The organism is Methylomonas sp. MK1 (assembly GCF_000365425.1).
GTDB lineage: Bacteria > Pseudomonadota > Gammaproteobacteria > Methylococcales > Methylomonadaceae > Methylomonas.
In genome coordinates this window covers 57,672-115,342 of record NZ_AQOV01000003.1, presented here as the reverse complement: position 1 = coordinate 115,342, position 57,671 = coordinate 57,672, and the positions used below count along the sequence as shown (strand labels likewise).

General features: G+C 46.9%; 46 protein-coding genes (2 of these 46 cut by a window edge). 19 read left to right on the top strand and 27 right to left on the bottom strand.

Annotation, left to right across the window (positions count from 1 at the left end):
- From G006_RS0124370 to G006_RS28550, 5 genes are all read left to right on the top strand, one after another.
- A protein-coding gene (locus tag G006_RS0124370; protein ID WP_020485844.1) for an efflux RND transporter permease subunit crosses the window boundary here: on the top strand, positions 1-1,460 show its 3' end. Its footprint begins 1,702 nt before the window's first position; 1,460 of the gene's 3,162 nt are visible here — the last part of the coding sequence; its start codon lies beyond the left edge, outside the window; its stop codon occupies positions 1,458-1,460.
- 305 nt (positions 1,461-1,765) lie between these two features.
- On the top strand, positions 1,766-2,104 hold the full coding sequence (locus G006_RS0124365; RefSeq protein ID WP_020485843.1) for a hypothetical protein: 339 nt from the start codon (positions 1,766-1,768) through the stop codon (positions 2,102-2,104).
- Positions 2,105-2,527: 423 nt separating this feature from the next.
- Positions 2,528-2,935, top strand: a complete 408-nt coding sequence (locus G006_RS0124360; RefSeq protein ID WP_020485842.1) for a MerR family transcriptional regulator — start codon at positions 2,528-2,530, stop codon at positions 2,933-2,935.
- An 87-nt stretch (positions 2,936-3,022) separates the two neighbouring features.
- Entirely contained in the window at positions 3,023-3,733 is a 711-nt protein-coding gene (locus G006_RS29580; protein WP_419865998.1) for a MerT/CopZ fusion-like heavy metal transport selenoprotein, read from the top strand.
- Positions 3,734-3,741: 8 nt separating this feature from the next.
- Entirely contained in the window at positions 3,742-4,188 is a 447-nt protein-coding gene (locus G006_RS28550) for a putative iron-sulfur cluster-binding metallochaperone (RefSeq protein WP_327036700.1), read from the top strand.
- 377 nt (positions 4,189-4,565) lie between these two features.
- On the opposite strand, the gene G006_RS0124345 is transcribed toward G006_RS28550, so the two are convergent.
- The 9 genes from G006_RS0124345 to G006_RS28980 all read right to left on the bottom strand — a co-directional run bounded on the left by G006_RS0124345 (position 4,566) and on the right by G006_RS28980 (position 15,854).
- The gene (locus tag G006_RS0124345) at positions 4,566-4,889 is read right to left on the bottom strand and encodes a hypothetical protein (protein WP_020485839.1); all 324 of its coding nucleotides are present in this window, start codon (positions 4,887-4,889) and stop codon (positions 4,566-4,568) included.
- A gap of 77 nt (positions 4,890-4,966) precedes the next feature.
- Positions 4,967-7,291: a heavy metal translocating P-type ATPase gene (locus tag G006_RS0124340; RefSeq protein WP_020485838.1), complete on the bottom strand. Its 2,325-nt coding sequence runs from the start codon at positions 7,289-7,291 to the stop codon at positions 4,967-4,969.
- A 3-nt stretch (positions 7,292-7,294) separates the two neighbouring features.
- Positions 7,295-10,477: a CusA/CzcA family heavy metal efflux RND transporter gene (locus G006_RS0124335; protein WP_020485837.1), complete on the bottom strand. Its 3,183-nt coding sequence runs from the start codon at positions 10,475-10,477 to the stop codon at positions 7,295-7,297.
- 18 nt (positions 10,478-10,495) lie between these two features.
- Positions 10,496-12,043: an efflux RND transporter periplasmic adaptor subunit gene (locus G006_RS0124330; RefSeq protein ID WP_020485836.1), complete on the bottom strand. Its 1,548-nt coding sequence runs from the start codon at positions 12,041-12,043 to the stop codon at positions 10,496-10,498.
- Complete coding sequence (locus G006_RS0124325; RefSeq protein ID WP_020485835.1) at positions 12,040-13,392, bottom strand: TolC family protein; 1,353 nt, start codon at positions 13,390-13,392, stop codon at positions 12,040-12,042. The genes G006_RS0124330 and G006_RS0124325 overlap by 4 nt, the downstream gene beginning before the upstream one ends.
- Positions 13,393-13,482: 90 nt before the next feature.
- Complete coding sequence (locus tag G006_RS0124320) at positions 13,483-13,938, bottom strand: hypothetical protein (RefSeq protein ID WP_020485834.1); 456 nt, start codon at positions 13,936-13,938, stop codon at positions 13,483-13,485.
- Between the two features lie 151 nt (positions 13,939-14,089).
- Positions 14,090-14,422 (bottom strand): YnfA family protein, encoded by a 333-nt coding sequence (locus G006_RS0124315; protein WP_020485833.1) that lies wholly within the window; start codon positions 14,420-14,422, stop codon positions 14,090-14,092.
- 326 nt (positions 14,423-14,748) lie between these two features.
- Positions 14,749-14,916: a hypothetical protein gene (locus G006_RS28720; RefSeq protein WP_157204953.1), complete on the bottom strand. Its 168-nt coding sequence runs from the start codon at positions 14,914-14,916 to the stop codon at positions 14,749-14,751.
- Positions 14,917-15,089: 173 nt separating this feature from the next.
- Positions 15,090-15,854 (bottom strand): hypothetical protein, encoded by a 765-nt coding sequence (locus G006_RS28980; RefSeq protein WP_020485831.1) that lies wholly within the window; start codon positions 15,852-15,854, stop codon positions 15,090-15,092.
- A gap of 131 nt (positions 15,855-15,985) precedes the next feature.
- Between G006_RS28980 and G006_RS28715 the strand changes: the two genes are divergently transcribed.
- Positions 15,986-16,222, top strand: coding sequence for a hypothetical protein (locus tag G006_RS28715; RefSeq protein WP_160167699.1), 237 nt, complete (start codon positions 15,986-15,988; stop codon positions 16,220-16,222).
- A 234-nt stretch (positions 16,223-16,456) separates the two neighbouring features.
- Here the strand turns inward: G006_RS28715 and G006_RS29295 are convergent, their stop codons facing one another.
- From G006_RS29295 to traJ, 7 genes are all read right to left on the bottom strand, one after another.
- Entirely contained in the window at positions 16,457-26,497 is a 10,041-nt protein-coding gene (locus G006_RS29295; protein WP_020485828.1) for a strawberry notch-like NTP hydrolase domain-containing protein, read from the bottom strand.
- Between the two features lie 11 nt (positions 26,498-26,508).
- The gene (locus G006_RS29575) at positions 26,509-26,739 is read right to left on the bottom strand and encodes a hypothetical protein (RefSeq protein WP_020485827.1); all 231 of its coding nucleotides are present in this window, start codon (positions 26,737-26,739) and stop codon (positions 26,509-26,511) included.
- On the bottom strand, positions 26,732-28,930 hold the full coding sequence (locus G006_RS0124280) for a DNA topoisomerase 3 (protein ID WP_020485826.1): 2,199 nt from the start codon (positions 28,928-28,930) through the stop codon (positions 26,732-26,734). Before G006_RS0124280 ends, G006_RS29575 begins: the two co-directional genes overlap by 8 nt.
- Before the next feature lie 14 nt (positions 28,931-28,944).
- Positions 28,945-29,466: a conjugative transfer signal peptidase TraF gene (gene traF, locus G006_RS0124275; protein ID WP_020485825.1), complete on the bottom strand. Its 522-nt coding sequence runs from the start codon at positions 29,464-29,466 to the stop codon at positions 28,945-28,947.
- A complete protein-coding gene (locus G006_RS0124270; protein WP_020485824.1) occupies positions 29,463-31,376 on the bottom strand; it encodes a type IV secretory system conjugative DNA transfer family protein in 1,914 nt (637 codons plus the stop codon). Before G006_RS0124270 ends, traF begins: the two co-directional genes overlap by 4 nt.
- Before the next feature lie 253 nt (positions 31,377-31,629).
- The gene (traI, locus tag G006_RS26470; RefSeq protein ID WP_020485823.1) at positions 31,630-33,822 is read right to left on the bottom strand and encodes a TraI/MobA(P) family conjugative relaxase; all 2,193 of its coding nucleotides are present in this window, start codon (positions 33,820-33,822) and stop codon (positions 31,630-31,632) included.
- 25 nt (positions 33,823-33,847) lie between these two features.
- Complete coding sequence (gene traJ / locus G006_RS0124260) at positions 33,848-34,210, bottom strand: conjugal transfer transcriptional regulator TraJ (protein WP_020485822.1); 363 nt, start codon at positions 34,208-34,210, stop codon at positions 33,848-33,850.
- Positions 34,211-34,537: 327 nt separating this feature from the next.
- On the opposite strand from traJ, the gene G006_RS0124255 reads away from it, so the two are divergent.
- From G006_RS0124255 to G006_RS0124245, 3 genes are read left to right on the top strand one after another with little or no spacing between them, the layout of a single operon-like run.
- Positions 34,538-34,912, top strand: a complete 375-nt coding sequence (locus G006_RS0124255) for a TraK family protein (RefSeq protein ID WP_020485821.1) — start codon at positions 34,538-34,540, stop codon at positions 34,910-34,912.
- The gene (locus tag G006_RS0124250; protein ID WP_020485820.1) at positions 34,912-35,640 is read left to right on the top strand and encodes a hypothetical protein; all 729 of its coding nucleotides are present in this window, start codon (positions 34,912-34,914) and stop codon (positions 35,638-35,640) included. Before G006_RS0124255 ends, G006_RS0124250 begins: the two co-directional genes overlap by 1 nt.
- The gene (locus G006_RS0124245) at positions 35,640-36,086 is read left to right on the top strand and encodes a hypothetical protein (RefSeq protein WP_020485819.1); all 447 of its coding nucleotides are present in this window, start codon (positions 35,640-35,642) and stop codon (positions 36,084-36,086) included. The genes G006_RS0124250 and G006_RS0124245 overlap by 1 nt, the downstream gene beginning before the upstream one ends.
- A gap of 242 nt (positions 36,087-36,328) precedes the next feature.
- On the opposite strand, the gene G006_RS26465 is transcribed toward G006_RS0124245, so the two are convergent.
- The 8 genes from G006_RS26465 to G006_RS0124205 all read right to left on the bottom strand — a co-directional run bounded on the left by G006_RS26465 (position 36,329) and on the right by G006_RS0124205 (position 43,104).
- Positions 36,329-36,988: an IncP plasmid survival protein KfrC family protein gene (locus tag G006_RS26465; RefSeq protein ID WP_020485818.1), complete on the bottom strand. Its 660-nt coding sequence runs from the start codon at positions 36,986-36,988 to the stop codon at positions 36,329-36,331.
- Between the two features lie 79 nt (positions 36,989-37,067).
- Positions 37,068-38,225, bottom strand: a complete 1,158-nt coding sequence (locus G006_RS0124235) for a ParB/RepB/Spo0J family partition protein (RefSeq protein WP_020485817.1) — start codon at positions 38,223-38,225, stop codon at positions 37,068-37,070.
- Positions 38,225-38,983: a ParA family protein gene (locus tag G006_RS0124230; RefSeq protein ID WP_020485816.1), complete on the bottom strand. Its 759-nt coding sequence runs from the start codon at positions 38,981-38,983 to the stop codon at positions 38,225-38,227. The genes G006_RS0124235 and G006_RS0124230 overlap by 1 nt, the downstream gene beginning before the upstream one ends.
- On the bottom strand, positions 38,980-39,270 hold the full coding sequence (locus G006_RS0124225) for a TrfB-related DNA-binding protein (protein ID WP_020485815.1): 291 nt from the start codon (positions 39,268-39,270) through the stop codon (positions 38,980-38,982). The genes G006_RS0124230 and G006_RS0124225 overlap by 4 nt, the downstream gene beginning before the upstream one ends.
- Before the next feature lie 151 nt (positions 39,271-39,421).
- A complete protein-coding gene (gene kleE, locus G006_RS0124220; RefSeq protein WP_020485814.1) occupies positions 39,422-39,742 on the bottom strand; it encodes a KleE stable inheritance protein in 321 nt (106 codons plus the stop codon).
- A 153-nt stretch (positions 39,743-39,895) separates the two neighbouring features.
- Positions 39,896-40,291, bottom strand: a complete 396-nt coding sequence (locus G006_RS0124215; protein WP_020485813.1) for an antirestriction protein — start codon at positions 40,289-40,291, stop codon at positions 39,896-39,898.
- Positions 40,292-40,420: 129 nt separating this feature from the next.
- The gene (locus tag G006_RS0124210) at positions 40,421-40,834 is read right to left on the bottom strand and encodes a helix-turn-helix domain-containing protein (protein WP_269454646.1); all 414 of its coding nucleotides are present in this window, start codon (positions 40,832-40,834) and stop codon (positions 40,421-40,423) included.
- Positions 40,835-41,928: 1,094 nt separating this feature from the next.
- Entirely contained in the window at positions 41,929-43,104 is a 1,176-nt protein-coding gene (locus G006_RS0124205; protein ID WP_020485811.1) for a hypothetical protein, read from the bottom strand.
- Between the two features lie 376 nt (positions 43,105-43,480).
- Between G006_RS0124205 and G006_RS0124200 the strand changes: the two genes are divergently transcribed.
- From G006_RS0124200 to G006_RS27415, 4 genes are all read left to right on the top strand, one after another.
- The gene (locus G006_RS0124200) at positions 43,481-43,810 is read left to right on the top strand and encodes a hypothetical protein (RefSeq protein ID WP_020485810.1); all 330 of its coding nucleotides are present in this window, start codon (positions 43,481-43,483) and stop codon (positions 43,808-43,810) included.
- Between the two features lie 17 nt (positions 43,811-43,827).
- Positions 43,828-45,870 (top strand): TonB-dependent receptor plug domain-containing protein, encoded by a 2,043-nt coding sequence (locus G006_RS0124195; RefSeq protein ID WP_051067746.1) that lies wholly within the window; start codon positions 43,828-43,830, stop codon positions 45,868-45,870.
- Positions 45,870-47,177: a cytochrome P450 gene (locus G006_RS0124190; RefSeq protein WP_020485808.1), complete on the top strand. Its 1,308-nt coding sequence runs from the start codon at positions 45,870-45,872 to the stop codon at positions 47,175-47,177. The genes G006_RS0124195 and G006_RS0124190 overlap by 1 nt, the downstream gene beginning before the upstream one ends.
- Before the next feature lie 87 nt (positions 47,178-47,264).
- Positions 47,265-48,197: a response regulator gene (locus tag G006_RS27415; RefSeq protein WP_020485807.1), complete on the top strand. Its 933-nt coding sequence runs from the start codon at positions 47,265-47,267 to the stop codon at positions 48,195-48,197.
- On the opposite strand, the gene G006_RS0124180 is transcribed toward G006_RS27415, so the two are convergent.
- The 3 genes from G006_RS0124180 to G006_RS0124170 are packed head-to-tail and all read right to left on the bottom strand — an operon-like array spanning position 48,172 to position 51,396.
- On the bottom strand, positions 48,172-49,626 hold the full coding sequence (locus tag G006_RS0124180; protein WP_020485806.1) for a HAMP domain-containing sensor histidine kinase: 1,455 nt from the start codon (positions 49,624-49,626) through the stop codon (positions 48,172-48,174). The two genes, G006_RS27415 and G006_RS0124180, sit on opposite strands and share 26 nt — an antisense overlap.
- On the bottom strand, positions 49,623-50,486 hold the full coding sequence (locus G006_RS0124175) for a hypothetical protein (protein ID WP_020485805.1): 864 nt from the start codon (positions 50,484-50,486) through the stop codon (positions 49,623-49,625). The genes G006_RS0124180 and G006_RS0124175 overlap by 4 nt, the downstream gene beginning before the upstream one ends.
- Positions 50,467-51,396 (bottom strand): hypothetical protein, encoded by a 930-nt coding sequence (locus G006_RS0124170; RefSeq protein ID WP_020485804.1) that lies wholly within the window; start codon positions 51,394-51,396, stop codon positions 50,467-50,469. Before G006_RS0124170 ends, G006_RS0124175 begins: the two co-directional genes overlap by 20 nt.
- 368 nt (positions 51,397-51,764) lie before the next feature.
- On the opposite strand from G006_RS0124170, the gene trbB reads away from it, so the two are divergent.
- The 6 genes in view from trbB to trbG are tightly spaced (at most 17 nt apart) and all read left to right on the top strand, a layout consistent with a single transcriptional unit that may run on beyond the window.
- Positions 51,765-52,727: a P-type conjugative transfer ATPase TrbB gene (gene trbB / locus G006_RS0124165; protein ID WP_020485803.1), complete on the top strand. Its 963-nt coding sequence runs from the start codon at positions 51,765-51,767 to the stop codon at positions 52,725-52,727.
- A gap of 10 nt (positions 52,728-52,737) precedes the next feature.
- Positions 52,738-53,238, top strand: a complete 501-nt coding sequence (locus G006_RS29445) for a TrbC/VirB2 family protein (RefSeq protein ID WP_020485802.1) — start codon at positions 52,738-52,740, stop codon at positions 53,236-53,238.
- On the top strand, positions 53,238-53,573 hold the full coding sequence (locus tag G006_RS0124155; RefSeq protein ID WP_020485801.1) for a conjugal transfer protein TrbD: 336 nt from the start codon (positions 53,238-53,240) through the stop codon (positions 53,571-53,573). The genes G006_RS29445 and G006_RS0124155 overlap by 1 nt, the downstream gene beginning before the upstream one ends.
- The gene (locus G006_RS0124150) at positions 53,570-56,134 is read left to right on the top strand and encodes a VirB4 family type IV secretion/conjugal transfer ATPase (RefSeq protein WP_020485800.1); all 2,565 of its coding nucleotides are present in this window, start codon (positions 53,570-53,572) and stop codon (positions 56,132-56,134) included. The genes G006_RS0124155 and G006_RS0124150 overlap by 4 nt, the downstream gene beginning before the upstream one ends.
- Positions 56,131-56,883, top strand: coding sequence for a VirB8/TrbF family protein (locus G006_RS0124145; protein ID WP_020485799.1), 753 nt, complete (start codon positions 56,131-56,133; stop codon positions 56,881-56,883). The genes G006_RS0124150 and G006_RS0124145 overlap by 4 nt, the downstream gene beginning before the upstream one ends.
- Before the next feature lie 17 nt (positions 56,884-56,900).
- Positions 56,901-57,671 carry the 5' portion of a P-type conjugative transfer protein TrbG gene (trbG, locus tag G006_RS0124140; RefSeq protein WP_020485798.1) on the top strand. Its footprint extends 132 nt past the window's final position, so 771 of the gene's 903 nt are visible here — the first part of the coding sequence; the start codon lies at positions 56,901-56,903; its stop codon lies off the right edge, out of view.

Here is a 57,671-nt window from a genome sequence, read left to right as displayed (position 1 = left end):
ATATTTTATACATGCCCACCACCTTTCCGGGCATCTCTATCACCAAGGCTAGGGAAGTCTTGCAACAGACCGATAAGATCATTAAGACCTTTCCCGAGGTGCATCATGTGTTCGGCAAGATCGGCCGGGCAGAAACCGCCACCGATGCCGCGCCGTTGATGATGGTGGAAACTACCATCAAGTTAAAGCCGCGAGAAGAGTGGCCTGATCCAAGCAAAACCACCCGGCAACTGATGGATGAAATGGACAAGTCCATTCATTTTCCCGGCTTGGCGAACGCCTGGACCATGCCCATCAAAACCCGGATAGACATGCTCTCTACCGGCATCAAGACCCCGGTGGGTATCAAGGTGTCCGGTCCCGATCTGAATGTGCTGCAATCCCTGTCGCTACAAATCGAACAGGCGATGAAAACCTTGCCGGACACGCTATCGGCCTATGGTGACCGGGCAGTCGGCGGCTATTTCCTGGACTTTGATATTAACCGAGAAGCGGCCGCACGTTACGGCTTAACGGTCGGCGATGTCCAGGATGTGATTCAAAGTGCGATTGGCGGCATGAACATCACTGAAACCGTCGAAGGGCTAGAGCGCTATCCGGTCAATCTACGCTATCCGCGCGACCTGCGCGATAACCCGGAAGCGCTGCGGCGGGTTTTGATCTCCACTCCGACGGGCAGCCAGATTCCTTTGACAGCGGTGGCAGACATCAACTTTAAACGCGGCACCGATGTCATCAAAACCGAGGATGCACGGCCCAATGCCTGGATTTATGTAGACCTTAAAATCTCCGACATCGGCGGTTATGTGGAGCAGGCAAAAAAGACCTTAGCCGAAAATGTCACGATACCGGCAGGTTATACCGTTACTTGGTCCGGTCAATTTGAATACATGGAACGGGCGGCGGAACGCTTGCGCATCGTGGTGCCCATCACGCTGCTGCTGATTTTTATCCTGCTGTATACCGCCTTTCGCAATATCACCGAACCGACTATCGTGATGTTGGCGATTCCATTTAGTCTGATTGGCGGCATCTGGTTCATATACGGGTTGGGATATAACCTGTCGATTACCGTCTATGTCGGCTTTATCGCCCTGGCGGGCACGGCGGCGGAAACCGGGGTCATGGTGCTGAGTTTTATCGACATTGAAATCGATAAGCTGCGGGCACAAAAACAGGCCCCATTGACTGGCGAGGAAATCAGGGTTGCTTGCGAGGCCGCAACGGCGCTGCGGGTGCGCCCGGTAGCGATTACCTCGCTTGCCAATATCGTGGGTTTAATCCCCATCATGTCGGCGACCGGAACCGGCGCGGATGTCACACAGCGTATCGCCGCCCCCGCGCTGGGCGGCATGCTCACCGTGTTGATACTGAGTCTTTTGGTGTTTCCGGTGATTTACAGTCTGGTGTTGCAATTTCAAGAAAGGCGCAAGCAAGGACCCGTTGATGTCGTTCTTTAATTCATTACAGGAGATCGAAAGCATGAATACATTATTTAGAAGTCGAAAACGTGTTGTTCTATTAATCGCACTTTTATTGTTCACTGTTTCTTCATGTGCATCACATACTAAAGTCATTAAAAAAGTCTACTCGTCACATCCTGGTGGACAGGGTCATCCTTGGGATAAGGGGCGTTCGTTTTAAACAACCGTCACACGGCTGTGATTTCATTTTTTAACCCACTATAAAGGAGATAAAACGATAACAAGCTGACAACTTGAAAAATGTATGTCATAAAACTTTTTTGAATTACTGGAGAATACCTATGAAAACTAACACACTGATTACCATGTTTTTGGCTCTTGGTTTGCTGACCGCTTGCGCCGAGATGAACCCGCATCCAATGGATATGAGCCAAGCTGTGCAAAGTGCTTCATCCAAAGCCGATCATGAGGCTCTGGCAAAACATTACGAAGAAGCGGCGAAAGACCTTCAGCTCAAAGTTGATGAACACAAAAAACTGCTTAGCCAATATCAAGCTAAAAGCTATCTTTACGGCAAGCAGGCGGACACCTTGGTAAGCCACTGTCGAGTGTTGATTAATGCCTATGAAAAAGCCGCCGAGGCCAATTTGAGTATGGCGGCAATGCATCGTCAGATGTAAACCCTTTCGCCGAACGGCAAGGATATGTATTGCCGAGCAGTTGGAGATGGGCCGAGGTAACAAGGCCCGTCTCTCATCTCATGTACCCCGTGAAACTCTTTGTGTTTTTTATGACCTGGTTGAAAGCGAACTTTCAGTAAGTTGAATTTTCGATTTAGTGCCTGTTTCTTGTTGGCCTAAACTATGAGTACGCCGATTTCAGCGATTCAATTTCGATAGCGGACATTCAAATTTGCATGACCTCAACGAAGCCAAAAGCATGTGACGGCCCAAACCCGTCCACATGACACCACTTACTTCATCGGCAGGCATCTGACTGACCACTAGCCGCCAATCAAGATAATTTCCATGGTTATTTGTAAATAGCCGATGATTGGAAAAACTGAGAGACAATAAAATCCCCTCAACATTGGGTTTAATGAAATGTCGCCTTTAACCATTGGCAAACTTGCCAAACAAACCGAAGTCACTATCGAGACCATCCGTCACTATCAACGTATTGGTTTACTGACGGAACCCGCGAAACCAGACGGCGGTTATCGAGTTTATTCAGCTGATGCGATTGCCAGAATTCGCTTTATCAAACGCGCTCAACAAGCCGGGTTTACCTTGAAGGAAATTGCCACCTTGTTATCGCTTGATGGGGCGCACTGTACTGATGTTCGACAACTCGCCGAACAGAAATGCCAGCAGATCGATCAACATATCATGGATTTAACCGTTCTCCGGCAGGTATTGGAAAGTCTGGTCAACGACTGTCAACAGACAGCTCCAGCCGCTCATTGCGCTATTCTCGATGCGTTTGGCGATGATGCATCATCCCAACCCTGATTCTAAATCACGCACTTGACTCTGTTCTAAGCAACAGGGTTTAGACTTCTTGCCAACATTGAGAATTGTTTGGTTTAGGAGATTCACATGAATACAGACCCTGAAACACCCATAAAAACCTCGTCATGGATGAGTATCGGCGCCCTTTTAGCTGCTGTAGGGGCTTCGGTCTGCTGTGTCGGGCCATTTTTACTGTTGTCGTTGGGTATTGGCGGTGCGTGGATCAGCACATTGACGGCTATGGCACCGGCTCGGCCATTTTTCATTATCCTGACCCTGATTTTTGTAGTACTCGGCTATCGAAAACTCTATCTGACGCCTGATCGCTGTGCGGTAGGTGAAATCTGCTCCACAACCGACAACCAACGCCGACAGCTCCTACTGTTTTGGCTGGGTTCCGCATTCATTTTGATGTTGCTGGCTTTTCCCTGGGTAGCGCCTTTTTTCATGGCTTGAGAGAATTCCGATATGACCATTAAATCCGGATTATTACTGATAAGTTTGTTGTTGCCGGCCACTTTATGGATGCCAGTGGCCTATGCTGAAACCACAGAGGCACTGCCAAACCAACAACAAATGGTGACACTGAAGTTAGAGAATATGACCTGCGCCATGTGCATAGTCACCATCAAAAAAGCCCTGCAGAAAGTTGAAGGCGTACAAAAAGTGGCTGTCGATTACGATGCCAAAACGGCCGAGGTTACTTTCGACGGCAAAAAAACCAATAGCGCCGCCTTGATCAAAGCCACGACCGATGCCGGTTATCCGGGTTCTCTGGCCACGCCTATTACCCAATAAGACCGAGAATGCCACCTATGTCTGATTGCTGCTGCTCTGCCAATACCAAACAGATTTGTCCGGAATGCGGTTCCACTTGTAAAAGTGTCGGTATGTCTACGCTTTATCATCAGGTTAGGTTTCCCGAGAATCAGTCGCTTATCACTGATAGCTATTATTTTTGCCCTGCAAAAACATGTTCAATTGCTTACTTCTCCAACGCGGGTAACACTATTCCCAAACAGCATTTACGAAGCTATAAAGCGATTCAAAACGACGCGCTTTGTTACTGTTTTGATATTGAAGCCGAGCAGTATTTATCGGCGTTAAAAGACCACCAGGCAGAACCGATCAAAGCTTTCGTCATGCAACGCACTCAAGCCGGGGAATGTGCTTGTGAAATTAGAAACCCATCGGGCCAATGTTGTTTAGTGAATTTCAAGCGTTTAGAAAATGAGCACAATACAGATGTCTAATGATCGCTATAAACCAGCCATTCGGAGAACTGATTATTGTATTTTTCATTGGCTGCTTTTGGCCGAAACTGTGAATTCGCCCATCTCGATAGCTGACGTTCAAAATTTTAATGGATTCGACGAGGCTAAAGTCGCTAACGGCCATAACACGACATTTAAAGATTTTAGGGTATGGCGGCAGTAAATCCGAAAGCCGTCGTTTAGCCGATCATTCCAGCACTTTGCAAACATGTCTCCCATTCAGGTTCTAAGAACCAAAATCAATCGGTTTGTTTCAATATTTGCGTCGAACTCCAGACCTGGTTTCCAAGCATTTATCCGAAAACCATAGGTTTGACGGTTCAAGAACGGACACAGCAGAGCGCGAGGTGCTACAACTAATGATCCGCTTCTCGCAACATTTCTGCTATGTCCCGGTTTGCAGTAACGGCTTGCTGATAAAGATCAATCACTTCTTGGCTGTGCGCTTTAAGATCATTTGCGTGTCTGCCATAAACGTAACGCTGTGACTCAAATTGGCTGAGATATTCTTTATGTTCCTCAATCCTAGTCTGTAACTCGTTGGCCTCGTCTTCGAAGTGTTTGGCTAATGCCACATGCTGTATAGTTAGGTCAGTATCCATGGCATGAGGCTCCATGAAGCTGCAAGCGGACAATAAGGATTCAGCTAAAACTAAAAGAATCAGTGATTTTAATTTCATGGTTATCTCCAAAGGTATCTTGAAATGGTAATGTTTAGGTGTTGAACGCTGTTTACGCGATTTTTATTAGGTTCAGGCTACTTAAAAGCTGTATTTTTGGGGTGTAGTAATCTCAGTCCGTTGGCAACGACCAAGAAGGAAGCGCCCATATCCGCAGCAATGGCTTCCCATAAGGTCGCCACACCAGCAAAGGCTAAGACGGCGAACGCGGCTTTGATCATCAGCGCAAAAGTAATATTTTGTCGAATAATAGCCAGCGTTCGTTTGGAATGCCCAAGCAGCCAAGGCAGTTTGGAAAGGTCATCACCCATCAGGGCAATATCGGCTATTTCAATAGCCGCATCCGACCCTAGCACCCCCATAGCAATTCCCAGGTTAGCCCGTCCCAGCGCAGGTGCGTCGTTGACACCATCACCGATCATCGCCACCTGTCCGTATTGTTCGACCATTTGACTGACGATCTCCACTTTATCGGCGGGCAATAGTTCGGCGTGTACCTCATCGATGCCAATTTGGGCCGCGATGTTATTGGCCGTCACCCGATTGTCACCGGTCAACATGACCAGATGTTTGATGCCTGTCTGCCTCAGCGCTTGCAAAATCGATTTGATTTCAGCGCGAGGCTGGTCGGCAACGGCGATGAGGCCGCAAATATGCCGATCATTGCCAATGGCAATCACGGTTTGCCCTGTTTGTTCAATGGCAATCGCTTTTTCACTGATTTCCGGGATTTCTTGGCTACGTTCCAATAGATAACGACGCGATCCCAACCAAAAATCCGTGCCATTAAATAATCCGGTGACACCTTTACCTGGTAAAACCTTCACATTGTCTGCGCTGGCCACGTTGATACCGAGCTGTTCCGTGTGGCGTAAAATGGCTTTAGCCAACGGATGATTGCTTCGCGTTTCCAGTGCAGCGGCGCGACTTAACAGGTCTTCTTCGTTATGACCATTAAAAGGATAAACCCCCGTGACGATGGGTTCACCAGAGGTTAGCGTACCGGTTTTATCAAAGGCAATCGCATTGAGATGGGCAGGTGTTTCGATATAAATGCCACCTTTGATCAGAATGCCTTGTCGGGCTGCACATGCCAGTGCCGCGACAATGCTCACCGGTGTCGAAATGACCAATGCACAGGGGCAGGCAATGACTAGCAACACTAAGGCATGGTAAAACCATTCGTTCCAGCTGCCTTCGAAAAACAAGGGCGGAATGATGCACATCGCCAACGCCACCAGCATCACTACCGGGGTATAAATTCGTGCAAATTTCTCCACCCATTGCTCGACCTCGGCTCGTTTACCATGGGCTTCGCCGACCAGACGGGTAATCTGTGCCAAGGTGGTATCCGAAACCAGCTTGGTGGATCGGATTTCCAATGTGCCTTCAACATTAATGCTGCCGGCAAACACCTCGTCACCCACTTGCTTGGCAACCGGCATACTTTCACCGGTAATCGGCGCCTGATTGACTGAACTGAAACCGGCAATTACGTTGCCATCCAGGGGGATTTTAGCGCCAGGCGCTAATATGAAACGGGTACCTATATTGACTTCTGCGGCAGGTACCACACATTCCAGGCCGATTTCATCTTTGATAGTCACCGTCGAGGGGGCTAAATCCAGCAAGGCTTCAACGGCATGACGGGCACGGCCAATACTCCAGCTTTCAATCGCCAGAGACAGGGCAAACAAAAAACTGACGGTTGCCGCCTCAAACCATTCATCAATGAACATCGCACCGATAACCGCAATCGTCATCAGCAAGTTCATATCCGCCCGTAAGCGTTTCAAGGCATAAAACGCCTTTACAATCACATGCCGAGCACCGCAAGCCATCGCTAAACCAAAGGCCATTTTTTCAGGCAAAGGCATTGCCTGCTGAGCATGCGCATTCAGCAAGCTATGCAGGTAGTGAGTGACCACGTCCCATTGCAGGGTTCCGTTTTTTGCCGAGCTGAAAACCGTTTGAATATCCACAAAGCCGCCGGCTATGGCGATATGAATCAACATGCCGACCACGATAAATACACCGCTAAGCACGGTATAAACGGTCTTCGAACGGTGCAGTTGCTGGGCATCTGCATCGGTCTGACCTGCTTGCCAGCGAGCGGCGGTCATACCCGTTGCAGCCACGGCTTTGATGATCGTTTTTTCCGTCACGGGCTCGGCATCAGACAATAGTGTCATTCGCCCGTTTAAAACATCAAATGCCAGTTTGTCACTGCCCCCCACAAGCGGACCTATCGCGCTTTTCAACGTAGCGACCTCTTCGGCGCAATCCAGTCCCTCGATTTTGAACGTCAGGCCACTCGATGAGTTTGATGCCGTTGACGGGTGACTATCCTGCTGCTCGCCAGGACAACAACCGGTTTTTTCTGATGGCTTACAGGTACTCATCGTTTAATCCTCATGGGAATCAATCTGCACAATTTCCGGAATGATGGGCTTTACGGGTTGATCATTGCGGTGCGCGAGCCAGTATAGAATCGGTAATACCAACAAAGTCAGCATCGTTGACGACAGGATGCCGCCTATCACCACGGTGGCCAGCGGGCGCTGGACTTCTGCGCCGGTACCGGTGGCGATTGCCATCGGTACGAAACCGAACGAGGCCACCAATGCGGTCATCAGCACCGGCCGCAGTCGTGTCAAAGCACCCTCTACAATCGCTTTATCCAGCGACATGCCTTCGTCACGGAGGCTGCGGATAAAGGCAATCATCACCAGACCGTTCAGTACCGCTACACCCGACAAAGCGATGAATCCCACTGCCGCTGAAATCGACATCGGAATATCGCGCAACCAAAGTGCGACCAAGCCACCGGTCAACGCAAAGGGGATACCGCTAAACACCAGCAAACCGTCCTTGGCGTTGCCAAACATCATGAACAGTAGCGTAAAAACCAGAATTAACGCCACAGGCACCACAATCTGTAAGCGATGGGCAGCCGATTGCAACTGTTCGAACTGTCCCCCCCAACTGGTCCAATAACCGGATGGAATTTTGACTTTCTGTTGCAGCTTTTGTTCAGCCTCGGCGACAAAGGAGCCGATGTCTCGGCCTCGCACGTTGGCACTGATGACGATTCGGCGCTTACCGTTCTCGCGGCTGATTTGATTCGGGCCGGGGGCCATTTCCAGACTGGCTACTTCAGCCAGTGGGATATAGCTGGTTTGTCCGTCTCGGTTTTGCCCGCGCGGCAATGAGATAGGCAAGCGGTTGATGGCATCCAAATTGCTGCGCAGGCTCTCCGGCAGACGCACGATAATATCGAAACGCCGGTCGCCCTCAAACAAGGTGCCGGCTTCAGTGCCGCCAATCGCGGTCGCCACCGCATCCTGCACATCGCCCACGTTTAAGCCGTAGCGTGAGGTTTTGTCCCGGTCGATATTCAGAGTCAGCATCGGCAAGCCGGTGGTTTGCTCGACTTTAACTTCGGATGCACCGGGAATCGCTTCCATGACCGCCGAGATTTCAGTCGCGGTGTCGTTCAAGACGTCCATATCATCGCCGAACACTTTGACGGCCACATCGCTACGCACCCCGGAAATCAGTTCATTGAAGCGCAACTGGATAGGCTGGGAAAACTCGTAGAGGTTTCCGGGTAGTTTGTTGGCCGCCGCTTGGATTGCGGCCAGCAGGTCGTCGCGTGATTTATCGGGTTCAGGCCATTGCTCGCGTGGCTTGAGCATGATGTAACCGTCCGAGATATTGGGCGGCATGGGGTCGGATGCGATCTCGGCGGTGCCGGTTCGCGCGAATATGCGCTCGATTTCCGGAAATTGCTGTTTCAGCGTCGCTTCAATTTGCTGCTGCATGGTGACCGATTGCGACAAACTGGTGCCGGGAATGCGTAGTGCCTGAATGGCGAAATCGCCTTCATTCAAACTCGGTACGAACTCGCTGCCCATCCGCGTTGCCAGCAGACCCGATAACATCACGGCGACCAGGGTAAAAGTGAGCACCACTGGCTTGTTGCGCATCACGCCGATTAAAACAGGGGCATACACCCGCTTGGCGGTCTGCATCACCACATTATCCTTTTCGGCGACTTTATCGCCGATAAACAGTGCCACAGCGGCCGGAATAAAGGTCACCGACAGTATCATGGCACCGACCAAGGCAATCACCACAGTAAACGCCATCGGATGAAACATTTTGCCTTCCACCCCCGTTAGCGCGAAGATGGGCAAATACACGACCATGATGATCAACTGGCCAAATAACAGAGCCCGCCGTGCTTCTTTCGATGCTGTAAACACCTCATGAAATCGTTCATGACGCGTTAGCGAACGTCCATGCTGTTCCTGGGCATGGGCCAGCCTTCGCACACAGTTTTCGACGATCACCACCGCGCCGTCGATGATCACACCAAAGTCAAGAGCACCCAGACTCATCAAGTTAGCACTAACCTGGTACGTGACCATGCCGGTAAACGTAAACAACATCGATAACGGTATGACCATGGCGGTAATGATGGCCGCACGAATATTGCCGAGGAACAGAAACAGAATCACAATGACCAGAATCGCCCCTTCGGTTAAGTTCTTTTTAACCGTATTGATGGCTTTATCGACCAATACCGTCCGGTCATAGACCGTCACGGCCTGCACTCCTTCGGGCAAGGTGCGGTTGATGTCTGCCATCTTTTTGTCGACCGCTTGCGAGACGGCGCGGCTATTCTGACCGATCAGCATAAAGACCGTGCCCAATACCATCTCTCGGCCATTTTCGGTCGCAGCGCCGGTGCGTAGTTCTCGGCCGATTTCGACCTCGCCGACATCGCGAATCCGAATGGGTACGCCCTGGACATTGCCCAGAATGATGTTGCGAATATCTTCCATCGAATGCACTTGGCCCGGCGCACGAATCAGATATTGTTCGCCACGCTTTTCAATGTAGCCGGCACCGACATTATTGTTATTGCGATCCAGCGCGGTAACAATGTCTTGCAAGGTCAGGCCGTAGGACGCGAGTTTTTCCGGAATCGGTGCCACCTGATATTGTTTGGCGTAGCCGCCAATGGAATTGATTTCGGTGACACCCGGCACGTTGCGCAGCTGCGGTTTGATAATCCAGTCCTGGATTTCACGCAGATCGGTTGCGGTGTAAGGCGAACCGTCCGGTTTTTTGGCTCCCTCTTGGGCTTCGACTATCCATAAATAGATTTCCCCAAGACCGGTGGAAATGGGACCCATCGCCGGCGTGATACCGGCAGGCATTTTATCCTTGGCTTCTTGAATACGTTGATTCACCAATTGCCGGGCGAAATAGACATCGGTGCCGTCCTGGAAAATCACAGTGACCTGCGATAAGCCGTAACGTGATAGCGACCGGGTTTGCTCCAGATTAGGCAGGCCGGCCATGACGGTTTCGATGGGGTAAGTGATCCGCTGTTCGGTTTCCAACGGCGAGTAACCTGGCGCCGTGGTATTAATTTGTACCTGAACATTGGTGATGTCCGGCACGGCGTCGATGGGCAGAATCGTGTAATTGAAGATACCTAACCCTGCCATACCGAGCACGGCCAGGATAACCAGCCAGCGATGCTCGATCGCTAGACGAATGAGTCGTTCAAACATGATGCGAACTCCTGGGGATCAATGCGAGTGCTCGGCACTGCTTTTGCCTTGCTCGGATTTAATGACGAAGCTGCCATTGACAGCGTATTCGGTGCCTGGCATCAGTCCTGTCACGATCTCGGTGACTTTGCCATCCGATAGGCCAGTGGTGACCGGTTGAGCAATAAAGCCGCCGGGTACGCGAATAAAAGTCGCCGGCTTGTTTTTGATCATCTGGATGGCGTCGGCCGCGACCGCAACCGGCACTTCACTTTCCTTGGTAGGCAGCTCGACCGTGATAAACAATCCAGGTCGCCAGGCCATCTGCGGATTGTCCAGTGTCACGCGGGCGGTAGCGGTACGGGTTTGTTCGCCCATCAATGCGCCCACATAAGACAGCGTACCGATTGCCGAAGAATCGAACGCCGTGGCCTTGATGTTGACCTGTTTGCCAACTTGTACGACATTGAGATCCTTCGCCGATACGATAATTTCGGCCCATACGGAGGATAAGTCAGTAATCGTGAAGATGCTGGCATCTTCCTTGACCGCTTCTCCCATAGCGATATGTTTCTCGACCACCATGCCGTCAAACGGTGCGCGAATTTCGTAGCGGTTGAGTGCGCCGCCGCTGGCCGATGCTGCGGGACTTGCGCCTAGCGCTATCAATTTCTGTTGGGCATTATGGACGGCGATTTCCATTTCCTGCATCGCCTGCCGGGCTTGTTGATAGTCTTGTTCCGCCGATATTTTGTCCTCCCATAAGTGCTTTTCCCGCGCAAAGGTAGAGCGGGCTAATTCCAGGCGCTTTTGTGCCGACAGTAATTCACTACGCTGTTCGGACAACACGGTACTGGCAATCACGGCGATGATCTGACCTTTTTTGACTTGCTGGCCCAGGTTGGCGGAAATACTCTCCACCACACCAGCCAAGCGCGGTACCACATGAGAGGTCTTATCTTCATTAAAGCGAATTTCACCCGGTAGGGTGACAGAGCTTATGATGTGAGCCGCGCCTGCGGTCTGAATCGAAATGCCGGTTTCGGCGATTTGCTGATCGGTCAAGGCTACTTTGCCTTCTTCTTTACTGAAAGCGAATTGAAGCGTTTGACCATCATGTCTGGCCGTCACGTTCGCTTCGAAGACATGCGGCTCGTCGATAGCCTGGATACTTTGCCAATATGCTTTTTCAGGCTCAAACTCGATGCGCTGTTGCTCGCCGCTCGGGCGTTTCAATTGCACGGAGAGTTGATCAGCAACGGGCTGAAGCGGTTTATCCTGATTGAATGGATACACTCGAAAGCGCGGTTCCCCGCCTTCCTCGCTGAGCACGATTTCCAGCTTAAAGTCACCGTCGCTGTAAACATCACCACCGTGCGGGCCTTGGGCCTGCTTGGCTTCATCGGCATGTCCATGGTCATCATCGCCTTCGGCGCTATCTACTTTAGCCGCTGCATGGCTTTCTTCGCCGTGTTCCTCACCTTCCGGCATCGATTTGTCGATGCTCAGAATAAATACACTTAGCAATAGGCCGAGCAAGATAATCGCGGCGATAGCGATCAATTGATTTTTGCTGATATTGTTCACTGAGATACCTCTGATGGGCTATTTGTCGCTGTCTCGTTTATGCTGCTGCCGACCAAACGTTCCACGTTGGCCACGGACTTGTGATATTCGGCCAAGGCCAGTAAATACTGATTTTTGGCGCTAAACAGGGTGCGCTGTGCATCGAGTACGTCGAGAAACCCAAACTTACCCAAGCGATAACCTTCGCAGGCGGCGTCATAAGCACTTTGGGCCCCCGGTAAAATGTCTTGCTGCAACGTGATGATTTCCAAATGGGCGGTATCCAGGGCTTGATAGGCGGTGTTCAAGGCCGTGGCGATGCGTACCTCTGCGCTACGCAATTCGTCTTCCGCTTTGGTCAAGCGATGTTCGGCCTCTTGAATACGCCCTTGATTGCGATCAAATACTGGCAAGGGCACCGAAAAACCCACGACTAAGGCGTAATCATTGGGCATCAGATATTTACTGGCGCCGACGGTCGCGGTCACATCCGGGACGGCTTTGGACTTTTCCATCGTGATGAGTGCCTGGCGTTGGGTAATTTCGGTGGCCCAACGGGCTAAATCGGGATTTTTGGAGAGGCGTTGCGCCAATGAATCCAGGGACACGGGTACTTGGATGTTTTCCAAATTTCCGCTCACCGTCTCAAAACGCGGTGTCGTGCTACCCCAGCCAGCCGCTAAACGCTTGCGGGCGGCTTCCAGTTCCTTTTGAGACCGCATCAGCTCAATTTGCACCGAAGCACGAGCAACTTTGGCCTTGGTTTCTTCGACGGGTGATACCTTGCCTGCCTGCACTCGTGCCGTGGTTGTTACGGTCGTTTGATTCGCCAACTCGTGCGTTTGCTGGGTTAGTGTCAGGCGCTGTTGCGCCGTCAGCACATCAATAAAGGCTTGCGTCACTTGAGTCAGTATATCGGCCCGCTTGGCTTCATAATCCCAATCGGCGAGTTGCTTGGTCAGCGCGGCAGCTTCGATGCGTGCGGTACGCTTACCGCCCAACTCGATCAATTGGCTGAGTTCCAAGGTGACGACATCACCATCGAAGCCCTTGATGACCTGATTACCAAAGTTCGCCGCATTGGCATTGAAGGTGGGATTGGGAAACAAGCCCGCTTGGAGGGTGGCGGCTTCCTGTGCGCGGCTCTCCCAGGAAAAGGCCGACAGTTCCGGGTTTTGGGTTAGCGCTAAGGCAAGCGCTTGGGACAAAACCAGGGAGCCAGTCGGTTCCTCAGCGGCCGGACGATTAGGATTGTTTGAGGTCTGATCACTTAGCGATTGCGTAGTGTTTGTCGGACTCGCATCGACCTGACAAGTTGTGATCAATAAACACAGTGCAACGCCAAGAGGCCGCACATAATTTGAGGACATGGAAACTTTCTCCGTAGCATAGAAGTATCGTCAGCACAGACACTGGTGAACCCGCGTCTTCGGCTGGTGAGTTGCGGCTAGGAGAGGTGGCTAAATCTGTAAAACAATGCTGCGCAAAGCGAGCAGTCGGGAATCGGTAAACGGTGGGTTGAACAATGCCGGCTGGCGAATGATGACTCTGGCGTAAAGAACCAAGAGTGAGATCAGGAAAAATACCGGCAAAAGCCCCATATCAATCGCTATTTTTGACAACTTCGCCAATTGTAGGGGAATGTGATCATCCCCATCGATAGGGATGTCGGTGCAAGGTGACGAGCAGGGATCGCCTTCATCGCTCGCAAGCACATTGGTCTCATCGTTGAAACGAGTGGCAGCATTCACGCTAGCGAATGGGTCTTTTCCAGCTTTTTCTACCGCTACATGCCCATCAGCCCCAAAACATAACACAAAGGCCGTCACATCTCGATGCCCCAGGCCAAAATGACCGAGCACGGCGAATATCAGCACAACAGAGAGCCAAGTTTTAAAGTGAGGTAGAGTAAGCATTCTTTAAAAGGATACTCGACATCCGAAATAATTCAAGCATTTAGGAAACAAACGGCAGATCGTCAGGGTTGGCCGCAATATAGGAGAATTTAGGCGTTGAATATGGAGCTGGTAGTTACTTGGTTTTCAAACCGCTTTACTTAAACACAGGTTATGCATCTCTGGGTGCAAACATAATTATTGACATGCCGACTAGCGCAACTGAAGAGCCAACAATATCCCATACACTGGGTTTAATGCCATCAACTAACCAGAGCCAAACGATAGCAACAAAAATATAGACGCCACCATAGGCCGCGTAAATCCGTCCTGCCGCAGTAGGATGTAAAGATAATAGCCAAGCGAAAGCAGCGAGACTTATTGCGGCAGGGACTAGAAGCCACGGGCTTTTGCCCTGAGTAAGCCATAGATAAGGCAGGTAACATCCGACAATTTCGGCCACAGCGGTTACCAGAAATAGCAGAATGGTTTTGATTTCAAGCATAGCAACTGATTTTCTTACAGAATTGAGGATATGTAATTAGAGTATACACGTCACATTCTCCCGCAAATCAATTTTGGTAACCAACATTTCATTGGTAAAAACAGTATTTCGCCTGTCTATCTTTGATCATAAGTGCTAATGACCGGAAATGGTTGGATGATTGCCATTCGATATGAAGTAGCGGTAGTCAGCTGAGGGTCGATTGCGACAATTCGCCACGTCCAAAAGCCGTCATTCACTACCGGCACAATCGTGTCGGAATAGGTGGCTTGGGGTTGGAATATGCAAGTGCCGTCTAATGCCGACATGGCCACAGCTCGGGTCAACTATTGCTGTTCGCCAAGCCAGCATACCCAAGTTTGGGCAAAGTCCTCTATCTTATTGATAACCACGTCTTCCTGTCGTTCTATTCCCGATAGGATTAAGCGTTCACGCGTCAATTCAACCAACTGAGCGTCTCGCAAGGCCGGTAATAGCTCGTTGCTATTTTCCATCGCCCGGAACCTGGCGACTCTGGTGTATCGGTTTAATACGTTGTCGCGTTCTTCGTGCACAGTGAGCCATCCTGCCGGCGCAGGCTTAAATGCGAACTGATGTTTTGGGAGTGGCCTGCCACGTTCACGTAAGCAATGTATTCGGACGCGCATTGAATTCGGTTATGCCTTATTTATATAAAGCATGCGTTGACAGTTGCAACTACTTCCTCAAATATTGCCTTTTTCTTTTTTACAATAGCGGATTCCGGGGTTTCTTGCCCTACGTATAAATCGGCCTGCATCAACATTTCTTGCTCACCGGCCTTGATCATGACAATCCGCCCCAGCTCCCCCAGTGTTTTATGATCGAAGACATAGCAAAGCCCTCTATGGTCATAGCCACTGGAAGCGGTGACATGAGGCGGTAAATCCTCAGGACGCAACTGCCTTAACCCTGGCCGTATTGGTACTCCCTCTGCAAGCCATTGCCTTTTTGCCTGTTGGTGTTTGGTTTTTCCCAGCTGCTCAAGCCCTTTTTTTATCTTCTTGGGATTTGGCGTATGCTCTATTGGGGGTAGGTTCCGTTGTATTCCGTTTTTCTCTGCTTGGGTTCCCCTGTCCATAACCTCCCCCAGAAGATCGGCGATATTTTTGGCATCCTGGAATAACCTCTGCTTTTCGTCATGCGCAAAGTGTTGCCCTAGCCCCTTACTCAGCATGACCTCAAATTCTCCGGTAACCAGAAAATTGCCATCCATAATGGTATTACTCACACTGAGGTGTCTGTATCGCAAAAGTGTTTCGCAACAGGCATGGACGAGCGGTTTCATTTTCTCATCGATATCGGGGTACATATCTTCGGCAATCGCCTCATTCAACACAAAGTCGATGGCATGACCGCGTATTTCAAAGCGGAATAAAAAAATGGATACGTCATTCCCAGCTATATTTTGCAAAATCGCCTCATCTTTTCGCGGCTTGTGATGATAGTGGCGATTCTAAGCCAGAACCCCAGAAATGTCGTTCTTCTCAGTGCAGAACACTGGTTCTAAAAAACAACGTTCGATTGACTTATTTTTTGATGGGTATGACGAACCGTATAGAAAACGACTTACCGGTACTATTCAAGCCAGTGGGTATGGGCATTTCTACCGCCAATTCGCCGAGCAAGCCGTTTAATATCATCGATACCGAACTGACGCAAGGAAGGTCGACGCCTTCCATTCGCATCGGCAGCATCACAGGCCAGATTCCACGCCTGATCACGCTCCCGACGCAACGCTGTCAATCCTTCAATCAGCAGTTTGCGCTCATCGTCGCTTAAATCGGCAATTGGTTCAGGTTTGCCCATAACATATACCTCCACGGCAAGCAGTACCGACATGTTTCCGCCGCTGTCAATTCATTCGGTTCCTGGCCAATGTTATCGGGCAACACCATAATAAAAAACGCAGAAAAACAATTGAAAATTTTAGCGGCTAAAAAAATCAACGTCCATCATCTAACTGGATTTCTTCTCGCCAGCGGTTTTCACTGGCTGATGGCTGTAAGCTACAACCTAAATAATTGCAACCGCGTTGCGCGACGCTAGTTTCTGCCGTTGTTGCAGCTCTAGGCGCTGAACATTATCTTGCTGCTGTCTGGCTTCAATTCGTTCATGATGATTGGATACGATTTTATTCACGACATTAGTTACCTGGCGTTCAACTCCTTCCCAACCTAATTCACTTTTTGTCGCAAGATCGTTGAAATCCGTGAAGGACTTCATATTCGAGATAGCCTCTTTCTGGGCATCCGATAACCCCCCATTTTTTGCCAGTGCCGGCGTAACTGGATCAAGATCGGCTGGGTAAGCCTGCTCACCAGGGGCGAAAATCGGAAACAAAGCTACACCTCCGACCGCTTTTGCAGCCGCCGCTGCCTTTTCCTTACCAGGATTGCGGCCCTCGGTCAGTTCCTGATGTAAATCATTATCCCCGGCAATGATGATAGGTTTGTCCGGAAACCGGTTGCGCAATAACTTCGCAACGTGTGGCAAATTGCCTGAATCGAAGGCCGCGATTGTTGGATAGCTCAGGGACTGGGATAACGTATCAGCCGTAGCATACCCCTCACCTATCACTATGGCCGGAGCTCTCGCCAACGCTTCCACGCCATTGCCGCCGACAACATGAAACATGTCTTGCTTAGCACCACCAGCAGCAAAGCGCTTCACGCCGTTTTCCTGGATAGATTGTACTGATCGAATTACGCCACTGACATCTTGCGCCGACAAGAGCAAATCACCAGCGGTGAACACCAGTTTATCCGGGTGCGAGTCCCGCAGCTCCTTCGACTCCTTCCATGTTTTACCAATCATTACTGCCGAATCGGGAGGCAACATTGTTGAATCGGTCGGCACCATTCGAAGATCACCTGGCCGGGCTTCCTTCGATTGCAAATATTGATGATCGGCAGATGCAGGCGGAGCGATAGCAAGTAGCTGTCTTATAGACGCCGCGACGGCATCCTGTTTAGCTTTTATCTCGTTTTCTCTTGCTTGCAACTTAGAAGCGCTTTGAGCTTGCAATTCCGCCTTTTCTCCATCGCTAAGCGAATAGCCCTTTGACTTCCATTTCTGGGCTTCGCCGGTACGATTATTTTGAGCAAAACCGGCAGGATGACCATCCAGGTGAGCAACATAAAATCCAGCTTTCTCGCCAGCCTTATCACCAACTGTTTCAAGCCTATGACGCTGTCCATCCATAACTGGATGGTTTCCCGAAAGCACAAACCCCATATCCTTAAGTAACGATGAAAACTCTTCGCGCGGCGTCATTGCCGGTTCTTGCTGCGGTTTAGTGCTATCAGGCAACCAACGTTGCAACTTGTCCATATTGGCATTTTGGCCGACATACCAAGATTTAGCGCCGGCATCCCACTTAGCGCCGGCTTCTTTCGCGGCCTTTCTCTCCGAATAGGGAACAGCGAGGTATAACTTATCGGAGGTGGTTGGTTTACCCACCTGAGAATTAGCGACTGACGTTACTTTTACTTCTCCGGACTCCGACGGCAACCATTTAGAAAACGCCGATTGATCAACACCAACAGGAATGAACCAGGATGTATGTTGCCTATCCCATTTGGCACCCAATGCTTTAGCTTCCTCTTTCTCGCGGAAAGGCACTGCAATAAAGGTCTTATCATTTCCTGTGTTTTGTTGGTCTGGCCGCACACTATCACCACCGAGGCCGGACAAATTGGCAGCCGCTTGTTTCTGTTCAAATTCAGAAACTTTATTTTGAAAGTCTGAATTGTTTACCGTAGCCAACAGATCGGCGGATTTCCTCTTCTCCCGAGCGGCAGATATGTCTTCATCAGAGCTATCCGGGTCATTCATTACGGCTTGCTCATCTAATCTGGCAGCCTCCGCCGCCTTTTGATACTCTTCGAACGTCGCACCCGATAACTGACTCAGATCGCGCGGCAAGTCATCAAATTCCCGTTTCATAGCCGGTGTGATAGCCGGGCCAACTCCATTGTCGGCTTGCCATTTCCGCCAGTCTTCTTCCACTACTTTTATGACGTCACGAAACTCATCGCTGTTTTCACCACCATACCGGTGTTCTAGGTCGACGTTTAACCATAGTGCATCAATCGCTTTATCGATTTCACCCCTTTCAATTAAATCAAGAGCAAGGCGAACATTTCCATTGCCCTGCTCTTGAACGTAACTACCACGCCATTCAGGAATGACCTCTTGCGCGTACTCAATATTCCGCACCGAATCCTCTAAAAGACGTTCAGTTGAATTAACATCAGGATCGCGCATAACGCCCCCTTCAAATTGAGCTGTTTCAGTTTTAGTAGATTCCGGTAATACCACCGTTTTAATAAATCCACGTTCGTAATAGTCAGCAATATCCTGATGTGTGACCCCGGTTTCGGACTGCGCTGATGTATCGGCCACGATTGCTTTCTTGCTGTCACTATCGATAACAACCTTACCGTCTGGCATTAAAATAATTTTCGATATGCCAAATCCATTCGGTTTGCCATCTGGACCATTGAGCTCTGGGAACAGATCGAGCACATTGCGCCTATCCAACTCAACACCTTCTTTGGATAAGGTGATCGCAGACGAAGAAACTTGTTGTGTTTGTTCCTGGACTAACCTAGCGGCCATTGTCTGGAACGCCTGAGCCAACCCCTTGCGTTCTAAGTAAGCATTGGTAACGCTAAAATCATCGGGCTCTATACCAAAAACAGGCGAGAGACGACGAATAGCATTGTCAAAAAACTGCCCAGGTAGATCGCCTGTAACATCCTTAAGGGTATGTAACCCTTCCTTACGCAAAGCGGCATCCAGGCTATCCCCTTCGTAGTCTTGAAAATGATCGAACGTCCATTCTTCCGACCGCTGCAAGACGGTCGAAATATCAGCCGCCAAGCCAGAAGATAACTTCGCATCGCCAGTGCGTTCATCCATAACATGTGGAATTGTATTGTCACCGGCCAACGTCTTTCTGGCATCGGCAACAGCGCTATGCCAAACATCAGAAGCGGCATGGAAAGCATAAGCAGCCTCTTGTAAGACCGGATCTTCGTGCTTTTGTAAATAGCGGGCATCGCCCGCTTTGTCTTCCCCATAGACACGAACCAGCTCACGCTGATATACCTCATCAGCATCCACTAGCGCCTGATATTCGACCGCAGTCAGCTCGGCTACAGTAATCGTCGTCGAGTTGTCAGCGCCGATAGATTTGTTGAATGTAGTTACATTTTCGGTATCAATTAACCTAACAGTTTCGGTCTGATTGGATAATTCGTTTTCCAAGTCATAAATCAAGTCATGCAAATTGTTAAGTGGCTCGGTTAGATTCGAATACGTTTCAATCTGCTCTGGCGTCGAATTCTTGAGAGCATTGAAGTAATTTGCCTCGGAAAGCAATCGGTCACGCTCTGCAATTGCTATATTTAGCCGCTCAAATTCTGGTGCATGTTCGCTAGGCTTTTCGGTAATTCGCAAGCTACCTCGAAATTTTTCACCATCCTCAGTTAATTCGCCCCATTCAATTTCTGTATTAGGAAATTGGCGCTGCAACTGTTTTACAAGCACTGTAGCGTACCCCAGCCGGCGATGATCATTTTCCACTTCGACCATCTGGATTGCGGGTATTCCGTTATAGATTGAGTAATCCAGTTTCCCTACTTGAAACCCACCAACCTCCGCGATTAACGTTTGGTCGACCTGTCCCGAATATGCTCCGCGTGTTACATCCTTAAACTCGACCAACTTACTTTGAAATCCGTAATCCCTTACAAGATCGGGATACTCAATCAATACCGGCAACGGTGGCATAGTGGCCGAAATAGAGCCTTGCGTGTTTTCAGATGAATTTAGATAAAGTGCATTTTTTACGGCGGCACGATGAACATCGGCAACAGTATCAGCAGAACTTTCCGCGTCGGAAAAAGCCGAATAGGCTCCTAACGAAACATTCCATTTTCGACCATGATTTTCCAACTGCTCGACAACTACCTGAGAAGCAAACTCAGACAATGTCAGTTCATGAGGTTGTCGCTGATCGGCAGTTAGCGCTTGGCCCTGCTCTTGAACTAAAGCTTGTTCGAGCCCGAGAACAAATGCCTGAATTTTTTCCGCATCGGACGCCGCCCGGAAAATCTCCATTGGATCATCCCGCAAAGCCTTAATCCACGAGCCAACATAAGCCGCATGTTGACCAGGATCATGACCAATACCAAGCTCTTCACCCAAGATCATACTGGCAATTTCCGCCCTTAATTCTTCTTTGGCGTAAGCCTCACTTCCGAATGGATGTGCAATGTCCCGATTCAGCCGGTCTTCGTGTCCAGTCCAGTGCCCCAACTCATGCAACGCGGTCGCATAGTAATTCTCTGCGGTTGGAAATTGACCTTTTTCCGGCAAATGTATGCTATCAGTAGACGGTCTATAAAACGCACGGCTACCACCGTTATGATGTATATCGGCTCTCGAAGCCGCCAATATATTTTCAGCTCGTTCAATGGGATTCCAAGTTACCTCTTTCTTTTCTAGCGGCGGCAAACCATCGATCTGTTCAGCATTAAACACACTTGCAAAGAAAACCCGTGGACGTTCTAACTTTACGACCACCTTGACCGGTTTGCCTTCTCCGTCTAAAACCGGATTGCCGTTATCATCCCGCTTTATTTGCTCATCGGTAAATTTCCAATATTGAACACCAGTACTCTTCTCGCCTTCTCGGACTTGACCACCAAGTTCCCCAGCTTGTTTATAGGTCATCCACCGATTATCGTTTCTATCCTCCGACAACAAATTGAGAGTATTGATACCTTTATATCGCTTTCCGGTAAGAGGGTTATATGGCAGAAATCCACCTGCCTCGTCCGGGTTCCAAGGCCGTTGCCACGGGGCCGTACCTTGTTCTAGTTGTGCAATTAATTTCTCGGCAACAACTTCGTGAAAAGGTTTCTTAGCTTTTTCCATTGAAACACCCTCCTGACGAATAACGCCATTTGTTGGAGCGACGGCAATGCCGACTACATTGGTTGTGGTGGGGTTGGTAATCTCGTCGATCTTCACCTTGGCCCCTGGCGTAACAATCTCGCCAAAAAACGCATCCTTTCTTCCATGAGAGTAAAGCACCCATGATTGATCAGGGTACCTATCAGACGGAATCATATTTCCAGGAATATTCCATTCGGATTGAGCCGCTTCCTTTGGAGTTGGGTATGAGAGATACCAAAGGCCGTGTTGAAACTTCGCGTATTGCCTATTCGCTAATAGAAAAATACCCTCTTGATCCGGTGGTTGCGTGCAAGGGGAAAATGTTGAATCGCCAGAATCGGCTGAAGTCTCAATAACGTCTGTCGAGTCACCAACCGGTAATGATGAATCGTGGACATGCATATCCAAATCGTCACTTTCACTATTTGCGGAGTCCTTACCGCGATTCTTCTCAATTAGATCGACAACAGGTTTTGAAGCAGTGATGCGTTCAAAAACCCCTACCCCACCTTCGCCAGTAGGTATAAAAACTCTATCAGACCAATTGATGCGCTCCACAAAAGCGCCTTGATCTTTTAGCAATCGTTTCTCTGCGTCAGTAAAATAACTACGACCCTTAATCTCTATACGGTCTTCAAAATTCACCTTCGCAGTAGAAATCTCCCAACCATTCGATAGAATTGCTTTGTTACCCTTTTTGATTGATTCGAACAAATCGCCCACCGACATTCCAGCAAGACCGGAATCAAGGCCTAGATTTTTCAGTGTTTGTTTGGCGGACTTAGGCCCCAACATTCGGCCAAGTAATTGTTCACCGTCGTCTGTTTGTAATCGTTGAATGGTTTCGGCACCTTCGACACGATCCCAGATTGGCAAAATGACACCGACAAGCATGCGTTCGGTTTTTGTTTCAGTTTTCGGGGCATTGGCGATTTGCTCGTTCCAAAGTTTTTTTGCTTCGGTTTCGTCTATCGCCCGAGTCAAAGTAACCCTCTGATAAGAGCCAACACCATTTGCACTAACTGTTCGATAGTCATACCCGCGACTGATAACGTCGGCGTTGTCGATATATCGATAGTCATGTTTTTTGATTGTATGAACAATACCGCGACGGACAGATTTACCATCGGAATCTAACCGCTCCCCAATGTCTCCGAGATAAAACACATCGCCTTTGCTCTTTCCGAATTCAGAGACAAACCACCCGCTTAGATCACCTTCTTTAGGGTTTTCCTTGACGAACTTTTTAACCTCATCCCACTTGTAATAGTGGACTTCATTGGTGACGGCCAACTCAACATAACGAGTCTGGGCACCGGTTTTCTTATCCTCATAAGCAACATCATCCCGCGTTTTTTGGATACTCAAAGCGGTCATTGTCTGTAGACCAACATCGTACAAACCACGTTGCTTTGCATAATCAACGGCTTCAATAAGACGTTGCTCGAATTCACCAAAAACTTGATTCTGCATGTCAGTTTTCAGTGACAGCAGGCGGTTTAAAAACTGCGGTATAGCCGGCAGATTGCTCTCATTCAATGAAGCATTTTCATCAAGCAGATTAAGCCCCATCTGCTTGGTAACTTCGTGGAACTTAAGGCTTGTGGTCCCACGATACAGATCACGAAAAAAGTTATTCAGCGCGGTCGATGCATATTGGCTTTCAAGATTGTCGGAAGCGGTAAACATACCTTGGCTAGTCGCTTCTCTCTGTCCTCGAGTAAGCGCTCCGAGTTGATCTAGTCGACGAGCAATTGACGACACAAATCGCTTTTGTGCCTTTAAATTGGTGGTAGGCAATACATAATGCGGCTCCTGAGCTTGATTGGTTCGGTGAGTTCGCCCAAACCCTTGCACAGCGGCATCAGCCCGCCAACCAGGTTGCAAGATGTAATGAATTCGCTTACGTTGATTCTCCGCTGTATTATCGGCATGAAAGCTATAGCCAGTCCCGCCAGCGCCCGAGAATATGAGAATGTCCTTTTTGTCAGCCTGAAAGGCCTCCGAATCAGCCCTAGAAGAATGTTTGCCTCGCTTCTCTTCGACGACTTTCAGATTGCCTTCATCGTCGCGCGTTTGAACAAACCGACGTCCACGGCCAGTAACCTCTGCGACCCGATCAGAACCAAAAGCATTGATGATTGAGTCCAATGGATTTTCAGGAACACGGATTTGATGCAACGTGTCCAGCAGCGAATCGCGCAAAGCAATTGCCTCTCGATCAAATACTTGATTCCCTTCCGAGTCACGTACTGGAACGTAGGTGGTGTTGCCGTTAGCGTCTTGTGTTTGCTCATAAGCAGCTACCGGGAATCCGTTTCTGACATAATCCATTAGCATTTGCCGAGGCGTAAAATCCAATTCCTCCAAAAGGGCATCATTCGCCGTAGCGTCGGCAATAATCCGCTCCTGTGCTGCTTCGTTTGTATTTACCAACTGAATCACAGCCGCGTGACCAGCGTCCAGTTGATCGCGAATATGGTCTATCACTGCCGGCGTCTGCATGGCTGTGACAATTTGATTGAAAAATCGTTGATGGGCGCCCCAGAACTGAGACATAGCCGCACTTTTACCCGGACCACTCTTACCGGCTTGAGTGAGTTCAAGAGCTTGCTCAACATTATTTAAAACGACTTGCCAAGCGCCGGCGAGCTCGTTGTAAATATCTTCCTGTAAATCAGATAGTGGATGTTCCAAGCGCTCATACGAGACACCATCGTAGGACAGCGACCTGGCCAAATACATGCCCATCGCCTTCATGTCTCGGCTGATCAATTCCATTGATGCAATGCCGCCTTTCGACACCCCGTTGATAAAGGCAGTTGTGTCAGCAAACGGCGTGCCCTCGCCCCATAAACCTAGACGATCCGCGTAACTAAGATTGCTTATCTCGGTAGCTCCGGTGGCTGACACATAGGTAACACGCGAATTAGGCAATTCGCGTTGTAAGTTAATACCGGCTATCGCTTGTTGTGATGGCTTCTTGACGCCTCGTTTTCCCTTAATCGCAATGGCATTGCCCATGCTATGGGCTTCATCAAATGCAATAACACCATCAAAATCCTTACCTAACCAATCTATGATCTGTTGAGCGCGAGACTTACCGCCCTTTTGTCCCAAATCATTTGCCTGCTTTTTCTCGCCGCCGCGTAGCGTCGAGTAAGTTGTGAATAAAATGCCCTCTTCTTGAGTGATTGCATTACCAGCTTTGGTCTTTCCCTGGAAAAACAATTTTGACGGGTCGCCACCCACACCAGCAAAATCCCTTTTAGCATCCTCTATCAAGCCTTCATTAAAAGAAACCCAAACGGCTTTTTTCCGACCTTGCAACATGTTATCCAAAATGATGCCGGATATTTCGCGTCCCTTACCAACACCAGTGCCATCACCAATGAAAAAGCCTTTCCTTGAACCATTCGGCAAAGTTTCTGAGTGCGCTTGCCCTGCATAAACAACGGCCTCAATTTGAGCAATCGAAAGCAATCCGTCTTCGATCAATCCCTTTGGCAATAATGGGGCATATGACGGTGCAGGTGGTTGGACAGCAGACATTGCCGCCGACTGCACCAATTTGCCTGGATGTGGTTTAGCGCCTTGTACTGTAAGACGTTGTGGAGCGTAGTTAGCAAAGACAGAATCAGTAAATTCGGTAGCCAGATCATCCTTAGCTTCTACTGCAACGCTTGCGGTACTGTTGCTTGTAGTGAGGCTACTATTTCCTCCAGTATCTCCGCCGCTGCTTCCTCCAACGTTTCCGATAACTCTATCTGGAACTCCACTCCCGGCTCCGATTCCGTCATTAGGGACATAGCTATCTTCGGTTGAGCCTCTAACTTCGCTATCAATAGGAGTGGTTCCGGAATCGGCCCCGTTTCCAGCAGATTCCGCTCTAACGCCGTCCGCACCAATGCTAATGCCGCTAACTCCGTTTCCGGATTGAATGGTATCTGACACTGGCGGAGTGTTTGGGCGGCTTGCCTGTTTATCGGGTGTTGATTGAATGTGTTGACGGTCATTTCTTATGCCCTCTAATAATGCTGGTAAATCGGCCACCGAATCTACTTTGCCGGTCAATATCGCCTGCGTCGTGGCCCCGTTTTTGTCGATTACTAAAATTTGATTGTCGAATGTGGTCCCGTATTTGGCATATTCTCGCCCGGAAATGCCTATGTTGGCCCTTACATTGTATTTGGCTTGTACATCTTTCCACCATGAAGCAAAGGCAGGCTTATCCGCGGCCATTCCGTTTCCAACAATCGCCACCAGTCGCCCGCCTTGCTCTAGGCGCTTTAATGACTGTTCGAGATGTCTTGCGCCATTAGTTGTATCTCTCTGTCCTTGGACACGACCAGCAGTCGAGCTAAATGGCGGATTCATAACAACCACTGTCGGCTTAAAGTCGGTAGGTAGAACGTTATCCAACTGCTCGGCATTCTCTTTAAAGATTGTTGCCTCTGGGAACAAGGCTCCCAATAGAGCTTGTCTACGGGGGGACAATTCATTCAGAATCAGTTTGGCCCCTACCATCTTTGACCATATAGCCAAGTCGCCTGTACCAGCCGACGGTTCCTCCATAACATCATCTTTCTTGACATTAGCAACCCAATTAGCGACAAAAGAGAGCGCGGGCGGTGTGCTGAACTGCTGGAATTCCTCCATTTCTTCATCACGTCGCGTCTGAGTAGGCACCCGTTGAATCCTATTTGTTAAGTCAACGACCTTTAGCTTGGCTTCGTCGGCATTCAATGCGTTCCAATTCGGGTCTTCGGTCCCGAGCAAGTGGATGTTAAAAGCAGCTTCTAAGGCATCATAAGCATCCTTAGATAAATAGTCGCCACCCGCCTGGGTTCCGCCAAACGCACGATTAGCTTCCTCGGTTAATACCTTGGATGTAACACCACCATCTTCACTCAGACGTTGTGCTAATCGTAATGCGAGTAAATGTCGAGCATCATTAGGGGATGATTCCAGGCGTTCCTTAATCGCCGCCTCTGGTTTGTCAGCCGACGTAGGCTCGGGAACAAGCCAATCTTCAAAAACATTGAAAAAATCGAGTTGTCCTTGATTAGAAATAGGTTTCTTTGCCATTGATCAGACACCTATTCATGACTTGTTGAATCGATACGGCTTTCCAATGCATCGGCCTCATCTAAGGCGTCTTCATTGAACGCACCAAGCCGTTCGGCCTCGTCGGGATCGAATTCCACTACAGCACCAGGCACCATAGCATCAAGTAACTTCACGGCCACAACATCTACCGTATCTACCGCTAACGCCGAATCTACTTCCGTATCCACATTTAAGTCATTTACATCATCATTGCTATTCATCACGTCCACCCTGTTTGCTATTGTTAAAATCCGGTTGTCCCTTAATGTCTGGGTAAGTTTGTTTGCATGTGGGGAACCCACTACATCCCCACCAGAACGCACCCTTCTTTCTTCCTGGCCGCCTTGACAAGCCTTTTCCACATGACATGCATTTATGTACGGCAGACACTAGAGGCGCTTGTTTAGGGACTGGCTTACCAGACTTGTCTTCTGCTGCAAACCGACACCCATCGGCGAACCCAGTACAACCCCAAAAGAACTCGTTTTTGTCCTTTTTCTTAATGCGGCGCAAAGGCTTTCCGCAATCAGGACAAGGATTGAAAGCAACCTTGATCCCAATGCCATTCTGCTTAACGTTAGCCACCTCTGCACCGATGTACTCCATCAACTCATTGACAAAGGAAATCGCATTGAGGTCGCCGCTCTGAATAGCCTTTTGTTGTTCGTGCCATAGAGCGGTCATATCGGGATATTTGGCTTTATCCGGCAAGGTATCGTAAAACTCCCGCCCCGTCGGAGTGCTGATAATGTTGTTACCCTTCTCCGCCAAATAGCCACGATCAAATAAAGTGGCAATAATGGTGTCTCGCGTAGCCGGTGTACCAATACCTCCATGCTCGCCTTCTTTGCCCTTGTCCTTTTCGACCAGGAGCTCCCGTAGACGATCATCACGCACATATTGAGCAACACGAGTAAGGTCCGTTAAAAGGGTGGCCATTGTGTACAGTGGTCGCGGCTTCGTCTCCATCTGGCTCGCAACGGCGTCAGTACAATCACCTGCCTGCCCCGCCTTTAACACTCGAAGATCAAGGGCGATGTCGTTTTCATCACCCTCTAAATCCTCATTACCTATATCGTTTCGATACAGCGACTTCCAGCCAGCCAAGGTAGTAATGTTCGAGCGAACAGCAAACCGATGTGTAGCGGCTTCAACAAAAATATCGGTTTGATCGTATTGATGTTTAGGCCAGAACTGTGCGACATAAGCGCGGGCAATCAACATGTAGATTTTCTGCTCGCCATCAGTCAGTTTAGAAAAATCGGCTGTGGCCTCAGTTGGAATGATTCCGTGGTGGGCACTTACCTTTGAAGAATTGAACGCACGGCTTTTTATCGACGGGTCAGCCTTTTGCGCGACAAGCGTTAGCGTCGGTGCCGTCTTCGCAATAGCGTCCAGAACATTCGGCGCATCGCCATGTTGGTCTTCACTGAGATATTCACAATCACTCCGATTGTATGTAATCAGTTTGTGCTTTTCGCGTAACGATTGCGTTATGTCCTTCGTCTGGTCTGGACGAAACCCGAACTTCCGCGAAGCATCTGTCTGAAGCTTCAACAAATTGTAAGGAAGCGGCGGATGCTGATCTTTCTTTTTGGTAGCCGCACTAACAAGGGTTGCCTGTGCGCCCTTTGCCGCATCAGCGATACCCTGCGCATGGCCCTGATTGGATAGACGGCTCTTCTCATCAACAGGATCCTCATTAACAATCTGATACCTGGCCGGAAACGACAAATCGCCAAAAGTAAATTGTCCAGTCACATTGTAGTAATAGCTCTTGGTATGAGCTTCGAACTCCCTATCCCGTCTAACAACTAGACCAAGGATAGGAGTCTGTACTCGACCGACACTTAACACACCTTGAAAACCTGCCTTATTCGCGGCCAACGTATATGCACGGCTCATGTTGTAACCGTAAAGTTGATCACCAATACTTCGTGCCTCCGCCGCCGCCGACAAACCAGCGAACTCCCGATTGTCGCGCATACTTGCAAGCGACCTCTTAACGACACTGATATTGTTGTCATTGATGAGCAATCGTTTAACAGGCAGCGAACAAGCCGCATACTCCAAGACTTCATCAACCAATAGCTGGCCTTCATCGTCAGGGTCGCCCGCGTGTACAACGCTCTTGGCTTGCTTTAATAAGGTGGTGATGATCTTGAGTTGGTCTTTCTTATCATTCGATGGCTTTTTCTTCCACGGGATATGGTAAATAGGCAAATCATCCATATTCCATTTCCCGAATCTGGGATCGTAGTCCTCTGGGTCCAGCAGTTGCAGCATGTGACCGTAGCACCATGTCACATAACTATCGCCGCAGTCATAGTAACCATCTTTACGCGATCCGCCGCCTAAACCATCAACAATGGCCTTAGCAAGATCGGGCTTTTCCGCAATAAACAACTGCATAAAAACCTCCGTTTTTACCAAGTTAAAACAGGACGTATAACGCCCGTGATTTGAGAGCGATTGATTAAGCCAAAATAGCGACCATCGAACGAACCCTTGTTTATATCAGTCATAAGTAGAACTTCTGATTCACCTAATTCATGGGTTGTCCTGAATTTCGGCATTGGGCGACCTGCCCCATCAAGCTCTGAAGGGGCGCTATATGGCAATAAAACATCATTAACCCGTACTCCATCATCACCAATGGAAACGACATCCGTTTTAGCCGCTAAAATTTTTTTCATCATGTAGCCATATCCGCCAGGGCAATATCCAGCACCGATATAGCCCCGAGTCTTTGCTAAATCGAACACTTCCGATTGCGGGGGACAAAACATTACATAAGCCCCTTTCTCGACCGGGTCGCGAGTTTCCCAGTAAATGCCAACAGGAATACTACGTGTGGAGTTAAAGCGCGCGCCAACGGCGTAGGCGATTCCACAGAAAGCCAGATATGAAATACCAAGAAGGGAAATCAATGAAGTAAGCCGCTTCATAACTTAATCGCCTCAGCGCCACGCGATATTTCATGCGTCTTAAGTAACTTGTCGGATACCTTGGGCGGTGGAATAGACGCCCTTGCCTGAAACACCGGGTCCTTGAAATATAATGGCTGGACACCGTAAATTGCAGGGTATCCTGCTACATAAATCACCATGTCGCCAGGCTTCTCAATCAACCCATCAGCGCCCTTAACTGGCCCAGGCATGCGTAAGCATTCATCCGGAGTCAACAAAGGTCTTTGTACTTCTTGAATGGTCCTAGAGACTTGTGCCAATAAAGCACTGGTACGCCGACCACTGGTTGTGATTTGTTCCTTTGCGACAGTGGTTTGACCGGTCAACTTGGAAAGATGATCAGCAGTCTCAACCCTGTTAGGTGGATATGCATTTTGCACATGGCAGTTAGATGTTATCGACTCATCAGCGCCATAGCCCGTTTCACGACTCTTTAATTGGTTAATATCCTGGCAAATCAAATAGCACTTAATGCCGTAACCAGCAACAAAAGCCAATGACTCCTGCAAAATCTCTAGTCTTCCAAGACTAGGGAACTCATCCAGCATCATTAACATTCGATGTTTGTAATGAGCCTTCGGACGACCGTTTTCGAATTCCATCTTGTCAGCCAAAAGCCTAACAATCATGTTCACCATTACCCTAACTAATGGCCTTAGCCGAGCCTTATCATTAGGCTGAGTGATAATGTATAAACTGACAGGATCATCGAAATTCATCAGATCTTTGATGCGAAACTCGGACTTACGCACATTGCGCTGGACAACTGGATCGCGATACAAAGCGAGATACGACTTAGCTGTAGAGAGAACGGAACCGGCCTCTTCTGGGGGACGATCCATCATATCCCGAGCGGCAGAGCCAACCACCGGATGATTTTTACCGAACACATGCCCATAGGTTGTCATCTCTATCCACAGCTCGGCAATATCCCTATTAGGATCAGACATAATTGCATCCACAATAGGTAAAGACGCCTCGCCACCTTCATCCCTGGCCTTATATAGAACATGCATAATCACACCGACAAGTAGCGCTTGAGCTGTTTTCTGCCAATGCGTTTCTAAACCCTTACCATCTGGATCGACTATCAATGTTGCTAAATTCTGCACGTCGCCGACTTCGTACTCCGTTGCAATTCGAATTTCATCCAATGGATTCCAACATACGCTACCTTGCAAAGCAGCGGGCTCAAAACGTAATACCCTATTTCTGGCATACTTCTTCCGCCAACCAGCAGTCAGCGCCCATAATTCGCCTTTCAAGTCGGTAACAACTGCGCTACGTTCCCAACACAGCAACGTAGGAATAACCAAACCAACCCCCTTACCAGATCGTGTGGGCGCATAACAGAGAACATGTTCAGGCCCGTTATGTCGCAAGTACCTGGTAACACCATTTTTATCGATCCATGCACCTACATATACGCCTGACACCGGCGAAGTCTTTTTGCCGAGAAGCCTAGAAATCAAACCACCAGAACGAGGTAATAAGCCAGCCTCTTGAATATCCTCTTTGTTGGCCCATCTGGCCGAGCCATGTAAATACGGATTAGCCTTAGAGGAATTAGCAATCACCATTTTGGCAACAATAAGCCCTAACAATCCGACAGCGGTTACAGAGATACCAACACTGCCCGCCTTCATAAAGCTTTCTTGATATAACCCATACCAATCACTAGACCAGCGCAAAACCGCCCAAGGTGCATAAATATGGTTGTACTGAGGACCTAGCGTAGACTGATAGTTAAATTCGTCGGCAAAGAACTGAGTAGCAGATTGAAGCCCAGCAACAAGCGACGCGATAGCCAATGCGGGTATGACGAGGCCAACCCTTGGCTGACCCGCCCGAATTTGTGGACCGACTGCATTGTTAAATTTATCTTTCATTTGATAAGCCTCTTTAGTGATAACAGGCGGCAGGAATGAGTAAACAATAGAACTCGCGTTTTAGCGGCTAAAACACCCTAAGCTATGGCTCACGAAGTGAAAAACGACACCCCACCTAATAACTGTTTTAAATAAGCAATATATCTAATAAAATATACTATCAACAATGAGTTATGAAGGCAATCACATTAATTTTTTTATACGAAACCGGCCAGGAAAAACCGGACTGACATCTAGCGCGAAAAAAAGGCGGCTATCTGCGTCGACCTTTTGTGAGTTTTATCGAACCCGATTCACCAACAGACACAGCATCACCTATAGATAAGCGCTTTAATTGTGCGGCCGTTTTCTCGTCTACCGGCAAGACACATACAACATCATCGCGCTTTAGAAGCGCAAGAAATCTGCCATCAACATGCCGCAAGCCAGCAAAAGGCAGCATGCCCGCATCACCCTCACAGAACCGCCTATGCACCGGCACATTAACGCCCTTTAACCGCTTTTCATCACGTTCAGCAATGTACTTATCGGCCTCCACAAATACGATCAATCCTGATCCAGAAACTGGCCGTCGCAATGCGTTATTTGTGTCGGATCCTTGGTGCTCCATACCACCAGATACATTGCCCGACAATAGCATTTCAATTCCACTGGCGAAGCGAACCATAGCGAGACTGGACAAGTCTCGCAAACGGTTACGACTTTCGGGCGGCGGTCGACGCCCAACGCCGCTAACGTTGGGCTTATTGATGAATCCGAAGATCCCATTCCGTCGCCCTCCTTCATCGAATCGCCCTCCACTGGAATTACGGACTCCTGATCCAATGCCGCTATCGCCGCTTCCAACTCCTCTTCCTCGGTCAGTTGAGTGCCCATTTCTGTTCTCCGTAGTCTCATTTAATAAAGACAGCCGCTGCCTCTCCAGGAGAGGATCAGCAAAAGTCAAAGGAATAGCAGCATCCACCGCCGTTTTTACGATTTGCGCTCTAAATTCAATGCTGCCAGTAACCGTGATTGTGCTCCCATATCTATCCATCGCCATCCGTAACGCCGCCTCCAATCCATCGACGGAAGCACCACGCGATACCTTAAGCTTGTCACCATCATCGCGAATAGCAGATGCCCCGACACGATAAATGACGGTGCCCTTCTTTGTGATGCTATCCTGTACAGCATTCACACCATGCGTTGAACGCGCGCCCCCAGCCGCCCCGACGGTATTCCCCTTTAACCCCTTGGCCACTTCCCTGGCACGTAATGCTGCAAGCGCGTCAACATCACCCATGGACGCATTACACCTTAACCAGTCCGCCCACTGTTGTGGCCTGTGCGTTTCAAATATTGATTGCCTCGCGACGTGGTAGCGCTCGTTAGCCGTTTGCAAATCGGCCAACAAAGATTTACTAACCAGACCGTACAAGATCTTTTTCTCCATGCGAGATTTCGCAGAGAGCCTTATCACAGCCCGCTTTAATTTAGCCGCTCGCTTGGCGGCAACCACCTTACGAGCTCTCTCTTCTCTGGCCGACTTCCATTGCTGAGCACGTAGCGCTCCTTGATTGGCCTGCTCATTCTTATACCTGGCAAACAACAGCGTTGTATCAATCCTGGAGCCAACCGGCTTAGCTTCATATGCCTTCGACCGCCCGGTAGATAGCGAAGCAGTACCAGACCCATTTATCAAGGCCTCAAATAATCCAAGACGAGCCTCAAGCTTTCCCTTAGATAAATCACGCGCAACGGTACTCGCCTTCACCATCAAGCCTTCATGATCTGCAATGACAAAGCCATTGCCTTTTTCCTGCAATGTAAGGCCATGCTCCTGAAGGACCTTGTGAAACTCACCCCAAGAAGCCGCTACATGGAGCTGCTCTAAACATTCGCGCCTAATCCAACTGAGCAAGCTTTCAACACCAGCATGCCGCTCCATATCAGCAGCACGGTTTTCACTTGGCACCTTGTTCGATAGGTGATTATCTCGTCCAAGGCCGTACTTTATTTCTAGGGACTCGCACAACTTACCAAGAACCTTATGGTCGTTATATGGGTTATGAATAGTTAAGCGTGTCGGATGAATTTTGTTTATAGCAATATGCATGTGGAGGTTATCCGTATCGCAATGAACAGCACTAACGCGCTGATGCTCACCATACCCGAGCCCTTCGCAAATGTTACTTTCAATCTCTTTTAAGATTTCATTACTGGGATGTTCGCCTTCGCGAAAACTCAGAATCAGGTGATAGGTCTTATCCGATTCAGCTCGGGTGTTCATCCCCTGGACAGTGGTTACTTCAATTATTGCCGACCTTAAATCATCCGACTGGCAGTTAGTCACAGAGGTGTACTCAACACGCTCGCTCTTATCCTGGTCATCAGATATGTAACCGACAAGTGCGCCGAAGTCGCTTTTCTTAATCGACTTCATCGAAACATGTTTCGCGATCATAAGTGAAAAAATTTAGCCGCTAAAATCACAGGTCAGCCTTCGGCATGATTACAGCCTTCATCACTTCAATCATTTTGTCTTGCGTAGCTTCGATACGCGCAAGTGCAGCCCTGATAGTGGACTCACCGAACTGCGCAGTTCGGGCATCATTGGTTAGCCAAAGCTTAAGCAACCCACCAAGACGCCCCAGGTCGCCATTGATCTTCGCCAACTCCAGAACCCTCTCGTTGTCGGTGATGCATTTCGGCGCATAACCAAGTCCAAGAAATCTCAAGTAGGCCGATGTGCTATGGCCAGTTTGCCTAGCATTCGCTTCAATCGCGGCCTTCTCGTCTGGAGTAACCCAAACACGGATTGGATTACTACCTTTTCGGGTTTCGTTTGCCATATTCATAATCCTTCATCAAATGTTGTAACGGCGGTAGCCGTTGACCTCGTAGAGCAGGATACCGTTGAGCGCTCGGCGCGAATAAGGGGAGTGAAGTGTAGCTACCGTTTATACGGTAGGTACACTTCACATATCCTGCCCCGACCTTTCGGTCGGTAACTCCACAACATGTTATCAAACACTCGATCAACGACAAAAAAATAATCAACATATATATTTAAACGTATATAAAATAACGATAATTCATATTATGTAGCTTATTTTTTACATACATTTTGACTCAAAATTGACTCAAAGTTGACTGAGATGCACCTCCAGTGAAATTAGATGAATAAAAGTTATACGGAACAGCTTGCGGAGTGGGTGAAGAAAAAACACGCAGTGAAAAAGCGCGACCGAAACCTAGTGATGTTTCAGGCAGTGAAAGATGACGTTTGCGAAGCGATATCGGCGGGCTATTCGATACGAACCGTATGGGAAAACATGTACGAAACTAAGCGGGTCACGATTGGTTATCACCAGTTCCTTAAATATACAAACCAGGTACTTAAAAAAGCCAACCAAACCCCACCAAAACAAAACACTACACAACTAGTCCCGAAGAAAGGAGCCAAACCACCAGAAAGACCTAACCCCAGCAATCAACAGAAGCCACAAAACTTTAAATTCGATCCATCACCCAATAAAGAGGATTGGCTCTAATGTCAAAAATACACATGGTATTACAAGGGAAAGGGGGTGTTGGCAAGTCGCTAATCGCCGCCTTGATCGCACAATACAAAACTAGCAAGGGACATACGCCTCCGTTATGCGTAGACACCGACCCAGTGAATGCGACGTTGAACGGGTACAAAAAGCTCAACGTCGTGAAACTCGATATATTAGACGGCGATGAAATAAATTCTCGCCATTTCGACAAATTGATTGAAATGATCGCAAGTAGTGAAAGCGATATCGTTATCGATAACGGAGCAAGCTCATTTGTGCCACTGTCAAACTACTTGATGACCAACGCAGTACCGCAACTATTGAAAGAAATGGGCCATACACTCGTAATTCACACGGTAGTAACGGGTGGACAAGCATTGGTCGACACCGTGGCCGGCTTTGGTCAGTTAGTTCAGCAGTACCCGGAGGAAGCAGAGTTTGTGGTATGGCTAAACCCCTATTGGGGCCCAATAGAAGACAACGGTAAAGGGTTTGAGCAAATGAAAGCCTATACTGCGAACAAATCGCGCGTGGCGGCGATTGTAAAAATACCGGACCTCAAAGCCGAAACATTCGGTCGAGACTTGAGCGATATGCTACAAGATAAAATGACATTCGAAGAAGCTATTGCCGCAGAGACAAACACCATCATGATGCGGCAACGTCTAAAACTGATTCAGCGCCAATTGTACGATCAAATGGATACGGCGGTGATTCTGTAATGAGAGATGATCAAATAGAAAGTCTGATCCGGGAAATCGCGACTAAACACGGCATTGCCGTTGGTCGCGACGATCCTATCTTGATACTGCAAACGATCAATAATAGATTGCTACAAGACGGCGCAAAGGCACAGCAAGATATGCTTGATCAATTCAAAAAAGAGCTAGAAGCGCTGGCAATGCGCTGGAGCGAAGACGCAAAGAATAAAGCAGAACGCATTGTAAATGCGTCGTTGAACGCCAGTAAGGAATCAATGGAAAACATGATGGCCCAAGGCGCAAGGGATACCATAAAATCAGTCAGGACTGAAATCGAGTCATCGCTAAATAGAATCAATGGCCCAATCCGTGATGCAAAAAAGATCGCCATTATGAATGTAATTGCAGGAAGCATGACAATCATCGCTGTAACCGCATTTATAGCATTCACTGTTTGGATCAAATAAGGCACAAACCCATTATGTTTAGGTTAAGCCCTGGCGAATCGCCCGGCCTTCTGAATAAATTTTAGCGGCTAAAACATCCAATTGGACAAGGTAAAACCGGCCTGCATGAGACCATAGCTCAATTACGCGTTTTAAGTCCGTGATATGACCAAGCAACATTGGATTCTAGATAAGCCAGAAATCCATTCATTAAGAATAATATCTAACGCGAAATATGATCCTTCTTATCTGGGGTGAAGAGACTATTGTGAACCCGGAGAAATGGATAATGTTAATTTTGGAGCAATGCCTAAACTGTCACTTTGTTTGAGCGATTTCCTAGTAACAATATTATGTCTCCGCTGAGCTTCTAATACGCTATCAAACTCGTTAGTTAATTCCTGTTCGTTTCTTCTTAATTTCCGTTCCGCAAGCTCTTCGATTTTTGGCGAATGCAAGCCCATACCGTCCCGAATTTCTCTAACAGCTTCGAGTCTTGCTTGCATGACCTGCAACCTGGAATGTTGATGCGCAATTTGATCTTGCCATGCTCGACGAGTACCAGGCAAAACCAAAACTCCAGGTTTTGCGGATTGAATTTGTTGAATCCTAGACTGCTGCTTCTCAATTAAGGTTTCAAGCTTATCTTCAACACGATCTACTTGTTCGTGCTTTGCTTCAACGTAATCAAATAGGGCCTCTTGATAGCTTTGTTCAACAGATGACACTTCCAGAATAGCTTGCTGTTCTCGTTCCGCTGTTTGAGCACTATCCAAAAGCTCATCAACGTTATAAATAGCTTTCGCGTTTATCCCTTGATCATCTTGCAATTGATCAGAACCAGGATCAATTGCGTTATAGAGGCCCCGCTGAATTACATCTGGCGTTAAAAGTCTTTTTTGAGGAACATTTACAAGTACCATATCGACTCCAAAACGAAGCTACTATATTGCTCCGTACTCCGTACCGAGCCGACTAAGAATCAGCGCGTACTTTTAAAAGTTAAGCCTCTACCAATGCCAATAGCTTGACTTCACCAAGATCGACTTCTAATTCATGACCATCATCGTCATACTTAATATGCCCAAACCCCTCTGTTGAGGGCCTTTTGTCAAGAATGATCCTACCTGGCCGACCGTCATGCCATATCTGAACGATAGCCTTCTTAAATTTGCTTGGATCGACTATTTTCTTCTTTTCGTTATCTTCCTGTTGCTTAAGATCTGGATTGTTAGGAATGCTCGAACTATCCGTCAATTGTAGTTGGTCGTCACCAGTAGCGACTAAAGAACGTCCGCCAGATTCTATATTTGATTCATCTTCACCCGTTAAGGTAGTGCCAGAAACTTGGCCGCTATTAAGATCATCTTCATCAACTTCAGAGAGGTTAGCGATTGGTTCATTATTAGCATCCTGGATGACCCGAATATTTTCTTTCTTGTCCTTTAGATATTCCTGAAATAACTTCAATTGGCCCCTAGTGAATTCTTGACCAGGAGTATCTAACCAAGCCATAACATCCGCTTGGTTCGTCTTATAGAGCTTATTCAATTCGTAAATAATATTTACGTCGGTAACTTTCCCTGCTTTGTATGCCGCATCAAGCTCAGCTGGTAACTTAAGCAACGTAGTGTGCAAAGTCACCCACGCCGGGCTCTTACCGATTAAGGAGGAAATGGTCTTCTTTCCAATACCTTCCTCTAGTGCGGTTGCGATAGTGTGCGCAATCTCTAACGGGGTATTACCTTCTTTTTGGAGATTAACAATCAGTTGTTCGATCTTTACTCGGGCTGCCGTCTTATCGCCTTCGTCTTCAATGATGGCAGCAATCTTTTCGGCCCCATTTTGCTTTGATGCTCGAAATCTTCTAGCACCATCCTTGATCATGTATCTACCCTCAATTTCAGGGTGCTTCCTAATCGTTATTGGCTGCAATAAGCCGCTATTGTCAATGGATCCAGCCAACTCCGCTATGCTTTCAGTTGAAAAGCCATGGTTGAATTCTGTGCGCGGTTGTGCAGGATCCTCGTCGATCAAATTGATGTCAATCTCTGCATAACCAGATGCTTCTTTTGGTTGTTCGGAGAGTAGGCCGGCAAGGTCGCCTATTTCATGCAAGGCCAGCCCACTGCTTGCAATGGTGTGTAATTGATCTGTCATTATCCGATCTCCATTTGATTAAGAACATGGGCCGCTAATGCTCTCACTTCTTTGGCCGCCACTCGCGCTGTTGTTTTTTTGATTTTCCATACTGGCGTTCGGGATGCTAATGCATCGGCAATACTACTCCGTAGACCAATGACTATACCTTCAGGAGTCATTAATGTCGGATAAGCATGGGTGAGTTCCTGAAGGTGTCGTAAGTGCCTTGGATTCCTTTTATCAACTTTGCTAGGAACCATGCCAAGAAACTTAAGATTTTTATTAGCTTTTCGAATGTTAGCTATGGTCGTAACCATTCGTTTTATACCTTGAATACTGTATGCCTCTAACTCAATTGGTGAAAGAACAAAGTCTGATGCAAATAGAGCGGCTCCCATTGTTACGCCAAGTGATGGGGCTGTATCAATCAAGCAAATATCAAAGCCAACAGACGATAATTCACTTATGGCGGATTTAAAATTCATACCCGCATCGCTCAGCGTCATTTTTTCCATATTGGCGAGTGCAGCATCGGACTCGATAAGAACCAATCCAGTGGAGGGTAACAAAGAACAATCAACTTTCGCATTAGTTAGTAGCGAACTAGCAGAGACTCCACACTTATATGCCCCTAGCGTGTAAGACGCATTCGCTTGAGTATCGAGATCTATTACAACAACACGGAAACCACGCTCAGCAAAGTCGAAGGCAAGATGCACGAGTGTTGCAGTCTTACCAACACCGCCCTTTTGATTCGCCGTAACTAATGTTTTCATAGTTCCTTTGATTCCTTTGCCCATTTTCTGACTTGAAACGCTTGATGACGAGGAAGGATCACCGTCACTTTCTCGTACCCTTCCGGTACTTCCGCTAATTCCTTGTGCGCGTTCCAGACTCTGTTTACAGCTTGAGAAACTGCACTCTTTGTTATGTTCATCGCTCTTGAAAAATCGGCTTGGGATTTCCCGTCTACCAATACCCCCCGTGCTATTAAGATTGTTTGTTCCCCAATTTCTAATTGAGAAACTGCTTGTTCGAATTGCCTCTCGGTTAGTCTTTTCATAACCACTTCCTAAACATCTGTTGCCCATGTTAGTGCTCCGCGCCTTGTTGATAAAACGACGGTGACAGCCGCCGTGAGGTAAAGAGTTAAGCTTAACGCATGCATAAAGTTTAGCTTAACTAATAGGCGGAGTCAAATAACATTTTAGCGGCTAAAATTTGCGAGGCCCATAGAACTCAACAAAGTAAGTAATCGCAATTAACAATGAAGCATGAATCATAGCGGTCAGCCCAGCATACATACCCGGTGTATTGTGATAATACATTGCCCTTATGAACTGAAATAGAATATCGAGGGCAAACAGCCATTTAGAGATTGGCCAAACTAGGGCAAGCATTATCCAAACAATATGCACTATTCGGTGCAAAAGTGGGGGAGAACTATGAATTAAAGGATCGGTGGCTTCGACAACATTTTCTTGCTGCGGGTGAGCTTTTCCTACATCCGGAAACTTATAAAGTTTTGCTGCCATATTGACCACCTTTGCGAAATTAAGTTTTAATAATCAGTCAGGCCCGCGCCTGTGTCGTGATGTGACAGCATCGCGGCAAGCCCCGGTTATGCCGGGGCTACCTATCATCTTCTTACTTCCGCAATAAATGGTATTTTCGCTACTTAAGAATACTCAATCAATTGCAGCATATATCTTGCCACTTTCTTCGTGAAATGAAATGTAATCAATTAACAGATGGTACATTTCTATAAAGTGGTCTTGCTCTGTTTTATTTGCAATTACGTTAAGGGTGTAAAGAGTTGCGACAATACCAGCGGCGTCCCCAGACATTTCACCACAAAAGCCATTATCCGCATTACATGTGATTTCCTCATAGCCTGTAGGAGCCATGTAAAAGCCACCATTCGACAGCGTAAAAAAATCCCAATAACCACCAGAATATTCTTCAAATAGTTTGTCCATAAAGGAATAAATAAGCGTTTCCCCTAGACAAAGTTTTTCTTTGAAATAGGTTGGCAAAAAACTTTCGCGTTTAACAGGTTCAACGGCAGTTGCAGTAATACTCATCGGAATCTCCGGTAACTGACCTTGGCGGAATGCCCGGCCTTCGATGTATACAGTAGGGCATTATGTCCTATTTGTCAAGTTTACATGGTTGCATCAGCTAAATGATCGAAAGCTATAACTATCAGGTGTTTAATCTGATTCAGTTTCGCGCCAGATAGATTTGATGCCCGCCAGATCGCATAAAATACCCCAAATGGCATAAGATATATCAGTTTCCCCACTAACCCATCTTCTTACGGTTCTACTGGCTCCACTACCAGTAAGTCCCACTTTTTTTGCAACTTGGCCCCCTGTTAATCCTGTCCGGCGAATTATTTCTCTAACTTCATCTCCGTTCGGAATACTCCAATTTTCACTAAAGGGTATTAAACATTCAGGTCGTATTTCTATGACTTTTCCATCAAATGGGGTTGACGAGTATCGTCGTTTAACTGTTGTGTCATTGTTCATTTTTTTTAAAATACCATCACTTAAGTTAAGGGCTTCGATTTTAGCCGCTAAAATGGAAAGGTCATTGTAGAAGTTGCAGATGATCGTAACCATAAAGGGATTGAACACGCTTATGATCGGGTGCAATAACTTTTTTGCCCTCCCATTTATCCTATACTGAATTGGCTTATCACCATAAGCGTATAGGCATGTTTCACTTATTTTTGAGATTATAACGACGCTGCCGAGTTCTTTTGGGAATAGCGTTAGGAAGATTCTGCATCAAGATCCAATCTTAATGATTTCCTTTTGGCGTTTAATGATTTTTGCTTTTCTATAATCTGTTATTTTTTTGTTGTCTCTTCTGCCCATTTTCTGACTTGAAACGCTTGGTGCTTTGGCAGAATTGCTTCTACAAACTCATATGAATCGGCAATAATGTATGGAATAGTCCAATTCGGAATAGAAGACCCGCGACCTATTCCCCCTAGTGGATTCATTTAAAGCAAGAATTTTTAGTAAAAACTCGACTTGTTGTTCGTTTTAATGTCCAGAGGCTAATTGTTTTTGTTGCAGTTTACGGCTGTTCGTCTTGCATGTTCTAAGAGCATACTAAAAGAAGTCATAGGTTTATTTGCACGGTTAAAAAAAGGCTATATAAGGCTTATAAGTAATAAGGACTGTAAAAGACCAGTTTACTTGAGCATAATCAATATGTTGGGAATTGTACCCGCGACCTATTCCCCCTAATTGTATTGTGATAAAGCTCATTTATGTGTACTCATGTCATCAAAAAGGTATTTTGATTTTGCCAATCCCGCGAACCGCGACCTATTCCCCCTGGTTTTTTAATAACCCGCGACCTATTCCCCCTGGATTTTTAGGAACACGCGACCTATTCCCCCTGCCTGATTTGATCTATTCAGGGTGAAAATCTAAAGCGATTTGTACCCGCGACCTATTCCCCCTGAATAGCGCGACCTATTCCCCCTGGAAAAAGACATTTGCCGCGACCCATTCCCCCTGTGTTCATGAAAGTACTTTTGTTAATGGCTAATCCGGTGAGAGGTAGTTATTTCCTTAATAGCGAATTACCCTGAACGTTACCAACGTACTGATTTACTCCTATTTCCATTGAATTTTGAAGAACCCGCGACCTATTCCCCCTTACTTTGGTGGCGACCCGCGACCCATTCCCCCTTCTTTGGTTACGACCCGCGACCTATTCCCCCTGCGTTAATTACGGCTCGGGACCCATTTCCACCATCAAGTGATTTTTTCGAATCTATTAATCGTCTATTCGATGCTTTTTGTTCGGCAGTGAATTCTGGTGAAGGGAATATGGTATACACAACATCTACGATTTTAGACCGCTTCCCGCGTTCTTCTGTTTTGGTGTGGCTGGTTAAAACACCTAGCGACTTAAGTTCATCCCAAGATTCTTCAAGTGTAGCTATTGCATCACGTTCGCGTTTATAGCCTTCCAGTAAAGCGCTGTCTCGCTTGATTGTGCTGTACCGCATTACGAAGCTGTTAGTTAATGCTGCTTGAGTGTACTTGAGTACCAATTGTGAGATTAACCATCTTGATAGTTGAGTTCTACACTTCATTAATCTGCGATAGTTGAACTGCCTATATGTCAGATTAGAAATACTGTTAGTAATCAATGGATGAAACTGAATTAACCATTTAGAGTCTTGAGAATTGCTTATAGAACTGTCTTTTTTGCTCACCCTTGCAAGCAATGAAAGATAATTCATGCGGGTATAGCAGACTTCTGTGTCCTCCGTTTCCCCTTGAATATCAATGTTGCTAAGGGATAGAATATCCAATGCTTCCGTTAGTTCGTCGTAACGGAGGGTGTGGCCTTGATCAGCTAGATGAGTGCGTAATCGGTGTAATGTAAATCGGCATCCGGAACGGAATCCATCAGCATCATAAAAACCATCATCAACCGCAATTTTTCGTAATGCGTGTTCAACAAGTTCCTCTCGTGCTCCAGGATAATATTCTGTTTCTACCTCTGTGATAGGGTCCTTTAGCCTTGCTGGTCTTATAAGTATCTTGAATTCATTACCTCTGTATTTGAAGGCAATTGTGCAGATTGGTAATGCGCCACTTGGTAGCCGCATTTCTTCTTGCCGTTTCCGTGTAATTGAAAACCGAGGAACGCTATCCCAAAGGTCGAAAGCGTTGCCAAGTTGATCGCGCTCGTCATTATTGTTGGCTAAAAAGTCTTGAAACAGGCATAACTGCTGATTTGAAAAAGCGTCAGGCGGGACTGGTTTGTGCTGCGAGACTCGTTTTTTGGGCGTTTTCTTTTTACCGAGAGAAATTGAATCTTGGGTATTATCAAGAAGAGTAATCTGATTGCCTTGCGACATGTTTAAGTCTCGCTAAAGAATAAAGTAACGCGATAGCACGTAGTAAAGAGTTTAGCTTAACTAATAGGCGGAAGTCAAACAACATTTTAGCCGCTAAAATCCAAGGAGGAGGGCGGGTGTGTATAGTCGAACATTCTTCACGCATTTATCGCGGGTGTTTGATGAAAGATTTTGGCACCCCATCATTACTTATCTTGGCAGGCTGTATATTTCTGGAGGTGGCAGAAGGGTGAACATGGATGTCAGTGATCGAAAGAAATCATCAAATTAGCCCCGTCATATCCTGCTAACCGCCAGAATCAAAACATGTTATATTGTAAAAAATCATTTGTTTCAACGGTGTTTAAGTACATTTCACGGTTACTGGCATAACGTAATGGAGTATCAAAATAACACATACAATATAGAAGAAGCCGAGCTGGTAGAGTTTGTTAAAACTAAGGCCGTAAGGGAAATCAATATTGTTCAGGCACCGAGTAAAAAGTACCGAATAGTCACTAAATTAAATTGGAAGGACGGGGCTTTTTTGTTAGTGTCCTATCGCAAAAGAGTTCGTGAATGGTCAACGTTAGATACATTGATCCGATACCTTCGAGAAACCTATAAAGATATATCCATCCCCATCAGATTAACGTTTGTACCTCTTGAAGAAGCAGAAGATTCAACAGGGCATGAAATCCATATCGTAATAGATCAGAGCGATTAGATCGTAAACTATCCACTATGAAATCTTCTCAAACGGCGCAATATGTGTGTTTTTGTCTGTGTATCACACAAAACGCAATAGCCGAAACAGACGACGATTTAGGATTGATTTATGGATCTGGTCAAATGCAATCAATTGCATCAGGGCACCCGTTGCAGCAAAGCCTAAGTCCTAGTGTTACGTCGGTTATGACGGCTAAAGACATTGAAAGAATCGGTGCCAGACGCTTGACGGATGTTCTCGAATACTTACCTGGTGTACATGTAAGCAACGCCAGAAGTGGCGTTAAGGTTATTGGGTTTCGCGGTGTTTCCTCTGAGACAAACGCTCAAGTGTTAATCTTAGTCAATGGCGTACCTGTTAGGAATACATTATTTGGCGGAAAGCCATTCGAATGGAATCTGCCGGTTAAGAATATTGCACATATCGAAGTAATTAGAGGGCCTGGTTCAATGCTCTATGGTGGCGACGCCACGACTGGAGTTATCAACATTGTTCTGAAGACCGGCAAAGAGCTAAAAGGGGGCGATGCTGGTGGGTTCTTTGGAAATCAAGATACTTATGAAGGCTGGGCTGAATACGGTAACGAATCAGGCGACTTAGAGTACAGCTTAGCCATTCAAGGCGGTAGCACAAATGGTTATCAAGGAAGGGTCAGCCAAGACGCACAGACAGTTATAGATAGCCAGTTTGGAACTCACGTATCTAATGCACCAGGCGTCACCAATAATGGTCGGGGTGACATTGATGCGCGCATAGACGTGGCCTACAAAGATATGATCAGGCTTCGAGCCGGGTATCAAGGATTCAGACATGTAGAAACCGGTATTGGAGCGGCTTATGCCCTTGATGGTACTGGCGGCACAAATAATGATATATATAATCTCGATCTGTCGCTAAATAACAAAATCACCGATGCACTAACGAATAAAACTTCGTTTTATTTTTTGGGGCAAAATCCAAGTACCGATATTTATTTATTGCCGGCAGGTACGTTCGGCGGGTTATTGCCACTTGGTGCACGAAATATTGTGTCTGGTTTCCAGGGGACAACTGGGCTAACTACCCAACTCAATTACGTTGGCATTAATAAACACACGATTACAGGGGGTACGGGACTTATTTACAACTGGATTTCTGATGGAACTGACAAAATCAATTACATCATTACTCCAACCTTTGTACAGCAGATCCCATTAACCGAAGCATCGGCATTTGGAAGAGATCCACTATTGGCATCGAAAGAGCGAACAAATTATTATGCGCTAATACAGGATGAGTGGAATTTCGCACCAGATTGGTATCTAACTACTGGCTTTCGCTACGATTATTACTCGGACGTATCACCAGGTTATAGTCCACGTATCGCACTGGTGTGGAATGTCAATTTGAATCTGACAACCAAGTTGCTATATAGCCGGGCATTTCGACCGCCGTCGTTTCTTGAAAAGAATCTACCACTGATTCCGGGCACTACAGTTAAACCGGAAACTGTAAACACGGTTGAATTCCAGGTTGAAAACAAATGGTCGTCTGATTTAATGACGTCGGCGAATGTTTATTGGTTTAAACAAGAAAACTTAATCGCGTCCACTAACTCCACAAGTGTGACCCCGGTCGGCTTTCGTAACAGCGCCCCAATTGATGGGATAGGCTTTGAGACTGAAACAAAGTACAAGCTAAGCAGCGATGTTGACTTTGCTGTCAGCTACAGTTATCACGGGTTGCCCTCTACGTCTTATACAGGTCTAATGCCAGAACACATGGCAAAAGGGCTGATAAACTGGGACATCACTGATAGTTGGGCGGTAGGGACTCAACTAAATTGGATCGGAGAGCGAAAACGGCCATCCGATGATCCACGTGGGAATTTAGCAGGTTATTTTACGGCTGGTCTAACACTATCGACCAAAGTCGCGAAACCACTCGAATTCACATTCAGAGTCAATAACATCTTTAATTCAACTCTAAAAGAACCAACGTTAAACCCAATTTTATTCCCAGGGGATGAAGCTATTCTTGGGCGAACCGTATTGGGACAAGTCAAAGTGACATTCTAGTGCTTATTTATCTAGCTAGGCTAATAACCAATCCTACTGGCGCATTAACCGCTATACACAAGAAATATGGCGACTTTGTGCAAACATGCTTTTTCAATAAGAAGCTTTTATTTACATCAAATCCGGAACATTACGAGGAAATATTCAATCAAGAAGCTAGGGGCCTTTTGAATAGAGACTCACTTTATGAAGCAAAAAAACCTATGTTCGGCGATGGACTGTTTAATAGCAAGGGCGCTACATGGACAAACCAGCGTCGACTAATGCAGCCAATGTTTACAAAGCAAGCTATCGCAGAGTGGCACGGCATTATGCTTAAAGAAGCCTGCAATGCCACAAGGCGGCTCAAAAACGATGGCGTCACTAAAGTAAACATATCAGAGGAATTAAAAACCCTTATTCAGAGCATTCTGATTCAGGTCATGTTTGGCCAGGCAAAAACATCACATAATGAAGAGTTATTGATGGCGGCGATTGACACCATAGTAAAAGGATTATTTCCGCATTTACTAACAGAGACGCTAGGCAAGGGAAAATTAAAGCGGCTTTTTGTCCTACAAAATAGGAGGATGGAGAAAGCCATCAATCAATTCGTGGCCTATGTTGACTCCAAAATCGATGGAATTGAGCCGACAGGCCATGATTTAATTTCGCTAATGATGAATGGTAGGGACAGAAGCGGCTCACAAATGTCGAGAGAGTTACTAAGGGATGAGGCGGTTACGTTGTTCCTGGCTGGGCAAGACACCACTGTTAATACGTTGATATGGTTCTTTTACCTTATAGGTAAGCATGAGGCGGTCCATAAACGTATTACCAGTGAAATACAGGGCATCAAGGATGACCTATTGACGCCAGAAACTATGGAACGGTTGATCTACACCAAGGCGGCGCTTTATGAGACATTACGCTTATATCCGCAGGCTATCGCGCTTAGTAGGGATACAGCAACGACGATAACCGTAGGAGGAAAAACGGTTTCACAAGGTACGTCTGTAATAATGAGCCTTTATGCGACCAATCGTGATGCTAGGTGGTGGGAGCGGCCAAACGAATTCTATCCAGAACACTTTTTAAACGGTGCCGTAACGCAGCGACATAAGTACACGTTTCTCCCGTTCGGTGGTGGAGTACACAATTGTGTTGGTAGGCATTTCGCAGAGTTGGAAATGATGGTGATTATTGCCACAGTGCTACGAGAATTTACAATTCTCGTCAACGAGGACATTAAACCTACCGTTAGTATTACCTATAAGCCTGAGAGAGATGTAATCGTTTCGATAACTCAAACTACTCAAGCCCTATAAATGCATGTCGAAACCGAGACCGCCAAGGTGGACCATAGATACTGGTCGTGATGGTGGAAAACTAAAACCTTTATCGAAGATATTCTAATGAAAGTGATTGTTGCCTCAAGTGATTATGAAATCAGCAATGCGATCACCAATCAAATCCTTGGCGTTGAAAGCACCAGTACATCCGTCATAGAGACAACAGATGATTTCATCGAGGCCCTAAAGAGCGATGAATATGATTTCATTGTCACAGATTATTCGTTCGATGGCACTGATATATGGCAGTTAACTAAACTGATAAATTCGAAGCAATTGGTTGGGCACGCAGTGCCAGTTTACCTGATAAGCGAAACCTGTGACACCGAAGTGCCGGTTATTCTCGCCAAAGAACATAACTTCCAAACCATTTCAATAAATGACTTGGTAGAAACTCTACAGATGGCCCACTGCACCGGATACGTTCGCGGGCAGCGAGGACAGGTAAAAGCAAGCGTGCTTGTCATAGAAGACGATGAAGATGCCTCGGAAATAGTATATGAGGCCTTAAAGAGCGATTATGACGTCGATAGAGCCACAGATGGCGAACTAGGTTTAGCATTATGGAAAAAGAAACGTCACGATCTTATCTTGCTTGACTACATGCTTCCGGGGCGCAAAGGGGATGAAGTGCTATCGGAAATAATGGATGTAGATAAGAACCAGCCAATTATTGTGATGACGGCCTTTGATAAACCAGAATATAACAAAGACTTTATCCTGAACGGAGCCAGTCAATATTTGCCAAAACCGTACACATTGATGGAGTTAAGAGCGCAATGCGTCAGCCAAATAAATAAAGCCAAACTAATTTATCAAGACTATTATCACGACCAGAAACAGAAAAAACTGAGAAATCTAGTCAATGAGTTAGAACGAGAGTTAACAGTTAGCAATATCGAGAAAGCAAGACGTATTATTGATGCGATTAAAATAAACTTACCGCATAGCTTATCCGAAGACGAACAAGCTAGGACTTGGAATTCGGTATTCTGATTGTAAAAATAGTGCCAGATATATGATTTGGCTCAACAGAGATGTCGCCGTTTAAACGTTGTACGAACTGTTTTGTTATTGCCAAGCCAAGTCCGTGCCCACCATATCGCCGGCCTAGACTCATGTCCACCTGCCACCATGCATCAAAAATTTGATCGCAAAACTCAGCAGGTATTCCACAGCCTGTATCTGCAACCTCAATAATTAAAAACGCCTGGCTAAGTCGCCAAGTCAGAGTAATCACGCCATCTGTGGTGAATTTACACGCGTTGCTCAATAAATTGTTCAGAATGTGCCGCAAAACCTCGCTATCCGATACAATCATGGTATCTGAGCCGATTAGCTGTAGCTGATTTCTATTGCGGTTAAGCAAAGGGGTAACATTCTCAACACATGCATGCATTAAAGGTGCAATTGCAATAGAAGTTAGTGCCACATCGTACCGGTCGGCCTCTAGCTGCGCATGTAATAGAATATTGTCGATTAAAGTATTTAGGTCATTAACGCGAACTAATGCCTTTGCATGTAATGCTCGATTTTCAGTGAAAACAGGATCATCCGGTAAACGCTCAGCCAATAGTTGCAAATATCCCCCTATGGCGTGTAAAGGTGTCTTCATTTCATGAGACACCATAGACATAATCTGCGCTTTATAAACGTTGGCGGTTTCGCTGCTTTCGAGCGCTATTTTTAAGGCACTCGTCCGCTCTTCGACGCTTTTCTCTAGCTCTGTTTCTGTCGTTTCGATATTCGCCAACATATCGTTGAGAGTAATTCGCATGTTATTGATTTCGGATGACCCTGAAAAATGAACTCGATTTCCTCTCTCACCTAGGCTTACCTTATTGAGTACCATCGCCATTTCCATCAATGTCGAAGTAAATAGTCGTGACAACCTCCTGACAATGACTATAAAAAATAACGAGAAAATGAGAATGATCAATATTGATCCTAGTAAAAGCTTCTTCATTACTAGGTCATATTCAGCTTTCGATATAACTAATTCGACGTACCCCAAATAGCTTTCTTGGTATATAGGTGAATAGAAGCACCATGAGTCTCGGTTGTCCGAATAGCTGGGCTCTTCAGTGCGAAGTGGCGGATTTAGTTCACACACAGACTTAGCACCGTAAGAAGCTAATAGTTCACCACGACTATTATAAATCGTTGCTCCCAATACGTTTTTGTCTGACGCAAAGCTATGGACAACGGATTCCGACTGTGATGTTGAACCTAAAATTACCGAGTATATGGCTGAATCAGCAAATGTTGCGGTATGTTCTCGCCAGTAGTGACTTGTGTAGTCGTTGATGTAATTAGAAATTAACTTGTACATGAATCCAATTAAGAAACATGACGCCAGGATAATGGAAATGAAAATCAAAAAATTGAACCGCTGTTGTATGTTGTAGCGGTCGAGCAGACTCATTTAATTTTAAGGGCGAAGGAATCTAGTACAATCGGATCGAACTCAATAGCAAGATGTTGGGCTACTCGCCGATTCAGCGCGAATTTAATGACCTTGATGTTTTCATAGACTGGGCTCGGTCGGCTCACTAAGCGGCCTAATTGCTCTCCCAACGCAAAATCATCAGGATAAGCTGCTATGAGGGCGCCATTCTCAAGGTGGCTAAGGTTTGTCGATAAAAGGATGATCTTTTTATCCCATGCGACCTTCGCTACTTCATACAGAATATTTTTTGGTAAGTTAGCTGGGATAAATATTGCATCAGCGGACGTGGCTTCATCTAGTAACCGGCCAAGTACACGAATGGTGTCTAGCGAATCTACTCCTTCCCTAATTTCTATGACGGCTGATGACTTTAAATTATTTGGCACATAATCAATGGTCTGAAAATGGGATTGCTGAACTACAAAGAAGTGTTTGACTGATGGAAGTAATCTAGCCAAATGTTCAACCAGTACACGATTGTCAAGCGCCAAGCCTACGCCGCTGTATTCCGCTGGATTAAAGTACATCAACCCTGCCAGCGTTCGTTCCCGATATTCCGTGCGGTAAATGTTCTCAACAATTCCCTTACCAAGCGCTATAACCCGGTCGGCATGCGTCGCATCAAGGATAGAGCTTATATTATTATTATCGCCAGTAGATTCGATTCGTTGAACATGACTATTCATGTGTTCGATGCCGGCTATTACTTGGGCGTAAGCCGGATTCCCTAAAGCCTCCGCAGAGTAAACAATTACTACTTGAGGGTCTTTTGCGAATGTTGAGCAACTGAAAAAGATAATACTCGATTTCAATAGGTTATAAATCTCTTTCCGCATTTATCATCTTTAGTTGCTTCAATTCCATAATCAGAGGCATCAGCTCATGCCCGGTTAAATCCCTCATTCGCCAATACTTAGCTGATTGATCGCCTTCTAACCAAATGGCAATGGCGTGAACTGTCTTTTTTGCCAGGTCTATTGCCATACGCGGCTGCATTGTCCGTTGACTTATCTTGTGGCGATGAATTGCCTTTAACAAACATTCAATCGGGTCTGCCAACCCATCTTTAGTTTGCCCTTGATTATCGTTCAAACGTTTCAGAAATTCAGTAATTGGTTTATTCAGGGCAAGCATTATTAACGAACCGGCTAATACACCAGTTGTAAAAATATCTGATTTAGGGAGTAAGCCATCAATCAATAGGAGTTCGCTTTTAAACAATTCAATAGCTTTTTTCATATTAATGTCTTCGCGCTCTCTGATTGAACGTTTATCTTGTAGAGAGCGTTGACGGCCCCGTAACGCGATATGAATGGCCTCATTGATAAATCCATTTCGCAGCCTCTCGGAAACAAAGGTCAACCCCAATTCGTTATAGGCGGCTTTCACTACTTCATGTGGTGGTAGCGCCTCAAATTGCTTCGTCTTCGCTTCGATGCATAACGTCTGAAAATCTTCTTCGGTCATGTCGAAAATCAAGGCCATGAGGTAATCAGGTTTGGACAGCGTGCCATTTAGCCATGCTTCCTTCCGCCGCTTTCCGGATAATTTGAAGAGCGTATTACCGACCTTTACTAATGCGACGGTGATTGAGTAAGCATACAGAGACGGTATGTGCTGAACAAAATCGTCATGATCGCCTTCATCAACATCAAAGAACTCAAGTTCGGCAATTACAAGCCAATCAGCGAATGACATTCGCACAACGGCGCAACCTAAGTCGCTAATAGGGTAAACCATTTCCATAACACTGAATAAAAAAATTAATGTATTTGCGTTCGTAAGTCATTGTTGATAGTATTTTTTTCGCAGTTTATAGCATGTCGAAAACATGACGCGATGAACTGGCGGCTTTCACTCGTACTGCAAAGGCCTATAGGCCACTACGAAATTTTAGCCGCTAAAAAATAGCAACGTACACGATATTACATAACCGACTTCAATTGCCCTAACAAAAAGAGCGGAACTTGTTTAAAAAATCAAAAAGTGCAATGCACTTTACGTTGACTGCGGAGGCAGTTTGTACTAGAGTGCATTGCAGTTTATAAAAAGTGCATTGCACTATAAGCAAAATGCACAGGCGAACAGTGAAGCAATGACCTGAGAGGATAACGATGACCCACGAACAGAATCTACACGAATCAGTCAGTGACAGGGCGAAAGTAAAGCTCGAACGCGATTTAGGACCAATCATATTGTCTGCTTTAGCTGATCCGAGAACCGTTGAGGTGATGCTGAATGCCGACGGCAAACTATGGCAAGAACGTCTTGGGGACAAGATGAAGTGCATAGGAACCTTATCAATTAGCAAGGGTGAGGCAATTATTAAAACTATTGCGGGTTTTCATGGCAAAGAGATCACCAGATTAAAACCCATCCTGGAAGGCGAATTCCCTCTTGATGGCTCACGATTCGCCGGCCAACTTCCGCCTGTTGTGCCTGCGCCAACTTTCGCAATCAGAAAGAAGGCTATTGCAATATTTCCACTGGAGCAATACGTCTCGGACGGCATCATGACCTGCAATCAATTCGATGCGATTACAAAGGCAGTCAAAGATCACAAAAACATTTTAGTTGTCGGAGGAACTGGATCAGGGAAAACGACGTTGGTAAACGCCATTATTAACAAAATGGTTGAGTTCGACCCCACAGAACGAGTGTTCATTATTGAGGATACCGGCGAAATCCAATGCGCGGCCGAAAACTACGTGCAGTATCACTCAACTATTGATGTCCCGATGACGCAGTTGTTGAAAACAACGCTCAGGATGCGGCCAGATCGAATATTAGTCGGTGAAGTACGTGGACCAGAGGCGCTAGACCTACTAATGGCATGGAATACGGGCCACGAGGGTGGAACGGCCACACTCCATGCAAACAATGCGAAGGCTGGGCTGGACAGATTATCCATGTTAATCAGCATGCATCCAGAATCACCTAGACCTATTGAACCGCTGATTGGCGAAGCGGTACATGTTGTTGTTTTCATCGCCAAAACCCAAGAAGGCCGTCGTATTCAGGAAATCATAGAGGTTTCCGGTTACAGGGACGGTCATTACATAACCTCTAATCTGTAGGAGTTACAAAATGAATGCACTCGCGAATCGACTGCAAAGAGCACCGCTAATTCTGTTAATGGCATTGGTTTTTTTTATGCCAGAACAGGCGACCGCCGCCGTAGGTGATGGGGGAGCTTTACCTTATGAAGATTGGCTTACCAGCCTTAGAACATCGGTTACTGGTCCCGTAGCGTTTTCGTTGTCACTCATTGGGATCATTGTCGCCGGCGGTGTGCTGATTTTTGGCGGCGACTTAAACGGCTTCTTTCGGACCTTGATCTTCATCGTTCTTGTCATGGCCCTCTTAGTCGGTGCCCAAAACGTTATGACTAACGTATTTGGTCGCGGAGCAGTAATCACACTGTCGGAGGATGAGGTAGGCACACAGCTCATGATTATGGGTTTTCACGCGACGCAGTATGTCAAGGAGGCATTGATGATCGCGTGTTTAATAGCAACGTTAGCATGCCTTCAACTGCGTACATTAAAAAGCGCTGGTAAGTCATTGGCTATGGTGGGTGAAAAGTAATGGCCTTACGCGCGATTCCAATTCGCAGAGCGGGTAACAGAGACAACTTGTTCATGGGCGGGGATCGTGAGTTTGTGATGTTCTCCGGCCTAGTGGCCGGAGCGCTAATTTTCTCCGCTCAAGAACTGAGGGCAGCCATTGTCGGGATAGTTTTATGGTTATGTGCATTATACCTAGCACGGTTGGCGGCCAAATCAGATCCGAAAATGCGATTTATTTATCTACGACATTTACGGTATCGAGGTACGCGGGTAGGTAATTTAAGAGGGTATTACCCGGCCAGAAGCACCCCGTTCCGTGAAAATCCAAATAGCCAAGGGAAACAATACAGATGATGATCGAGGCCATAACACTCATGATTGCGGGACTAGGGATTCTATTAGTCGCAATCCTCGCCAGATTGATTTACAGGGCGGATAAGGATCGTCGGTTAAGTCAACATCGTTCCAAAAACGCCAGCGTAGCGGATTTGTTGATTTATGCTGCCGAGGTCGATGACGGTATTATTGTTGGTAAGGATGGATCGTTTCTCGCTGGCTGGCTTTATACGAGTGATGACAACGATAGTTCAACCGAAGCACACCGCGAATCAATATCCGCCAGATTAAACCAAGCAATATCCAGACTAGGCAATGGCTGGATGATCCATGTCGACGCCGTGCGACGCCCGGCGCCGTCATATTCAGAAAGGGGGTTATCGACATTTCCTGATCGAATCACGGCAGCCATCGACGAAGAGCGCCGGACACTTTTCGAAGGACTAAGTACCATGTACGAAGGGTACTTTGTCATGACATTGACGTATCTCCCGCCTGTGCTTGCAGAACGCAAGTTTATTGAACTTATGTTCGACGACGACGCCAGGAAACCTGACTCAAAGACATATACAACCGACCTCATTGAACACTTTAAACGTGAATGTCACAACATCGAAACGCGATTGTCGGCAGCGGTCAACTTACGCAGATTAAAGGGCCATGAAATCGTTAATGAAGATGGGACAACTGTCATTCATGATGATCTTCTGCGCTGGTTGCAGTTTTGTATTACCGGAAAAAATCATCCGATACAACTGCCAACAAACCCCATGTATCTCGACTGTTTAATTGGTGGAGAGGATTTGCTCGCGGGCGTGATTCCCAAGATAGGTCGTAAGTACATCCAGGTAGTAGCGATTGAAGGATTCCCGCTTGAATCGACACCGGGAATGTTAACCGCCCTTGGTGAGTTACCTATCGAATATCGCTGGTCCTCAAGGTTCATTTTTATGGACCCTCACGAGGCTATCAGTCACTTGGAAAAGTTTCGAAAAAAATGGCGGCAAAAGGTACGCGGTTTCATTGATCAAGTGTTCAATCTCAACACAGGACCGATAGACGAGGACGCGCAAAACATGGTGGACGACGCACAGGCGGCGTTAGCTGAAGTTAATAGCGGCATAATCGCCCAGGGCTATTACACCAGTGTTGTAGTCCTAATGGACGAGAATAGAAAACGCGTACAGGAACTGGCTCAACAGGTAGAGAAGGCCATAAATAGGCTTGGATTTGTCGCCAGGATCGAAACCATTAACGCAATGGAAGCCTACTTAGGTAGTTTGCCGGGCCATGGTGTCGAGAATGTACGCCGTCCCTTGTTGAACACTATGAATTTGGCGGACTTGTTGCCGATTAGCACCATTTGGACAGGCAGAGAATATGCACCTTGTCCAATGTATCCAGCACTATCTCCCCCGATTATGCATTGTGTTACCCAGGGCTCAACACCATTCCGTCTAAATCTCCATGTAGGCGATGTGGGGCATACATTTATGTTTGGTCGAACCGGAGCCGGTAAGTCAACCCATCTTGCCATACTCGCCGCGCAGTTGCGCCGCTATCAAGGCATGCACATCTTTGCATTCGATAAAGGGATGTCCCTGTACCCATTAACCGAAGCAATCCACGCCACGAGTGTAGGGAAAAGCGGTAAGCATTTCACGGTGGCCGCCGACGACGAATTGCTGGCCTTCTGTCCTTTGCAATACCTGAAAACCAAAAATGATCGCGCATGGGCTATGGAATGGATCAACATCATTCTGGCGTTAAATGGTTTGATTACATCACCCGCCCAGCGAAATGAAATTGGTAACGCCATCATCAACATGCATAACAGCGGCGCTAGAACGCTATCTGAATTCACGGTAACTATTCAAGATGAGGCAATACGCGAAGCTCTTAAGCAATACACCATTGATGGCGCAATGGGGCATCTATTAGATGCCGAAGAGGATGGGCTGGAACTTACCGATTTCACGGTTTTTGAAATAGAAGAGTTAATGAATCTCGGGGAGCGCTATGCGCTTCCAGTGTTGTTATATCTCTTTAGACGCATCGAACGATCATTAACCGGGCAGCCTACGGTCATTATTTTGGATGAGGCATGGGTGATGCTCGGTCATGCGGTATTCCGGGAAAAAATTCGAGAGTGGCTAAAGGTACTGCGAAAAGCGAACTGTTTTGTTTTGATGGCAACTCAAAACTTATCTGACGCTGCGAATTCTGGAATCCTCGACGTAATTATCGAATCAACCGCATCGAAAATCTTCTTGCCAAACATTTACGCCAGAGAGGAAGACGCGACTGCACTGTATCGCCGTATGGGCCTTAACTCTAGGCAAATCGAATTATTGGCTACAGCAATCCCCAAGAGGCATTACTACTACGTCTCTGAAGAAGGCTGTCGTCTCTATGATCTTGCGTTAGGCCCGCTCGCTCTCGCGTTTGTGGGCTCTTCGGATAAAGACTCTGTTGCGGCCATCAAGAAATTAAAGGCGACTCATGGTCATGAATGGGTGGGTGAATGGCTCGCTCGTAAGGGTTTAAGCATTGAAGAATACTTGGAGGAAGCAGCATGATTTTTAAAAGAAAAGACCCAAAAGCAGACCCCAGAAAAAATCCTGAAAAGCTGATTGGTGGCCGTAGAACCGGAGAAAACGAGAATCCATATTTGTCAGCAAGACGAACCTGGAAAGATCACACACAGGGCGTTATTTCTACGCGGCAGGCGTGGCAAGTAATGGGGATATTATCCATGTTGGTGGCGTTAACCGGTGTCGGAGGAATGATTCATATCGGCCAGCTATCGAAATTTGTGCCTTACGTCATACAAGTTGACAAGCTTGGTCAAACCGCAGCCATAGCCAGAGCCGACCGAGCATCACCGGTGGATGGGCGAGTAGTGGCATCTGTGGTATCGGCCTTTATATCAAACTCTCGAATAGTCACGATAGACATCGCGCTACAAAGAAAAGCCGTTATGGATGTCTACGCTATGTTAGCGCCCGGCGACCCATCGCTACAAAAAATGACTGAATGGTTGAATGGCACCGAGGAGTCTAGTCCGTTTAAACGGGCGATAAAGGAAATGGTAAGCGTAGAAGTGGTGAATGTCCTGGCCCAAACCCCAGATACCTGGGAGGTCGATTGGATTGAAACTACCCGCGACCGCCAGGGCATTGTGACCGGAAAACCCTCATACATGAGGGCATTAGTCAATATTAAAGTCGTTGAACCAACGCCGGCCACAAGCGAAGAGCAAATCCGGAAAAACCCAATGGGAATTTACGTGAAAGACTTTTCCTGGTCCAGACAACAACAGTTTTAACCGAACGAGGCAATCTCATGAAAAAGCAATACAGCGCAATGATAAAGATAGCCATGACGCTATTTGTGATGCGGTCTGCGGTGGCGGAGCCTGATATGGCGGATATGTATTTTGCAACCAAAAACCCGACATTAACCAAACAAGAAAAACAGGCTATTGCGATAGCCGAAAAATGGAAAGCAAGTAGCGCGACAGGCTTGGCTCCAACCAGCGGGCAAAACGGTACGATCACGTTCCTATACGGTGCTCAACAACCAAGTATTGTCTGCGCCGTTCTTCAAGTGTGTGACGTTTCGTTGCAGCCTGGCGAACAAGTAAACGGGATTAATTTAGGTGATACGGCAAGATGGACCATAGAACCAGCGATTGAGGGTAGCGGCCAAAGCGAAGTACAACATCTGATTATCAAGCCGCATGATGTGGGCTTGGAAACATCGCTATCGGTGACAACCAATCGTCGCGCCTATAACTTGCAGCTACGATCACACCGAACACAGTACATGCCAAAAGTGGCGTTTAGCTATCCGGAGGATGCGATGGCGAAATGGAATGCCATCGTCCATAAAGAACATAAAGAACGCCAAGAAAAGACCATTCCTCAAACCGGGGAGTATTTGGGCGATCTGCATTTCGATTATGAAATCGAACCTAATGGCCCAATTTCATGGACCCCGGTTCGCGTTTATCACGATAAGCAAAAAACCATCATTCAAATGCCGGAAACAATGGCACAAACCGAAGCGCCGACATTGCTGGTTGTGCGAAGGGAAGGGGGGATGTTTGAGGAC

What these genes read in the sequence shown, in the direction of transcription:
- G006_RS0124365 (WP_020485843.1), top strand. Translation starts at nt 1,766, where the DNA reads ATGAAAACTAACACACTGATTACCATGTTTTTGGCTCTTGGTTTGCTG.
- G006_RS0124360 (WP_020485842.1), top strand. Translation starts at nt 2,528, where the DNA reads ATGTCGCCTTTAACCATTGGCAAACTTGCCAAACAAACCGAAGTCACT.
- G006_RS28550 (WP_327036700.1), top strand. Translation starts at nt 3,742, where the DNA reads ATGCCACCTATGTCTGATTGCTGCTGCTCTGCCAATACCAAACAGATT.
- G006_RS0124345 (WP_020485839.1), bottom strand. Translation starts at nt 4,889, where the DNA reads ATGAAATTAAAATCACTGATTCTTTTAGTTTTAGCTGAATCCTTATTG.
- G006_RS0124340 (WP_020485838.1), bottom strand. Translation starts at nt 7,291, where the DNA reads ATGAGTACCTGTAAGCCATCAGAAAAAACCGGTTGTTGTCCTGGCGAG.
- G006_RS0124335 (WP_020485837.1), bottom strand. Translation starts at nt 10,477, where the DNA reads ATGTTTGAACGACTCATTCGTCTAGCGATCGAGCATCGCTGGCTGGTT.
- G006_RS0124325 (WP_020485835.1), bottom strand. Translation starts at nt 13,392, where the DNA reads ATGTCCTCAAATTATGTGCGGCCTCTTGGCGTTGCACTGTGTTTATTG.
- G006_RS0124320 (WP_020485834.1), bottom strand. Translation starts at nt 13,938, where the DNA reads ATGCTTACTCTACCTCACTTTAAAACTTGGCTCTCTGTTGTGCTGATA.
- G006_RS0124315 (WP_020485833.1), bottom strand. Translation starts at nt 14,422, where the DNA reads ATGCTTGAAATCAAAACCATTCTGCTATTTCTGGTAACCGCTGTGGCC.
- G006_RS28720 (WP_157204953.1), bottom strand. Translation starts at nt 14,916, where the DNA reads ATGGAAAATAGCAACGAGCTATTACCGGCCTTGCGAGACGCTCAGTTG.
- G006_RS28715 (WP_160167699.1), top strand. Translation starts at nt 15,986, where the DNA reads ATGACGAACCGTATAGAAAACGACTTACCGGTACTATTCAAGCCAGTG.
- G006_RS29295 (WP_020485828.1), bottom strand. Translation starts at nt 26,497, where the DNA reads ATGGCAAAGAAACCTATTTCTAATCAAGGACAACTCGATTTTTTCAAT.
- G006_RS29575 (WP_020485827.1), bottom strand. Translation starts at nt 26,739, where the DNA reads ATGAATAGCAATGATGATGTAAATGACTTAAATGTGGATACGGAAGTA.
- G006_RS0124280 (WP_020485826.1), bottom strand. Translation starts at nt 28,930, where the DNA reads ATGCAGTTGTTTATTGCGGAAAAGCCCGATCTTGCTAAGGCCATTGTT.
- traF (WP_020485825.1), bottom strand. Translation starts at nt 29,466, where the DNA reads ATGAAGCGGCTTACTTCATTGATTTCCCTTCTTGGTATTTCATATCTG.
- G006_RS0124270 (WP_020485824.1), bottom strand. Translation starts at nt 31,376, where the DNA reads ATGAAAGATAAATTTAACAATGCAGTCGGTCCACAAATTCGGGCGGGT.
- traI (WP_020485823.1), bottom strand. Translation starts at nt 33,822, where the DNA reads ATGATCGCGAAACATGTTTCGATGAAGTCGATTAAGAAAAGCGACTTC.
- traJ (WP_020485822.1), bottom strand. Translation starts at nt 34,210, where the DNA reads ATGGCAAACGAAACCCGAAAAGGTAGTAATCCAATCCGTGTTTGGGTT.
- G006_RS0124255 (WP_020485821.1), top strand. Translation starts at nt 34,538, where the DNA reads ATGAATAAAAGTTATACGGAACAGCTTGCGGAGTGGGTGAAGAAAAAA.
- G006_RS0124250 (WP_020485820.1), top strand. Translation starts at nt 34,912, where the DNA reads ATGTCAAAAATACACATGGTATTACAAGGGAAAGGGGGTGTTGGCAAG.
- G006_RS0124245 (WP_020485819.1), top strand. Translation starts at nt 35,640, where the DNA reads ATGAGAGATGATCAAATAGAAAGTCTGATCCGGGAAATCGCGACTAAA.
- G006_RS26465 (WP_020485818.1), bottom strand. Translation starts at nt 36,988, where the DNA reads ATGGTACTTGTAAATGTTCCTCAAAAAAGACTTTTAACGCCAGATGTA.
- G006_RS0124235 (WP_020485817.1), bottom strand. Translation starts at nt 38,225, where the DNA reads ATGACAGATCAATTACACACCATTGCAAGCAGTGGGCTGGCCTTGCAT.
- G006_RS0124230 (WP_020485816.1), bottom strand. Translation starts at nt 38,983, where the DNA reads ATGAAAACATTAGTTACGGCGAATCAAAAGGGCGGTGTTGGTAAGACT.
- G006_RS0124225 (WP_020485815.1), bottom strand. Translation starts at nt 39,270, where the DNA reads ATGAAAAGACTAACCGAGAGGCAATTCGAACAAGCAGTTTCTCAATTA.
- kleE (WP_020485814.1), bottom strand. Translation starts at nt 39,742, where the DNA reads ATGGCAGCAAAACTTTATAAGTTTCCGGATGTAGGAAAAGCTCACCCG.
- G006_RS0124215 (WP_020485813.1), bottom strand. Translation starts at nt 40,291, where the DNA reads ATGAGTATTACTGCAACTGCCGTTGAACCTGTTAAACGCGAAAGTTTT.
- G006_RS0124210 (WP_269454646.1), bottom strand. Translation starts at nt 40,834, where the DNA reads ATGGTTACGATCATCTGCAACTTCTACAATGACCTTTCCATTTTAGCG.
- G006_RS0124205 (WP_020485811.1), bottom strand. Translation starts at nt 43,104, where the DNA reads ATGTCGCAAGGCAATCAGATTACTCTTCTTGATAATACCCAAGATTCA.
- G006_RS0124200 (WP_020485810.1), top strand. Translation starts at nt 43,481, where the DNA reads ATGGAGTATCAAAATAACACATACAATATAGAAGAAGCCGAGCTGGTA.
- G006_RS0124195 (WP_051067746.1), top strand. Translation starts at nt 43,828, where the DNA reads ATGAAATCTTCTCAAACGGCGCAATATGTGTGTTTTTGTCTGTGTATC.
- G006_RS27415 (WP_020485807.1), top strand. Translation starts at nt 47,265, where the DNA reads ATGAAAGTGATTGTTGCCTCAAGTGATTATGAAATCAGCAATGCGATC.
- G006_RS0124180 (WP_020485806.1), bottom strand. Translation starts at nt 49,626, where the DNA reads ATGAGTCTGCTCGACCGCTACAACATACAACAGCGGTTCAATTTTTTG.
- G006_RS0124175 (WP_020485805.1), bottom strand. Translation starts at nt 50,486, where the DNA reads ATGCGGAAAGAGATTTATAACCTATTGAAATCGAGTATTATCTTTTTC.
- G006_RS0124170 (WP_020485804.1), bottom strand. Translation starts at nt 51,396, where the DNA reads ATGGAAATGGTTTACCCTATTAGCGACTTAGGTTGCGCCGTTGTGCGA.
- trbB (WP_020485803.1), top strand. Translation starts at nt 51,765, where the DNA reads ATGACCCACGAACAGAATCTACACGAATCAGTCAGTGACAGGGCGAAA.
- G006_RS29445 (WP_020485802.1), top strand. Translation starts at nt 52,738, where the DNA reads ATGAATGCACTCGCGAATCGACTGCAAAGAGCACCGCTAATTCTGTTA.
- G006_RS0124155 (WP_020485801.1), top strand. Translation starts at nt 53,238, where the DNA reads ATGGCCTTACGCGCGATTCCAATTCGCAGAGCGGGTAACAGAGACAAC.
- G006_RS0124150 (WP_020485800.1), top strand. Translation starts at nt 53,570, where the DNA reads ATGATGATCGAGGCCATAACACTCATGATTGCGGGACTAGGGATTCTA.
- G006_RS0124145 (WP_020485799.1), top strand. Translation starts at nt 56,131, where the DNA reads ATGATTTTTAAAAGAAAAGACCCAAAAGCAGACCCCAGAAAAAATCCT.